Source organism: Microbacterium sp. B19(2022) (assembly GCF_012030385.1).
In the GTDB taxonomy this organism is placed as follows: domain Bacteria; phylum Actinomycetota; class Actinomycetes; order Actinomycetales; family Microbacteriaceae; genus Microbacterium; species Microbacterium oxydans_B.
The window spans coordinates 1-57,671 of sequence record NZ_JAAUVO010000015.1; the positions used below are offsets into that span (position 1 = coordinate 1).

Consider the following 57,671-nt stretch of genomic DNA (forward strand, 5'->3'; position numbering starts at 1 on the left):
CCCCGGCACCCACCGAGCCCAAGAACTCCCTGGACCGCTTCTTCGAGATCAGCAAGCGCGGATCCACGATCGGCACCGAGATCCGAGGGGGTCTGGTGACGTTCGTCACGATGGCCTACATCGTGATCCTGAACCCGATCATCCTGTCCGGCAAGCCCGACGTCGCCGGGAACATGCTCGAGTTCAATGCCGTGGGAGCGGCCACCGCGCTGACCGCCGGTGTGATGACGATCCTGTTCGGACTCGTCACGCGTCTCCCCTTCGGCTTCGCCGCCGGCCTCGGCATCAACGCCTTCGTCGCGTTCTCGGTCGTCGGCCAGGTGACGTGGCCCGAGGCCATGGCGCTCGTGATGATCAACGGTGTCGTCATCGTGCTGCTCGCCGCCACCGGGCTGCGGAAGGCGATCTTCGACGCCGTGCCGTTCCAGCTGAAGATCGCGATCACGGTCGGCATCGGCCTGTTCATCGCCTTCATCGGCTTCGTCAACTCGGGCTTCGTGACCGCGACCGGCTCCTCGTCGCCGCCCGTGGGTCTCGGTGTCAACGGCTCGGTCGCGACCGTGCCGACGCTGCTCTTCGTGATCACGCTCCTGCTCACCGGCATCCTCGTCGCCCTCAAGATCAAGGGCGGCATGCTGATCGGCCTCATCGGCGGCACCGTGCTCGCCGTGATCGTCGAGGCCATCTGGCACATCGGAGCCCGCGGCTTCGACGACGAGGGCAACGTGGTCAACCCCGGCGGATGGGGACTCACCGTCCCGGCGCTGAACGGCTCCCCCGTGGGCATCCCCGACCTCAGCCTGATCGGCGCGGTCGACTTCAGCTTCGACCTGAGCAAGGTCAGCCTCGTGGCGATCGTGATGATCGTCTTCACCCTGCTGTTCACCAACTTCTTCGACGCCATGGGCACCATGACCGGCCTCGCGAAAGAGGCGAACCTCGCCGACGACAACGGCGACTTCCCGCGCATCAAGTCCGCGCTGGTCGTCGAGGGTGTCGGTGCGATCGCCGGTGGCGCGACCTCGTCGTCGTCGAGCACGGTCTTCATCGAGTCGGGTGCCGGCATCGGCGAGGGCGCGCGCACGGGTCTCGCGAACGTCGTGACCGGCATCGTGTTCCTCATCGCGATGTTCCTGACCCCGCTCACCTCGATCGTCCCGACCGAGATCGCCGCCGCCGCGCTGATCATCGTCGGAGCCATGATGATGGCGCAGATCCGCTTCATCGACTTCAGCGACTTCCGCGTGCTGCTGCCGGTGTTCCTCACCGTCTCAGTCATGCCGCTGACCTACTCGATCGCGAACGGCATCGGCGCGGGCTTCGTGAGCTGGGTGCTCATCCACGCCTTCTCCGGTAAGGCCAAGACCATCAGCCCGCTGTTGTGGGTCGTCGGCGCCGGCTTCCTCATCTTCTTCGCCCGGGGGCCCATCGAGGCGCTCTTCGGCGTCGGGATCTGACCCGAGGCTGCACGAGAGGGGCGGATGCTGCGGCATCCGCCCCTCTTTCGTGTCGATGCGACCTTTCGTGTCGATGCGACGCGGACGATGAGCCTCAGATGCAGGCGAGCGACTGAGGAGCCTGGACCATCATGTCGGCGTTCTGTCGCTGTCCGCCGCTGACGTAGGCGAGCGTGAAGGTGTACGTGAACAGCACGACTCCCGAGGCAGACGGCGTGAACGACACGACCGGCGACTGCGATGCCGCCAACGGCGCATATCCGCTGACTCCGGCGGGCTCGATGGAGATCGACTTCGTCCCGGCGAAGCCCTGCACAACACCGTCGAGCGCCACTCCTGCACCTGAGATCGACACGTCGAGGTATTGGGTGCCGAGGTAGCTCGCCGCCGTGTAGATCGGCAACGCGAACTGGTACCCCGTCCCCGAGGTCACCTGGACGGCGAACTGCAGGGTCACGGTCGTGGCGATCTCGGGAGCGGCGTCGGTGTTGTTGTTGTCGTCGAGCGACAGGAAGCCCGCACCGCTGACATCGCCGCCGCCCTGCCACCAGCTGGCGGGCGCAGGTGCGACCGCGTGATCGGTCTGCACGAATCCCTCGGACCAGTTGCCACTCGGCGCCTTCGCCGGGGTCCACCCCGTGCCGAAGTTGCCGTCGGCAGTCGGCGAAGTTCCCAGGGCGCCGTTGCTGCTCAAGGTGTTGCCGGCGATCTGGAACGCACCGACCGGCACGACGACGCACTCGTCGGCCCGCCCGACCGACGCCGCGGCCAACGGTGTAGCGACGGCGACAGCGACGACAGGCAGCGACCATGCGGCCGCCTTGAGCGCCGTGCGTCGGCCGATCCCCCGATCAGATCCGCTGTGCGCGGGCGCGTCGAAATAACCCATTTTGTCCTCCCCAGACATGGAAATGCGGTCCCCGGGACGCGAAGATGGCGCCGCTCGACAGGACCGCCCAACCAGCCTACCGGTGTCACGCGCAGGGTGAGGCGCGCGGGTCGGCCGTCGGGGCGGCTGTGCTCTCACTCCCGGAACCGCGCATGACCGGGGACCCGGGCATGAAAGAAGGCCCCGGAGTGGAGTCCAGGGCCTTCAGATCAAGCGTAACTCAGATCAGAGCGACTCGATGATCGCTCGCATCAGGTCGGCCGTCTCGGACGGCGTCTTGCCGACCTTCACGCCGGCGGCCTCGAGGGCCTCCTTCTTGGCCTGAGCGGTTCCGGCCGAGCCGGAGACGATCGCGCCGGCGTGACCCATGGTCTTGCCCTCGGGAGCCGTGAAGCCCGCGACGTAGCCGACGACCGGCTTGGTGACGTTCGCCTTGATGTAATCGGCCGCACGCTCCTCGGCGTCGCCGCCGATCTCGCCGATCATGACGATGGCCTTGGTCTCGGGGTCGGCCTCGAACGCGGCGAGCGCGTCGATGTGCGTGGTGCCGATGACCGGGTCGCCGCCGATGCCGATGGCGGTCGAGAACCCCAGGTCGCGCAGCTCGAACATCATCTGGTAGGTGAGGGTGCCCGACTTCGACACGAGGCCGATCGGTCCCTTGCCCGTGATGTTCGCGGGCGTGATGCCGACGAGCGCCTCGCCCGGCGTGATGATGCCGGGGCAGTTCGGGCCGATGATGCGGGTCTTGTTGCCCTTGCTCTGCGCGTAAGCCCAGGCCTCGGCCGAGTCGCCGACGGGCACGCCCTCGGTGATGACGACGAGCAGCGGGATCTCGGCGTCGATGGCCTCGATCATCGCGTCCTTCGTGAACGCACCCGGCACGAAGGCGATCGACACGTCGGCGCCGGTCTCCTTCATGGCCTCGGCGACCGAGGCGAAGACGGGCAGCTCGACGGCGGTGCCGTCCTTGTCGGTGTGGGCGACCGTGGTGCCGGCCTTGCGGGCGTTCACGCCGCCGACGACCTGGGTGCCGGCCTTGAGCATCAGCGCGGTGTGCTTGGTGCCCTCGCCGCCGGTGATGCCCTGGACGATGACCTTGGAGTCCTTGTTGAGGTAGATCGACATTCTTCTAGTCCTTCAGTCTCAGGCGTTGGCGAGCTCGGCGGCCTTGTCGGCGCCCTCGTCCATCGTGGCGGCCAGGGTCACGAGCGGGTGCGCGTACTCGGCGAGGATCGCGCGACCCTCGTCGACGCGGTTGCCGTCGAGGCGCACGACGAGCGGCTTGGAGGCCGTGGCGCCCAGCGTCTCGAGGGCACCCTTGATGCCGTTGGCGACGGCGTCGCACGCCGTGATGCCACCGAACACGTTGACGAACACACTCTTGACCTGCGGGTCGCCGAGGATGACGTCGAGGCCTGCGGCCATGACCTCGGCCGAGGCGCCACCGCCGATGTCGAGGAAGTTGGCCGGCTTCACGCCGTTGTGGTTCTCGCCCGCATAGGCGACCACGTCGAGCGTGGACATGACGAGCCCCGCGCCGTTGCCGATGATGCCGACCTCGCCGTCGAGCTTCACGTAGTTGAGGCCCGACTTCTTGGCCTTGGCCTCGAGCGGGTCTGCGGCGTCCTTGTCCTCGAGCGCCTCGTGCTCGGGGTGACGGATCTCGGAGGCGTTGTCATCGAGCGTGACCTTGCCGTCGAGCGCGATGATGTCGCCCTCTTCGGTGCGGACCAGCGGGTTGACCTCGACGAGCGTCGCGTCCTCGCCCTTGTAGACGTCGAAGAGCTTGACGAACACGTCGGAGACCTTCTCGACGAGGTCTTCGGGGAAGTTCGCCGCGCGAGCGATCTCGACGGCCTTCTCCTTGTCGATGCCCGTGAGCGGGTTGACCTCGACGCGCGCGAGCGCCTCGGGACGCTCCACCGCGAGCTCTTCGATCTCCATGCCACCCTCGACCGAGCAGAGGCTCAGGTAGGAGCGGTTGGCGCGGTCGAGCAGCACGGAGAAGTAGAACTCCTCGGCGATGCGCGCACCCTGCGCGACCATGACGCGCTTGACGACGTGGCCCTTGATGTCGAGGCCGAGAATGGCCTTCGCTGCTTCGTACGCCTCGTCGGGGGTCTTGGCGACCTTGACGCCGCCCGCCTTGCCACGGCCGCCGGTCTTGACCTGAGCCTTGACGACGACCACTCCGCCGATCTTTTCGGCGGCCGCCCTCACCTCTTCAGGGGTGTCCGCGACGATGCCGGCGAGGACCGGCACTCCGTACTTTTCGAAAACGTCTCGTGCCTGGTACTCGTACAGATCCACTGTGGTTCCTTCACTGGGCTGCTGTCTGGTAATTCTCTCGATGTCGAGACATCGACCAGTCCCCCAGCCTACTACCTCGGCCTGGACGCTCCTGCGGCAGCGGCAACGCCGGGTCAGCGGAGCGTCGGCACACCCCAGCGCCTCGCCGGCAGCGCGGCAAGACGGAGCTGTCGCGAGATCACGAGCGGGACGACGACGAGGGCCGCACCGACGGCGACGACCACGGGTCTCACCACGAGCACCGGCAGCGAGCCCCACAGGGCGATCAGGATCGAGCCGACGAGGACAGCCACGAGCACGAGTTCGGTGACGAGGAGCTGTCTGCGCACGGTCGCGCTCTCCACCGCCAGCGTGGTCGTCCGCCCTCGCACCGCGATGTGCTCGGTCCAGCGCGAGCCGTCCCACCACCGCAGAGTGCCGCGACGGCGCGTCTCAAACCATCCGGCCGCAATCCCGCGCTCACTCACGCTCCCAGTATGACGGCCTCACCTCGGCGTCTCCGCCCGCCGAGGTCTAGGCTTTCGCCATGCACGAATCCGCAGAACTGCGCACCGGCGTCGTGGCCGCAGCGCTCGAACTCTTCAGCGCCCAGGGGTTCGACCAGACCTCGGTGGAACAGATCGCCAAGGCCGCCGGCGTCTCGCGCTCGACCTTCTTCCGCCAGTTCGGCGGCAAGGAAGACGTGGTGTTCGCCGACCACGAGGTGCTCCTCGAGCAGCTCAGGGAGTTCCTCGACGAGGGGCACGACGACCCGTGGGGCGCGGTGTGCGCGGCATCCGAGTCGGTCTTCGCGCATTTCGCACACGACCCCGAGCTCGCCCGCCGTCGCTACCAGATCGTACGTGAGGTGCCCGTGCTGCGCGAACGCGAGATCATCACGGTCTTCCGCTATGAGCGCCTGTTCGACGAGTACCTGCGCGGCGCACTTCCCGGCGTCGACCCGCTGGATGCCGTGGGCTTCGCCGCCCTTGTGACCGCCGTCCACAACCACGTGCTGCGCCAGCTGCTGCGCGGGCGCAAGAAGGTGCCGCTGTCGACTTTGCAGACGGCACTGGCCGACGTACGCCGCCGCTACGGTGTGGCCGGCGAAGCCACCACCGCCCCGGACGACATGGTCGTCGCGGTGTTCCCGCGCTCGATGCCGATCGCCGAGGTCAGCCGCCGCCTGCAGTCGGAGCTCGACTAGCCGCTCGAGGGTCGTGGAACCGAGTATCGAGGAGTACGATACTCAGGTCCACGAAGGAGCCCCATGAGCACTGCAGCCACCCCGTTCCCCGGCGAGCGGGTCTCGTCGTACGACATCACCGCGCGTCAGGACAGCGACTACTACGCCGTCTTCACCGACATCCCCGCCGCCGACCGCGAGGCGTGGGACCGGGCGAAGTCGTACGTCGACGAGGTCGCCCCGCAGATGGCGGATGCCTGGGACCGCGCGGAGTACCCGCTGGAGGCGGCCCGTCGGATGGGCGAGATGGACCTCGTCGTCGACGGCGTCCAGCACCCTTCGCTCACGAGCCTGTCGCCGCTGGCCGCCGGGCTCGTCAACATGGAGATCTCCCGCGGCGACGGCTCACTGGGCACGATCCTCGCCGTGCAGGGCGGGCTCGCCCTGCGCACCCTCGCGCTGTTCGGCTCCCCGGATCAACAGGAGAGGTGGCTCACCGCTCTCGCTGACGGCTCGGTCCTCGGATCCTTCGCGCTGACCGAGCCCGACCACGGCTCGGACTCCGTCTCCCTCGAGACCGTCGCCCGCCGCGACGGCGACTCGTGGGTCATCCGCGGCGCGAAGAAGTGGATCGGCAACGGCGCGTCCGGCGGCATCACGTTCGTGTGGGCGCGGATCGACGACGAGGGCGCCGACGAGCACGGCGCGGTTCGCTGCTTCCTCGTCGAGCAGGACACCCCGGGTTATACGGGCAGCGTGATCCGCGGTAAAGCCTCGCTGCGGGCGATCCACCAGGCCCACATCGTCCTGGATGACGTGCGCGTGCCGCTCGACGCCGTGCTGCCGGGGACGAAAAGCTTCAAGGACGCCTCGACCGTGCTGTACGCGACCCGCTCCGGCGTCGCCTGGTCGGCGCTCGGACACGCGACCGCCTGCTACGAGGCCTCACTCGCCTACGCGACCCAGCGCGTGCAGTTCGGCAAGCCGCTCGCGAAGTTCCAGATGGTGCAGGAGCGCCTCACCCACATGCTCGAAGACCTCACCGCCATGCAGCTGTACTGCCGGCGGATGGCAGATCTGGAGACTGCGGGCGAGCTGCGGCCGACGCAGGCGTCGCTCGCGAAGTTCCACAACACGCGCGCCGCGCGACGCATCGCCTCGACCGCCCGCGACCTGCTCGGCGGCAACGGCATCCTGCTCGAGAACGGCGTCATCCAGCACATGGCCGACATCGAGGCCATTCACACCTACGAGGGCACGGAGAGCGTGCAGGCGCTGCTGCTCGGGCGTGACATCACCGGGATGAGCGCGTTCGCCTGAGATCGCAGCCGGCGAGCGTTCGCCGCGGTCTCGTCAGACCGGGCGCACCATGCACACGAGCCGCTCCCGGTCGTCCCAGGACGGCACGCGCTCGAAGCCGCGCGATTCGTAGAGGCGCAGAGCACCCTGTCGCCAGTCCCAGACGGACAGCCGAACTTCGGTCGCGCCTGATTCGGCCGCCGCGTGCACGGCACTGTCGAGCAACGCCGACCCCACACCGCGGCCGCGGGCTGCAGGAACCGCCCAGAGACGTTTGATCTCCGCGATCCCGTCCCGTTCCGAGAGCACGACCACACCGACGACGCGTTCCGCGAGCTGCGCGATCAGCACCCGATATCCGGCGTAGGCGGCGGAGGGGTCCTCGACCTCACGGCGATAGCGTTCCGGGAGAGGGGCAGCAGGGTCCGGAACGGTCCCTTCCTGCTGGTGCTTCTCGAGCTCGGTCTGCAGCAGATACGCCCGCACCGCGGAACCGACCTCGATCGCATCCGGGCCGGTCAGATCGGCTACGCGGACCACCGGTCGCTCGAGCGGACCCTGCGTGCCGGCGCTCACCGTCAGTCGCAGCCGCAGCCGCCGGCGGGGGTCTTCACCATGAAGCACACGTCGCACACGCCGTACTCGCGCTCCTCGACCGGCTTCGGCGCCTTCCCGGCGCGGGGCGCGGAAACGCGAGGAGTCGTCGTGCGCTTGGCCGCGCGCGGCGGGGTCAGCGGGATGAACTCGCTCGGGTGGCTGACGTAGAAGTAGGGCGCGCGACCCTCGCTCGGCTGCAGACGAAGCGGTGCGGAACCGACGACGAGCCGTTCGTCCTCGGTGAAGCCGTTCGTGTAGGTGCGTCCGATGTGCAGCGCGGCGCCCTCCCCACGACGGATGGCCTCGATGTAGCGACCACGGTCGATGAACGAGCTGATTCCGATCGTCTGGGTGATCTCCGCGATGAACGCGTGGTTCGACGGGTCGATGCGGTGCGCGCGCAGCGCTTCCTGGAGCGAACGGTATGGACGGGAGGTGCCTGCGGGGGTCGGCCCTTGTACTTCTTTCATTTGTTCCAGGATCGCACGCCGCAACCCCCTCTTTCGACCACTCTGCCCGTGCGAGACTGGCCGCATGGCACGCGCGACGATCATCGGATCCGGACCCAACGGCCTCGCCGCCGGGGTGGCACTCGCCCGCACCGGCTATGAGGTCCGCGTTCTCGAGGCCGCTGACACGATCGGCGGTGGACTGCGCACCCAGACAGGGACGCTTCCGGGCTTCCGCCACGACGTGTGCTCCGCCGTGCATCCGGCGGCGGTCTCCTCGCCGTTCCTCCGCGCCTTCCGGCTCGACGAGCGCATCGAGTGGATCCGCCCCGACATCTCGTTCGCCCACCCCCTCGACGGCGGCCGCGCGGCCGTCGCCTGGCGGGACATCGAGCGCACCGCCGCGGCCCTGGGAGTCGACCGCGACGCCTGGCTGGCCCGCCTGCGCCCGCTCAGCACCCACATCGAAGGGGTGACGGATTTCACCGGCAATCAGCTCCTCCGGATACCCGCGGACCCCGTCACCGCGGCGCGCTACGCGATCCGGATGCTCGACCAGGGCACCCCTCTCGCCCGCACGGCGTTCCGGACCGAGGAGGCCGCCGCGCTGATGTCAGGCGTGGTCGCTCACGCGAACTCCCCGCAGCCGACCCTTGCCGGGGCAGCGGCAGGGCTGCTCCTCGCCGCTCTCGCGCACGCAGGAGGCTGGCCCTACCCCCGCGGCGGTTCGCAGACCATCGCCGATGCCCTGGTGGCCGACCTCGAGGCGCACGGCGGAACGGTCGAGACCGGCGCGCGCGTGAACGACCTGCGCACCCTCGACGCCGGCGACCCTTCCCGCGGGGATGTTCTCCTCTTGAACACCTCGCCCCGGCTCGCGCTCACCCACCCCGACGTGCCGACCGGATATGCCAGAGCGCTGCGCGGGTACCGCTACGGCGCCGCCGCGGCCAAGGTGGACTTCGCGCTCGACGGCCCCATCCCGTGGTCGAACCCGGAGGTGCGGAACGCCGTGACCGTACACCTCGGCGGGACGCGTGAGGAGGTCTGGGCGAGCGAGAACGCCGTGGCCGCCGGACATGTGAGCGAACGCCCCTACGTGCTCGCCGTGCAGCCCTCCGTCTTCGACCCGACGCGCGCGCCGGAGGGCAAAGCCGTCCTGTGGGCATACATCCATGTGCCGAACGGCTCCGACCTCGACCCCACCGAGCTCATCACGGCGCAGGTGGAGCGCTACGCGCCCGGCTTCCGGGACTTGATCCTCGCTCATCACGCGGTTCCTGCGTCGTCTCGGGAGGCCATCAACCCCGGGGAGATCGGCGGAGACATCTCCGGCGGCGTGTTCGACATCCGGCAGGCGGTGCGGCGCCCCGTGTTGTCTCCGGCGCCCTGGCGCACCCCGATGCGCGGGGTGTACCTGGCGTCGGCATCGACTCCGCCCGGCCCCGCGGTGAACGGCATGGCCGGCTGGCACGCGGCCCGCACCGTGCTGCACGACGCCGGGATGCCGGCCGGGCTCGACGACGTGTTCGGCTGACGCTCGATCGGCGGCGACGCCGGGGTACCGGAATCGATGACCCGCGGCCAGGATGGGACCATGCGCTACGAGATCCCCGCGCCGATGCTCGCCAAAGCGGTGCCGGCGGTTCCGGACCCGGCGAAAACCTCCGGTGGGCTCCTGTTCGAGCCCAAGTGGGACGGCTTCCGCGGCCTCATCGCCTGGGACGGCGAGACCGTGGAGATCGGCTCTCGGGGCGCGAAGCCGCTGACCCGGTATTTCCCCGAGCTGGTCGAGGCGATCCCCGAACTACTGCCCGGACCGTGCCTGCTCGACGGGGAGATCGTCGTCGCCACCGGACCACTCGGCTCGCAGCGCCTGGACTGGGAGGCGCTGAGCCAGCGCATCCACCCGGCGGCCTCCCGCGTCGCGAAGCTTGCGGCGGAGACGCCGGCGATGTTCATCGCCTTCGATCTGCTCGCCCTCGGCGACGACGATCTGCTGACGCAGCCCTTCGAGACCCGACGAGCCCGCCTCGAGACGCTCATGGATGGTGTCGACCATCCGCTGCACATCACCCGCACGACCCGAGACCGCGACGCGGCCGTCCGCTGGCTCGCCGAGTTCGAAGGCGCAGGACTCGACGGGGTCGTCGCCAAGCCCCTCGACCAGCCGTATGCGCCGGGGAAGCGGACGCTGTTCAAGATCAAGCACGCCCGGACGGCCGATGTGGTGGCGCTCGGCTACCGCATCCACAAGTCCGGATCCGGCGTCGGTTCGCTCCTGGTCGGTCTGTACGGCGACGACGGGGTGCTGCGGCAGGTCGGCGGCGTGGCCGCCTGGAGCGACGCGCGGCGGCAGGAACTCGTCGAGGAGCTCGCTCCCCTGGTCGAGCGCGACGACAGCGGTGAAGCGGTGACCGCAGAAGGCGAGCGGTCGAGGTTCAGCGGCGGCAAGGACGTCTCGTTCGTGCGGCTGCGTCCCGAGCGGGTGCTCGAGGTGCGCTACGACCAGCTCGAAGGCGCCCGTTTCCGCCACACGGTGCAGTTCGAGCGGTGGCGGCCCGATCGCGACGCCCGCTCCTGCACCTACGACCAGCTCGACACGGTCGCCGGCTACGACCTCGCCGACGTCCTCCGCTGACGGGTTCGCGCCGACTCAGTCCTTCTCGGCGGGAGCACCGTCTTCGTCCCAGTTGGCGGCGACCTTCTTGCTCGGCTGCACGCGGGGCGGCTCCCCTGGCATCTTCGGGAACTCGGGCGGGAACGGCAGCTCTCCCAGTCCGTTCTCCCTGTCGCGCTCCCACCACTCCAGCAGGGTGTCGATGCGGCCGGGCGAATTCTGCATCGTCGCCCAAGGGTCACCGACCTCCTCGAGGCGCTTCGGGATGCTGCGCACCGTGAACGTGCGCGGATCCAAGCCGTCGAGCTCGTCCCACTGCACCGGCGTCGAGACCGTCGCCCCCGGCAGCGCGCGCGGGCTGTAGGCGCCGGCCATCGTCCGGTCGCGGTTGGCCTGGTTGAAGTCGACGAAGATCCTCTCCCCGCGCTCCTCCTTCCACCAGTTCGTCGTGACCTGCTCCGGCATCCGTCGCTCCAGTTCGCGCCCGGCCGCGATCACGCCGTGCCGCACGTCCAGGAACTCGTGGGTCGGCTCGATGGGCGCGAACACATGCAGTCCCCGGTTGCCGCTGGTCTTGGCGAACGCCTCGAGCCCCGCCTCGCGCAGCACCTCCCGCAGCGTGTGCGCGGCGGTCACGGCATCCGCGAAGTCCGTACCCGGCTGCGGGTCGAGGTCGATGCGCAGTTCGACGGGGTTGTCGGCGTCGGTGGCCAGCGACGCCCAGGGGTGGAACACGATCGTGTTCATCTGCACGGCCCAGACGATCGCGCTCGCCCGGTTGAGCACGATCTGCGGATGCTGACGTCCGCTGTTGTACGTGACGGTGACGGCGTCGACGAAGTCGGGCGTCCCCTTGGGCGGGTTCTTCGAGAAGAAGCCCTCGGCGCGCGGTCCGTCGGACGCGCCGACGCCGTCGCGGAAGCGCTCGAGCGACACCGGACGGTTGCCGTTGGCCGCGAGGAAGGGAACCGCGACGAGCTGGGCGTACTCGGCCAGCTCCGCTTTCGTGATGCCGAGGTCGGGCCACACCACCCGGTTCGGGCTCGAGAGGGCCACATCGCGCTCTCCGTCGGAGTCGGCGATGGTCAGGGTCACACGTTCTGAGGCCATGCTCCGACCCTAGAGCGATGCCCCGACCGACGGAACCCCGCGCCGGTAGGGGCAACGGGCTCCGGTACCGCTCAGTCGCCGAGGGCGACAGCCAGCGCGAGAACCGGGGTGAGCGCATCCCGCTCGACGACGATCGACGGACCCGCGGAGTCCACGATCACGCCCGCCATGTCGGAATGGCTCGACAGGACCTTCGCCAGCTGCTCCGGCTCGAACGGGAGCGGACGGTCGCCGCGGCCCAGGGCGATCACCTCGAGGGGGTGGGAGAACAGCTGCAGGAAGCGGCGCCCGTCGGTGGTCTGCGCCTCGGCGATACCGGCCTGGCCGCTGCCGTCACCCTCGTTCACGGCGACCCACATGCGCTTCACCGCGAGCGCTTCGCCGACCTTGAGCGTCGAGTCCTGCTCGCGCGGAGCGGCGAGGATGCTCTTGACCGTCATGTCGACGTCAGCCTGCTCGAGCGTCTTCTGCAGCAGATCGGTGGGGAACACCACGCGATGCGGGGCGGAGGCGTTGTCGACGATGAGGCCGGCGAAGTCACCGGACACGACCTGCTGGAGCACCGAGGTCACCGGCTGCGCGACGGCAGAGGTCGCGGCGGGGTCGGCCTCGAGCTGTACCGAATCGCGCACGGCACGGGCCGAGCTGAAGGCCAGCATGAACTGCCGGTCGTCGTTGTCGCGCACGACAGCGACCGACAGCGGCTTTCCTTCGCTGATCTGCGCACGCGCGTCGCCGTTCACGCGGATGTAGAGGTGGCCCTGGAGCGCCTGACGCATCACACCGAGGAGCTGGTCATTGCTCGCGCCCGCCTCGATCTCGGTGAGGGCTTCGCGGAGCAGGACGTTGTCCTTCATCCCGGCGACGGTCTCGGTCTGCTCGGGCGGCAGGGGCGAGGCGAGCGGAAGACGCCTTTCCTCGGGCGCTGCGGGCTGCGCGGGAGCAGCGGGCTGCGCCGGACGCGGGTCCGCGGCTGCCGCCTCGGGCTGCGCATCGGAGGTCGGCAGCGCGACCTCGGGCCCGGCCTGGGCACCGACGCCACGGAACGCCTGCACCGAGATGCCGATCGACGGCGCCTCGACGGGCTGCTCGGCCTCGGTCGTGGCCTGATCGGCGTTCACGGCATCCGACCCGGTCGCGGTCTCCTCCACGTCGGGGGCGGGGGTGACAGCATCGTCTGCGGACTTCTTGCGGCGGGAGAAGAGGGCCATAATCAGCCAGCCTAACCGGCATTCCCCTGCGTGCTCCGCCGTTGCCGGGCGCGGGGCGCGGGCTAGATCTTCTCGATCGGCGCGACCTTGATGAGCAGCTTCTTCTGCCCTGCCGAGTCGAACCGCACGTGGGCGATGCGCTTCGCGCCCTCGCCGGTCACGGCATCCACCCGCCCTTCGCCGAAGTCGACGTGACGGATGCGGTCGCCCGCGGTGAGCTCGAGGTCGCCGTTGTCGCGCATCTTGGCCGTGACCCGGTTGGGGAACTTGTCCATCGCGGTCGAGAGCGGCTTGAGGGAGTCGCGACCGGGCAGCGCCTTGACGGCGAACCGGTCGCCCGAGCCGGAGCCGCCGAAACCGCCCTGGCGACGGGCGTTCAGCGCCCGCGACTGCATGCCGCCGCGGGAGTTCACGTCACCGGGCGACTGCCGCCAGTCGATGAGGTTCGCCGGGATCTCCTGCAGGAAGCGACTGGGCATCGCCACGGTGACCTCGCCGAACTGCGCTCTCGTCATGGCGAGCGACAGGTGCAGCCGCTTGCGGGCGCGAGTGATGCCGACGTAGAAGAGTCGTCGCTCCTCCTGCGGCCCACCGGGCTCTCCCGCCGAGATGCGGTGCGGGATCAAGTCTTCCTCGACACCCGTGACGAACACGGCGTCGTACTCCAGGCCCTTCGCCGTGTGCATGGTCATCAGAGAGACCGAACCGGACTCGTCGTCGAGGTCGTCGGCGTCGGACACCAGCGCGACCTCGGTGAGGAAGTCGACGATCGTGCCCTCGGGGTTGTTGCGGGCGAAGTCGCGGGCGACGGCCACGAACTCGTCGAGGTTCTCGACACGAGCCTCGTCCTGCGGGTCGCGGCTGGCGCGCAGCGCGTCGAGGTAGCCGCTCTTGCCGAGCAGCACGCCCAGACCGTCGGCCACGCTCGTGGGAGGCGGCACCTCGCCGGTGGCGGGAGTCAGGATCGCAGCAGCCTCGGCGAGCACGGCGTCGAGCTGTCCGATCGCGGCCTGGATCTTCGGGCCGACGCCGAGCTGCCCCGGCATCGACAGCGCGTCGCGGAAGCTGATGCCATGCTCTTCGGCGAAACGGGCGATGGCCGTCTCGGTCACATCTCCGATGCCGCGCCGCGGCTTGTTCAGGATGCGTCGCACCGACATCTCGTCGGCCGGGTTCGCGACCGCCACCAGGTAGGCCAGCGCGTCTTTGATCTCGGCGCGGTCGTAGAACTTGGTGCCGCCCATGATCTTGTAGGGCACGGCCGAGCGGATGAAGATCTCTTCCAGCGCACGGGACTGCGAGTTCGTGCGGTAGAAGACGGCCATCTCGGAGTACGGCATGCCCGCACGGTGCAGCGCCTCGACCTCGTCGGCGACGAACTGCGCCTCGTCGTGCTGCGAGTAGCCGGTGAAGCCGATGATGGCGTCGCCGTCGCCCTTGTCGCTCCAGAGCTTCTTGTCCTTGCGGTCGAAGTTGTTGCCGATCACGGCATTCGCGGCGGAGAGGATGTTCTGCGTCGAGCGGTAGTTCTGCTCGAGCAGCACCACACGGGCGCCCGGGAAGTCGCGTTCGAACTCGCTGATGTTGCGGATGTCGGCACCGCGGAAGGCGTAGATCGATTGGTCGGAGTCGCCGACCACGGTGAGCGAGGCGCCCGGTTCGCCGGCATCTGCCGTGGGCGCGGGATCAGGCTCGAAGATCATCATGCCGTTGGAGGCATACGGGTCGGGGGCCGAGCCCGCAGCACCGGAGACGGGGCGGGTGAGCTCGTGGATCAGCGAGTACTGCGCGTGGTTCGTGTCCTGGTACTCGTCGACGAGGATGTGCCGGAACCGTCGACGGTACGTGTCGGCGACCTGCGGGAAGGCGCGGAACAGGTAGACGGTCTGACCGATGAGGTCGTCGAAGTCGAAGGCGTTGGCCTTCTGCAGCTGCCGCTGATAGTCGGCGAAGACCTCGACGAAGACCCGCTCGGCCGGGTCGCTCATGTTGGCCTGCCGGGCGTAGGACTCGGCGTCGGACAGCTCGTTCTTCAGTTTGGAGATGCGCGACTGCACTGATGCCGGGGTGAGCCCGTAGGCGTCGGCCTCGTGCGCCTTGACCAGGCGCTTCAGCAGCGCGCGCGAGTCGCCGGAGTCGTAGATCGTGAACGACTTCGTGTAGCCGAACTGCTGGGCCTCGCGGCGCAGGATGCGGACGCAGGCCGAGTGGAACGTCGAGATCCACATGCCGCGCGCGGCGTCGCCGATGAGGCCTTCGACGCGCTCCCGCATCTCGCCGGCGGCCTTGTTGGTGAAGGTGATCGCGAGGATCTGACTCGGCCAGGCTTCACGCGCGCGGAGCAGCGAGGCGATGCGACGGGTGAGGACGCTCGTCTTACCCGATCCGGCACCCGCGACGATGAGGAGCGCGGGGCCGCGATAGGTGACGGCCTCGAGCTGTTGCGGGTTCAGGCCGGCGAGGAGATCGTCCTGCCCCGGGGCCCCGGAGGAGCGGGGGCCGACGGATCCGGGGACGATGAGAGGAGCTTCGGTCATGGCCTTATGAGTCTAGGCGTCGGCACCGACATCGCGGCACGAGGAGGCCGCGCCCACGACTGCTGCGGGGGGGGTGCGCGGGCGAACCCGCGCACCCCTCCGATCTCAGACGGTGCGCGTGCGGCGGCGGACCGCCACCCCTCCCGCGACCAGGAGCATCAGCGCCAGCGCGATCGCGGCGACGGGGAACTCGGCACCGGTCGCGGCGAGCCCGCCCGCGCCCTCGGAGATGCGGATGTCGGCCCAGCCGAGCAGCGCTCCATCGGCGTCGTACACCGCGATCCGATGCGCACCCAGCGCGGCATCGGTCGGGACCGTCACGGTGATCGACCCTGCCGCGGACAGCGTGCCTGTTGCGAGCTGCACCGGGTCTGAGTACATCCACACCGCGATGTCCTCCCCCGCCGCGTCCGCGCCGACGGTGACCGTGACCTTCTGACCGCGGGTGGCGACCGCGGGATCGACCGTCACGCCGTTGCGGTTGCCGTCGACCAGGTCCGTGCCGGGCAGCGGCGGGTTCTCGCCACCGGGGTTCTCCCCGCCGGGGTTCTCGCCACCGGGATTCTCACCGTCGACGCCCGCAAGCGTTCCGGTGCGCAGCGACTCGGAGGCGAAGCCGTCGGCGAACCACCACACCGGACGCTGACCGTCGACCGAGAGCGAGGCCGGCGCGGTCGCGAAGCCCTCGTTGTTGATGTCGGGCATGCCGGCAGGACGCGCGTACTGGACGATGCCCGGCTGGGCGGTGCCGTTGAGGGTGATCTCGGCCGAACGGCCCTGGCAGCCGTCGTCGCAGACGGCCCAGAGCGTGCCGCGCACACTGTCGTAGTCGAGAGCCATCACGCCGGCGAGCCCGGGAGCGACCTCCGAGACCAGCGTCGCCGAGCCGTCGGCGCCGAGCGCGAACGCGTACACATGACCGTTGTCCTCGACCGCGACCAGGAACAGCCCGCCACCGTGGCCGGCATAGTCGGTGGGCTTGTACGCCGCACCGGTGTTGTCGTCGAAGAGCTTTCCGGCGAGCGCGGCATCCGGCACCCACTGCACGGCCTCCATACCGAGGTTCGCGCCGACGGAGGGCAGCAGCGCGGTGAGGTCCCACTCCTGCTGTGCGACGAGGTCGCCGTTCGCCGCCTCGGGGTCGACCTTCAGGACCTTGTTCTGGTTCACGCCCTTGGCGCTGTTGTCACGTTCCGAGGCCACGTACACGAAGCCCTCTCCGTCGACCGTGATGCCCTCGGTGTCCGGGCCTGCGGCACCCGCGTCTGCGGCGTCCTTCTGGAACCGGACCCGCTTGCCCGCATCCCAGCCGTCGACCTTCTCGACCGAGCCGTCGGCATGCGCCTCGAGCTTCCAGATGCGGCCCTCGCCGTTGTCGACCGCCCAGAGGAACGCGCCGTCGGCGGTCTCCTGCACGTCGAGCCCCGAGCTGTCCTCGAGGAACGTCGGGATGCTGTCGAGCACGCGGACCTCGGCCGAACCCGGCCACGGCGAGACGGTGACCTCGCCGGCGCAGACGTTCGCGGCACCCTTCCTGGACTCTGTCGTCGCGGCGAACGCACCCGTCGTGTCGGGGCAGCGCCCCCAGGTGATGGCCGCGTGGCCCTCGCCCCAGCTGGTCTCGTCGACGAGCAGCTCGCCGTCGAACAGTCGCACCGCGTCGCCGCCGCCCAGGCCGAAGCCGAGCTGCTCGCGCTCGATGACGAGGTACTCCCCCGCGCCGATGCGGGTTCCGTCCGGGATCGAATAGGCGTGGGTGTCGTCGTCGTCCTTCACCACGATGCCCGAGACGTCGAGCGCCGCGTCGGTCGGGTTCACCAGCTCCACCCAGTCGTCGGGCGAGCCGCCGTCGGACTCGACCTCGTTGATGCGCACCGGGTTGCCGCAGGCGTTGCGCAATCCCTTGGTCGAGACCGCGACATCGACGAAGTCGCCGGAGCCGTCGGCGCAGCGCGCCAGCACACCCGCGGCGTGAGCGGTGTACACGTGCTCGTCGACGGTGTTGCCGTTCGCATCGCGAACCGTCACGGTGTCGCCGTTGCCCAGACCGAAGACGAAGTTCGCGGGCTGGTCGAACACGAAGTACGCGCCCGGCTGCAGCGTCGTGCCGGCCGGCAGCGGGGTGGTCTCACCCGCGTGACCGGTCGGGTCGTTGTCCATGACGGTCCAGCCGGACAGGTCGACGGCCGTGCTGCCGGTGTTCGTGACCTCGACCCAGTCGGTGGTGTCGCCGTTGGACTCGATCTCGTTGATCACGACGTCGGGCATGACGCACGAGTTGGCGGCTCCGGGGGTCGAGTGCGCGAGAACGAACGCGCCGACGCCGTCCGGGCAGCGTGCGAGCGTGGCGGCGGAGAAGTCTCCGTCGATCGCCGCGTGCCCCTCCCATGGGAGGGTGTCGTCGATCTGCGTTCCCGCCGCGTCGAACAGGCGGATGCGGTCGGCGCTGCCGATGCCGATCGGGTCGCGGAAGGCCGCCTCGCCTCCTCCGACGAGACCGATCGTGCCCTCGTCGACCACAAGGAACTCGCCTGCGCCGATCTGAGTGCCGGCCAGGAACCGCCAGCGGTGATCATCGGAGTTGTCACGGATCTCGTAGCCCGAGATGTCGAGCGCCTCGGTTCCGGGGTTGTAGAACTCGACCCAGTCGGCGGGCTGCGAGTCGACCTCGTTGATCACGATGGATCCCGACACGGGTGCGATCGAGCAGTCGTTCGCCGCGCCAGGGGTCGCTGCCGTGGCATGCGCCCACTCGCCCGTGCCGTCGGCGCAGCGCGCCCACACCGACAGCGGCGCGGTGTTCTCGTAGGCGTAGGAGTCGGCCTCGGCGCCGCTCGGATCGAAGAGCACGACCTCGTCGCCCTTGCCGAGACCGAACGGGAAGTCGACGTCCTTCACTAGCACGAGGAACTCACCGGGGGCGAGAGACGTACCCTCGGGTGCTGCGCCGAAGCTGTCGCGCTTCTCGTCGGCGACCTTCCAGCCCGCGAGATCGACCGTCTCGGCACCCGCGTTGTAGATCTCGATCTGGTCGGGGAGGCCGGTCGCCGCATCGTCGTAGACGATCTCGTTGAGCACGAGACTCGGCGCGGCCGAGACCGTCTCTGCGGGGCGGATGCCGGGATCGGCGCCGATGGCGGCGGCGGGAGTGGCGAGCAGGGCGGCGGCGCTCAGTGCGCACACCGCCGCGACCGCGGCTGCGGATTGCAGGCGGGGCATGGAGGACTCCTGGTGGGCTCGGCCGGCGGGCCCCCAGGCGGGGCCCAACCGGACTCAGTCGGGTACCAGCCCAGACCACCGATCCCGCGTGGCCGCGAAGAATCCCTCCGGTGCACGGAAGGTGAACGGGAGGTGGCGACTTCCCGTTCCCCCTTCCGTTCTCACGTCCTCAGGCGATGCGGGTGCCCGGCGGCAGACGCTTCGCGGGCGTCCGCGTACGCGCCCATGCCCCGGCGAACAGCGAGCCGGCGATGACGATCTGCACGCCGAGTCCCACGAACCAGCTGGGCACAGACGAGTCCATGATCTCCTCCGGCGTGCGGTAGCCGCCGTTCGGGTCGCACTCGTCCCAGCGCTGTTCGAGCGGCGACTGCTGCGCGCTGCGCACGCCGAGCTTGATCTGGCCGAACAGGTCGACCGGGTAGCCCTCGGGCGAGAACTCCGTGGGCGTCGCATCGGCGAGCACGACGAACGGGTTCGCCGACAGCGCCCACCAGACGTAGTCGAACCGCGGCACCTCGTAGGTGGTGCCGACCTCCCAGTCGTCGCAGATGGGGGCGCCGTTCGCGTCGTACGGGCGCGAGTACGTCGTCGCCTCGCTGCGCACGGCCATGCCGCCCAACCCGAAGGCGATGAGCGTGCCGAACACGAGGCCGGCGACCACGAGATACGTCGCCGCGACCGAGAACAGCGGGCGGGCGATGAGTCCGCTCAGGCCGACGCCGATGGCCGCGACCACGATGATCTCGACCGCGAGCACGAGCAGCGAGACCAGCAGCACGAGCGCATCCGCTCCCCCGCCCAGGAGCGACAGGGCGAGGAACGGCACGGCGACGAGCAGGAAGGCCCCGCCGGTCGCGATGGCGGCGAGGAGCTTGCCGAGCATGATGTCGCCGGTCGACGCCGCGGTCACCTGGACCGCGGCGAGGGTCGCGGCATCACGGTCGCCGTTGATCGCGTTGCCGCTGAGTGTCGGCGACACCAGCACGACCAGAAGCAGCACGATGTTGACGACGATCGAGTAGACGCCCGCGCCGACGAAGTCACCCCACGAGTACACGGCGAACGCGAGTCCGGTGACCCCGAGCAGGATGAGCGCGAAGACACCCAGGAGGACGTACCAGCCGACGCTCCGCAGCCGCTGGGTCAGTTCGAGTCGGGCGATGATCCCGATGTTCGCGAGGCTCATGCTCCCGCCTCCGTTCCGGTCGGTGCCGCGGGGGCGGGTGGTGCTGGTGGTGCGGCAGGCGGCGCAGGATGCGGCGGGGCGGAAGCGGCGGCCTGCGGCAGCGGCGCATGCGGCAGGTTGAGGAACGTGTGCTCCAGGTCGCTCTGCGCGGGGGCGAACTCCGCGACCGGCAGGCCCGCCTCGACGAGCCGGCGCAGCGACTGCGCCGCAGCGTCTTCACCGGCGAATCCGACCAGCACCGCACCGCGATCGGTGGCGAGGGAATCCGGCGAGAGACCGAGGTTCGACGCCACCTGCCAGGTGTCGGCGTTCAGACGCTCGGGAGTCGCGCCCGCCAGCCGCACGCGCCATGCGCGCACAGAGGTCTGGATGGGAGCGCCGTCGACCACCGCTCCGGCCACGAGGAAGACGGAGTCATCGACGACCTCTTCCAGCTCCGAGAGGATGTGGCTCGAGATCAGCACCGTGCGCCCCTCGGCGGCCAGACGACGCAGCAGCTCGCGGAGTTGGACCCGCGCCTCGGGGTCGAGTCCGGATGCCGGCTCGTCGAGGAGCAGCACCTGCGGGTCGTGCACGAGCGCGCGCGCAAGGCCGAGCTTCTGCTTCTGCCCTCGCGACAGCACCTTCGCGGGCGAGTCCGCCAACTCCCCGAGCCCGACGAGCGTGAGCAGCTGCTGCGCCCGCGCGGCGGCATCCGGCTTCTCGATGCCGTACAGGCGGGCGGTCGTGACGATGGTCTCCCGCGCGGTGAGCGAAGGCCAGGCGCCGAGTGCGTCGGGCATCCAGCCGAGCAGACGCCGTGCAGCGAGCGGATCGACCGACGGATCGACGCCGCCGATGCTGATCGTCCCGCTGTCCGGGGCGAGAAGTGAGGCGAGCATGAGGAGCAGCGTCGTCTTGCCCGCTCCGTTCGGCCCGACCAGTCCGGTCACGCGGCCCGGCTCGGCTCGCAGGGTGGCCCCTCGCACCGCCTGCACCGTCCCGAACGCTCTACTGACGTCTTGCACCACGATTCCGGTCATGCGGTCAGTCTGGCATCCGGACCGCCGCGCGCCCGGGACCTCGGGGCGGATGCTCAGACACCGAGCCGCACGGGTGACACAATCTCCCCATGCGCACGATCCTCAACATCATCTGGGTCATCCTGGCCGGATGGGCCCTCTTCCTCGGGTACGTCCTGGCCGGCATCCTGCTGTGCATCCCGATCATCACGATCCCGTGGGCGATCGCCTCGTTCCGCATCGCCGCCTACGCGATCTGGCCGTTCGGCCGCGAGGTCATCAGCAAGCCGACGGCCGGCGTCGGCTCTTTCCTCGGCAACGTCCTATGGGTGATCCTCGCCGGCTGGTGGCTCGCGATCGGCCACATCGTCTCCGGCATCCTGCTGTGCATCACGATCATCGGCATCCCGATGGGCATCGCCGACTTCAAGATGGTCCCGGTCTCGCTCATGCCGCTCGGCAAGGAGATCGTCTCCACCCGTCGCGGCGCCTTCGACCGCACCCTCTGACGCGGCCCCTGCCTACACTGGGGCGATGGATGCCGCCCGCCTGATCGCCTGGGATCACGAGCTCCGCTCGGCACACTCCCGTCTGCGCGCGGCACTCGCCGCCACCCGCGAGGCCCTCGAGCAGGGCGAAGCGGCACCGGACCCCACCTCCGAGCTCGTGCTCTACTGCATCGGCTTCTGCACGGCGCTCGATGGCCACCACGGCGCCGAGGATCGCGCGCTCTTCCCCGCGCTGCGCGCGGAGCATCCCGAACTCGGCGGTGTGATCGACAAGCTCATGCAGGACCACTCGATGCTCGCCCACCTCCTCGGCTCGCTGCGCACCGCAGCCGAGCGCGGAGACGATGCGCGCGCGATCGCCGGACACCTCGACGGCATCGCCGCGATCATGGAGTCGCACTTCCGGTTCGAGGAGCGCGAGATCCTCGAACCGCTGCGCGCACTCGCGCTCGACGGCGACGTGAAGACCGTCCTCGGTCCGCTCTGACCCGCGGCGGCCGGAAGGCACCTCCGCTCAGCTGCGGAAGAACGCGACGCCCAGATCGGGGTGGTCCACGAACACGCCGTCGATACCCTGGCGCGCGATGACGCCCCACTCCGACTCGTAGTCCCCGAACGCCGAGCGTCCACCCGAGCCGCGGAACTCCGGCGACAGGAACGCGTTCTCCGGCCGGCACGTCCAGGTGAAGACCTGCAGGCCGCGCGCATGCGCATCGGCGACGATCGTGTTGCCGCGGTCGAGCAGCATCTTCTTGCTGACGCTGATGCCGTCGACACGGCCCACCAGACCGTCGAGCCCCTGCGGAGTGACGGTCGCCTTGTACGTGAGCGCCTGCTTGCCCTCGGCCACCAGCCGGTCGTACGGGCGGCCGGTCGCCTCGATGAGGTAGATGTACGACGCCGCGACGCCGCGCTCGCGCAACTGTCCGAGCACCGTCGACTCGAAGCACTCGATCACCAGAGGCAGCTCTCCGTCGGCCCAGCCCGCGTCCCGCAGCTCGCGCTCGATCAACGGAGCCAGATCGAGGCCGATGCTCGCGAAGTACGTGGCGTGCTTGACCTCGAGCACCACACCGATCTCTCGGCCGTGCTCGACCGAGCCGTCGCGCACGATGTCGAGCACGTCCCGCAGGCGGAGGATGGCCTGCGAGTCGTCGAAGCTCGCGCTCGACACCCGCACCTCGGGCAGGCGCTCGCGTCCGCGCAGAGTCGACAGCTCCGCCCAGGTGAAGTCCTCGGTGAACCAGCCGGTCAGCGCCTGTCCGTCGACGCGCTTGGTCGTCTTGCGGTCGGCGAACTCCGGATGCAGGGCGACGTCGGTCGTGCCCGAGATCTCGTTCTCATGCCGCACGACGAGGACGCCGTCCTTCGTAGCCACGACGTCGGGTTCCACGGCATCCACGCCCATGGCGAGCGCGAGCTCGTAGGAGGAGCGGCTGTGCTCCGGTCGATAGCCGGGCGCACCGCGGTGCCCGATGACGAGGGGTGATTTCCTGGGCACGCTCTCAGCGTAGAACACGCCCGGAGCGCCATCGCCCGAGTATCGTGGAGGAAAGAGACCTACTACCCCCCTTTGGAGTGAGGCCCACCAATGAGCAACTTCGCTTTCAACAACCCTGCTTTCCAGCAGCAGGACCCGCGCAATGTCGCGACCTACCCGGGCGGACCTCAGGCTGCTCAGGGCGCGCAGAACGCCTCGCTCCAGCACGGGGCGATGGATGTCGCGGCCAACGCGCAGCTCGAGGGCATGTACGCCGCGCCGCCTGCCGGTGCGATCGAGACCGACCGGATGTCCGTCGAGGACACCGTCTGGAAGACCGCCGGCCTGTTCGCCATCCTGCTCGTCACCGCCGCCATCGGCTGGGTGTGGACGCTCGGTGGGATCGACGCTCCGCCGTACAACCCCCAGAACCCGGCGCCCGTCAACATGATGCCGTGGATCATCGGCGCGCTCGGCGGCTTCGTGCTCGCGATGGTCATCACCTTCACGTCGCGCAAGAAGGTGCGCCCCGCGCTCATCTTCGGCTACGCCGCGCTCGAGGGCCTCTTCATCGGTGGCATCTCGGCGTTCTTCGAGGTCATCTACCCGGGCATCGTCTTCCAGGCGACGCTCGCGACCGTATCGGTCGTCGGTGTGACCCTGGCGCTCTTCGCGAGCGGAAAGATCCGCGCGTCGAAGAAGGCGACCAAGATCTTCATGATCGCCATGATGGGCTACCTCGTCTTCTCGCTGCTGAACCTGGTCCTCATGTGGACCGGCGTGCTGCCGCAGGACCAGGCGTTCGGCATGCTCAGCGCCACCATCATGGGCATCCCGCTCGGCGTCATCATCGGCGTCCTGGTGGTCATCATGGCCGCGTACTCGCTGGTGCTCGACTTCGACCAGATCCAGCAGGGCGTCCGCAACGGGGCTCCCCGCCAGTACGGCTGGCTCGGCGCCTTCGGCATCATGGTCACGGTCGTGTGGCTCTACGTCGAGATCCTGCGCATCATCGCGATCGTCCGCGGCAACAACTGACGCGAACCGCAGTACGAAAGGCCCGTCTCCCTTGCGGAGGCGGGCCTTTTGGCACATCCGGGGAGGTGCGCGCAAGGGGTTGTCGTGCGGTCTCGAAGAGCGGCAGTGTGGGTGTCACGAAGCCCTGGCACCCCGGGGCTCCCGACACATAGGAGCTGACCATGAGTTTTCTCGGCTTTCTTCTCCTCGGCCTCATCGCCGGGGCCATCGCCAAGCTGATCCTGCCCGGCAAGCAGGGTGGCGGGTGGTTCATCACCCTCCTTCTCGGTGTCGTCGGCGCCCTGCTCGGCGGCTGGCTCGGCAGCTTGATCCTCAACCGTCCGCTGACCGAGTTCTGGGATCTGGGCACCTGGCTCCTCGCCATCGCCGGTTCGATCGTCGTGCTGCTGATCTACGGTCTGATCGCCGGTCGCGGTCAGAAGGTCAACGACTGACGCTTCCCCGAAGTCCCACACGCCCGTCCCCTTCGGCAGCCTCGTGCTTCCCGAAGGGGGCGGGTCATTTCTCTGCCCCGGCGGCCTTCCGCTCGAGCAGCGACCGTTCGCGATCGTTGCCCGCGAGGCCGGCCGCGACGGCGAACTCGCTCCGCGCCTCCTCCTCGCGCCCGAGCCGGCGCAGCAGCTCCCCCCGAGTCGCGGGCAGCAGGTGGTACCCACGCAGCGCTCCCGAGCTCGAGAGCTGATCGATGATGCGCAACGCGGATGCCGGGCCGGTCGCCATCGCGACCGCCGCCGCGCGGTTGAGCTCCACCACCGGCGAGGGGGCTATCCGTCCGAGCGCCTCGTAGAGCAGCACGATGCGGTCCCAGTCCGTGTCGTCGACGGATGCCGCCACGGCATGACACTCGGCGATCGCGGCCTGCAGGCAGTAGGCACCGCGACCGCGACCGAGCGCGTCCGCCGTCGCCAGCGCCGCTCGACCGCGGGTGATGCGCCCGCGATCCCACCGCCCACGGTCTTGATCGGCGAGCAGCACCGGGTCGCCGTTCCGGTCCACGCGCGCGGCGAACCGCGCCGCGGTGAGCTCCATCAGCGCCAGCAGGCCGTGCACCTCGGGCTCGCGCGGCATCAGCGCCGCGAGCACCCGGCCCAGACGGATGGCCTCGTCGCTGAGCTCGGGCCGCATCCACTCGGGCCCGCTGCTCGCCGCATGCGCCTCGTTGAAGATCAGGTACAGCACGCCGAGGATGGCACTCAGACGCGCGGCATGTTCCTCGCGGGGCGGCACCTCGAAGGGTGCGTTCGCCGCCGCGAGCGTCTTCTTCGCCCGCACGATCCGCTGCTGCACGGTCGCGGTCGGCACGAGAAAGGCGCGGGCGATCTCCTCGCTCGACAAACCGCCGACCACCCGCAGCGTCAGGGCGACCTGCGCCTCCTTCGACAGCACCGGGTGGCAGGCGATGAAGATCAGACGCAGCACGTCGTCGTCGACGGCATCCGGGTCCCACAGCATGTCCGGCGACTCGGCCTGCTCCCGCTCCAGGTCGTGGGCGAGAGCGGCGACTCGGGCATCCAGGCGCTCCGCGCGGCGCCACCCGTCGATCGCCTTGCGCTTCGCGACCGCCGTGAGCCAGGCCCCCGCGTTGCGCGGCACCCCCTCGACCGGCCACTGCCGGAGCGCATCGACCAGCGCCTCCTGGGCGAGGTCCTCCGCGAGCCCGAAGTCGCCGACCATGCGGGTGAGCGCCCCCACGATGCGCGCGGACTCGATGCGCCACACCGCGGCGACCGCACGCTCCGCCGACCCGTCCTCGGGGGCGGAGCACGCCGTCTCGTCGTTCGCGGATCCGTCCATCACTGCTGGGCGCGCTGTGCCGCTTCCTCGCGCCAGCCGGCTTCCTTCTCGATCCACTCGTTGTCGGCCGGGAAGTCCTCCACACCGGTGACACGACGCACTTCGAGGAACGATCCGGCGCCGAGGGGTGCGCGGCTCGCCCATTCGGCGGCTTCCTCGCGCGACGAGACCTCGACGATCCAGAACCCGTTGAACAGCTCTTTGGTCTCGCCGTAGGGGCCGTCGGTGATGAGCGGCTTCTCGGCGCTGAAGTCGACGACGAATCCCTCGGCGGCGTCGGTCAGGCCCTCGCCCGCGACCAGCACGCCGGCCTTGATCATCGACTCGTTGTACTTGCCCATGGCCTCGATGACCTGCTCGAAGGGCATCTCCTTGTATGCCTCGACGGCGGTGTCGTCTGCGCGCATGATGAGCATGAACTTCATGATGTTCTCCTTGTTCGAAGGGCCGTCTCTCGACCCTCTCACTTCAGACGTCGAACGGGAACGGCCCGGATCGACATCGTCGGCAGAAGTCTTCGAGATTTCTTTTGCAGTCGCGCATGGGTCCGTCGTCGAGCCGGATCCGGCGCGACGGAGAACGGGGTATCAGCGACGCGGCGGGGCTGCGACCGCGGTCGCGATGACGGCGGTGAGGGCGTCGAGCGAGCGCTGCGGGCTCCAGGCAGCGGCGACCGTCGGCGCCTCAGCGCTCAGCGCGGCGAGTCGATCGGGGTCGGTGAGCAACGCGCGGATCGCGTCTCCCAGCGCCTCGATGTCGCCGTCCGGGACCAGCACTCCCCCGCCGGCGCCGAGGACGTCGCGGATGCCGTAGCGCACGTCGTACGACACCACGGGCGTGCCGTGGAGGAGCGATTCGACAACACCGAGCGGCTGCCCCTCGAACGCCGTCGACGTGACGAGGAGCGATGCGCGATCGAGGACGGTGCCGGGGGTCTGCGTGTAGCCGGCGAGGACGACACGGTCCCCCGCCGCGAGTTCCTCGATCAGCGCCTGCAGTCGTCCCTGCTCGGGGCCACCACCCCAGATCTCCATCCGGGTGCCCGGCACGTCGGCCGCGAGGAACGCGCGGATCGCCTGGTCGACGCGCTTCCCGGGTGCGAGGCGTCCGAGCATGATCACGAGGCCGTCCTCGCGCAGGTCGTCGCGGGCCTCCACCGGAGCGATGGGATTCGGCACCACGACGTGCGACGCCGCGTCCCCGAACCGGGCCACCACATCGTCACGCTGGGTGACGGTCGGCCAGACGACCGCGTCGAAGCGGTCGGCGAGACGGAACCAGCGGGTCCAGAGCGTGTTCATGGTCGCGTCCGGCGTGTACGGCGCCTCGACGTGCATGGTGTGAATGGTGTGGACGATGCGCACGCGCGGGTCATCCCAGTCCGCGATGAGCTCTCCCAGCTGGCGCGACTCGCAGATCACGATGATGCGACGTTCGCCGAACGCGGCCGTCACGTGGTCGAGCCAGGCCCGGTACAGCCCGCGGAAACCGTGCAGGGCGCCGACGACCTCGCCCGCCGCGTCGTACACGAGTACCGGTTCCTCGGTGAGGTGCCAGTCCGGGTTGCCCGGGATCACCGGGAGCGCCGCGAACGGTCGCCCCTCGGCGTCCGTCAGCACGCGGTACTCGACGTCGGGATCGGGGGTCACCGCGGTGTCGGCGGCAGCGCGCAGCCAGCCTGCCGCTCCGCCATCCGGCTGTACCGCCTCGTCGAAGAGGTTGCGCATCCGCGACGCGTCGAGAAGCGAGCCCTGCTCGACGAACGTCCCGCGGTGCGCGGCATGGTCCGCCGCGGTACCCGGGTCGAACGTGAGCAGCTGCGGGCCGGAGCCGTCGGCGACACCTGCGCCCGCCAGCTGACGGGCGCGCGCGAGCGTCGCGATCGTGTACCCGCCGTCCAGGCCCGGGATCAGCCGGCTGGACAGCACCAGGTACTCGGCGTCGGGCAGAGCCGGCGCCGCATCGGGGAGCATGGTGCTCCCTACTCCCACTCGATCGTCCCCGGCGGCTTCGACGTGACGTCGAGCACGACGCGGTTGACGTCGCGCACCCCGTTCGTGATGCGGTTCGAGATCTTCGACAGCACGTCGTACGGCAGACGCGTCCAGTCGGCCGTCATGGCGTCTTCACTCGACACGGGCCGCAGCACGATCGGGTGGCCGTAGGTGCGACCGTCGCCCTGCACGCCCACCGAGCGCACGTCGGCGAGGAGTACGACCGGGCACTGCCAGATCTCCTGGTCGAGACCGGCCTTCGTCAGCTCTTCGCGGGCGATGGCGTCGGCCTCACGCAGAATCTCGAGGCGGTCAGCGGTGACCTCACCGATGATCCGGATGCCGAGGCCGGGCCCCGGAAACGGCTGACGTCCGACGATCGCCTCGGGGATGCCGAGCTCGCGGCCGATGGCACGGACCTCGTCCTTGAACAGGGCGCGCAGCGGCTCGATCAGCTCGAAGTCGAGGTCGTCGGGAAGGCCGCCCACGTTGTGGTGCGACTTGATGTTCGCGGTTCCCGCACCACCACCGGACTCGACGACGTCGGGGTAGAGCGTGCCCTGCACGAGGAACTTGACCGGAGCGCCACCGGAGGCCTTGGCCTCGGCGACGAGGTCGAGCTGCACCTTCTCGAACGCGCGGATGAACTCGCGGCCGATGATCTTGCGCTTCTCCTCGGGGTCGGTCACACCCTCGAGGTGACCGAGGAAGGTCTCCGCCGCGTCGACCGTGATCAGACGCACACCGGTGGACTCGACGTAGTCGTTCTCGACCTGCTCGCGCTCGCCCTTGCGGAGGAGGCCGTGGTCGACGAAGACGGCGGTCAGCTGGTCGCCGATCGCCTTGTGCACGAGTGCCGTGGAGACCGCGGAGTCGACGCCGCCGGAGAGAGCGGAGATGACGCGGGCGTCGCCCACCTGCTCGCGGATGCGCTCGATCTGCTCGGCGATCACGTTGCCGCTGTTCCAGTCGGACGCGAGACCCGCGCCCTTGTGCAGGAAGTTCTCGATCACGCGCTGACCGTGGTCGGAATGCTTGACCTCGGGGTGCCACTGCACGCCGTAAAAGCCGCGCTCCTCGTTCGAGAACGCCGCGACCTTGGTCGCATCCGTCGTCGCGAGCACGTCGAAGCCTTCGGGGGCCTTCGCCACCTGGTCGCCGTGGCTCATCCAGACGTTCTGCTCCGCCGGCTGGCCGCCGAGCAGTGTGCCGCCGTCGCCCGAGATCACGGCATCCGTCGCGCCGTACTCACGGAGTCCGGTGTGCGCGACCTCGCCGCCGAGCGTCTGGGCCATGTACTGGAATCCGTAGCAGATGCCGAGCGTCGGGACGCCGAGGTCGAAGACCGCCGGGTCGAGCTTCGGAGCGCCCTCCTCGTACACCGACGAGGGGCCGCCGGAGAGGATGATCGCGACCGGGTTCTTGGCGGCGATCTCTTCGGCCGTGGCGGTGTGCGGCACGATCTCGCTGTACACACCCGCTTCGCGGACTCGACGGGCGATCAGCTGCGCGTACTGCGCGCCGAAGTCGACGACGAGCGCAGGACGCTGCTGGGTCTCGGACTGTTCGGTCAACGGACACCTTCCGGGGCGGGGGTGGAGGCCTCGGCGGCCTCTCGGGTGGCGAGATAGGTCTTGACCTCACGGGCGACGACCGCCTCCATGAAGAACGACAGCAGCGGGATGACGCCACCGAGCGCGAGGAGGATGAAGCGCGGGAAGCGCCAGCGCATCAGGCTCCACATGCGGAAGCACGCGAACAGGTAGACGACGTAGAACCAGCCGTGCGCCACCAGGATGAACAGCGAGAGGTTGAACCCGTCGCCCAGCGAGGTCATCTCGCAGGAGTTGGTCATCGGGGCGAACAGCGACCACCACTGGCAGTCGGGTCCGGCGAGCACGCCGGCGAACCACAGCGGTCCTCCGGAGCCTCCCAGGAAGAGCTCGAGGTGGATCGGCGTGTACTTCAGCACCATCTCGGTCAACAGCAGGAGCAGCATGACTCCTGTGATGATCGACGCGATCTGGTAGAACTTCAGCGCACCGCGGATCGCCGGAAAGCTGGCGACTTTCGGTTCGGGCATGCGTCCAGTCTAGCCGCCGGGATTCGCCGCTCGATCCCGCGCGATCGGCCTCACGACGCCGGGGGCCGCGACGCGCTCCCCTACCCCGCGCCCGCACAACTTCGGAGAGAGGCGACGACGAAGGCCGCCAGGATTGCTCCCGGCGGCCTCCGCCTGTGTCATCCGACTAGCGGATCAGAACCGCTCTTCCCCGATCAGAACCACCGGGTGAGCAGTTCCCAGAGCCAGTCGAGGATCGCGCCGATGATGCCGCCGGCGCGGTTGACGGTGACCGTGGCGGTCGCCGCGTCCCCGTCGGCCTGAGAAGCGGCGACGGTGTACTTGCCCGACGGCGCGCTCTTCGGCACGGTGACCTGGGTGCTGAACGTACCGTCAGCCCCCACCTGGACCGTGCCGACCTGGACGGGCTTGCCCTTCTTCGGACGCAGCTCGATGTTCACCGTCTCACCGGGCACGTAGCCTTCACCGGTCACCTTGAGGTTCTTGCCCGCCGTCACCTTGGACGACCCGAGGGCGATCGTGCCGGCGAACTCCTCCTCACCGGCGATCGTGAACGGCACCTGCACCGTCGTCCCGGTTCCGGCGACCGCGACAGTGAGCGACTGCTCGCCGAAGACGCCCGAGGGAACAGTGAAGGTGAGGCTGGCGCGCCCACCCTCATCGGTGGTGTCGACGACTGCGGGGTCGACGGCTCCGGTGGCGAGCACCGTGTCGCCCAGCGAGAGCGTCACATCGCCCGGCGCCGGCTCGCCCGCGCTGAAGGCCAGCGAGGAGAGCGACACCGTCACCTGGTCGCCGGCGCTGTAGCCGTCGGCATCCGCCGCGCTGACGGCGACACCGACCGCGCGCTGAGCCTGGTCGGGGCTCGCGGTCTTGTTCGCGTCGAACCAGTCGACCATCGACTGCAGGTCGATCTTGCCGGTGTCGCGCTTGCCCGCGCCCTCCTTGAAGGTGAAGAAGTTGTCTCCACCCGCAGCGAGGAACGAGTTGGCGGCGACCGTGTAGTTCGCTGCCGGGTCGACCGGCGTGCCGTTGAGCGTGATCGACGTGATCCGCGAGCCCTGCGCCGCGGTGGGGTCGTAGGTGTAGACCAGCCCCTCCGAGACTCCGAGCTTCAGGAACGGACGCGCCGAACCCGCCGGTTGCCACTGCTCCTCGAGCACGCCCTTCAGCTGCGTGCCGGTGAGCGTCAGCGTCACCAGCGTGTTGGCGAACGGCTGTACCGTCGCCGCCTCGCGATAGGTGACGTTGCCGTTCGGGTCGTTCGCGTTGGACGAGGCGTAGGTGAGGTTCGCGCGGATGCCCCCAGGGTTCATGAGTGCCAGGTCGGCGCCCGTGGACCACTGCTGCACATCGGCGACGAAGTTGCCGATGGTGGACTCGCCACCGCGGTTCTCCGTCTTGCCGTCGCTCTGGCGTGCGCGGTTGAAGTCGGCCGTGATGTCGCCGACCTTGATCGCGCCCAGCACGTCGGCCTCGGCCTTGGCCTGGTCGACGATCGCCTGCACCTCGGGCACCGCCGGGTACAGCGGCTTGCCGGCAGCGGTGAGGGGCTTGATCTCGTTGGTGATCGAGATCAAGTCCTTCGTCTTCGGGTCGACCTTGATGTTCATCAGGCCCAGGTTCTCGCCGTACTGCCCCGCCGAGACGACCGGGCGGCCGTCGATCACGTGGTTGTACGCGAGGTGGGTGTGTGCCGACACGATCGCGTCCACGTCGTCGTCGACACCGTAGACGATCTCGCCAAGGGGCGAATCCGGGGTGATGCTCGACAGCTCGACGCTGGAGGCGCCCTCGTGCACGAGCAGGATGACGACATCCGCCTCACCGTTGGACTCGTCACCGTCGCGCAGATCGTCGGCCACCGCATTCACGGAGTCGGCGATGCTGCGGACCTCGAGGTCCTTGATGCCCTCGGGCGAGACGAGCGAGTCGAGGTCTTCGGTGACGGCACCGACGAAGCCGACCTTCACGCCGTCGAGCTCCTTCACCCAGGCCGGTGCGAGCGCAGGCTCGCCGGTCTCGGTGACGAACACGTTCGACGAGATGTACTCCCAGTCCGCACGTTCCTGCACGCGGTCGCGCAGGTCTTCCCAGCCCTGGTCGAACTCGTGGTTGCCCGCAGCGCTGACATCGAGACCGGCCGCGTTCAGCGCGTCGATCGTCGGGTTGTCATCGTTGATGAACGAGGTGAACGTCGAAGCCCCGATCAGGTCGCCGGCACCGGCGAAGATCGTGTTCGGGTTCTCGTCGCGGAACTGCTTCACGGCTCCCGCGAGGACGGCGGCACCGGCGGCAGCACCGTCGGCCTCGATCCGTCCATGGAAGTCGTTGACCGTGACGACGTCGATGCTCACCGGCGGGATCTCCGAGGAGACGCCGACGATGATCGGGTCATGGTCGCTGGACCGGTAGGGCGTGCCCTCGTCGGTGGCGCCGTACGCGTAGCCGCGGTCGCTCCACTCCGGCGAGTTGATGCCCCACACGCCTGCGCTTGTGATCGACGAGGCGAGCGACGGCGACGCGATCACGTGGTCGAGCGAACCGAGTTCACCGTCGAACGTGTACGTGTACTGGCCATCGGTCTTGTCGGCGACGAGGTCGCTCCACCCGTTCGACGTGAACACGTTGATCGGGTCTTCCTTGCCGTAGGCGTTGAAGTCGCCGATCAGCAGCATGTCACTGCTGCCGGTGGTCTCCTCGAGGTCGGCAGTGAAGGCGAGGATCGCATTCGCCTGCTTCACGCGGTCGGCGTTGAAGAAGCCCTGACCGTCGGCCGGCTCCGCGCCCGCCCCCTCGGGCGGCGACTTCGACTTCAGGTGATTCGCCACCACCGTGACGACGCGACCGTCGATGTCGAACGCCTGCGCGATCGGCTCGCGGGCGTTGCCCCACACGGTCTCGTCGGTCACCGTGGCGCTGTCGCCCACCGTCTCGACGGCGTCTTTCTTGTAGATGATCGCGTTGGTGATGAAGTCGGTCGTCGCCGCATCGTTCAGCGCGGCGGGCGTGGGAACGTAGCCCCACACATCGCTGCCGGCGTCGGCGTTGAGGCCCGCGACCAGGTCTTTGAGGGCCGCGTCGACGGGCTTTCCGAGCTTGACCGAGTTCTCGATCTCCATGAGGGAGACGATCTCGGCGTCGAGTCCGTTGATCGCCGCGACGATCTTGGACTTCTGGATCGCGAACTGCGCCGCGTTCGCGGCCCCGCGGGCGTTGGAGTTCTCGCTCTTGAGCGTCGTGAAGTAGTTGTAGACGTTGAAGGACGCGACCTGCACGTCGCCGCCCACCTCGGGCGCGGATGCGGTGCGCGGGTTCGTCGCCTCGAAGCCGACCTTGAGGTCGGCGGACGAGGAGTCGTCGATCGGCACGACGGGCTGCAGACGCCAGTCGTTGAAGCCCCACTGCAGCACGTAACCGTTGTCGCCGAAGTCGACCGTGTCGCCGTTGCGGACGACGGCATCCTTCGTGAAGTACGGCTGCTCGCCCGGGTGTCCGCTGTTGGACACCTGGATGGACCAGCCGTCGTCGAGCAGGATGCGGTTGGCACGGTTGGCCGCGGCGATCGCCGCCGCCTCGTCGCCGGGACGAGTGGTCTCGGTGCTCTTCACCGCGAGGTCTGCTCCGGCGTTCAGCCACAGCGTGCCGAAGTTGAAGAGCTGGTGGCTGGAGGCGAGACGGTAGCTGCCCTCGGGAGCCACATACATGTTCTCGTACTGCTCGCGGTCGGCACCCTGCACCGTGGCGGGCAGCGGCGTGACGGCGGGAACGCCGACGCCGGCGGTCAGCACCCCGATGTCGGCTGCTGCGGCCGGGTTGAGCTGTGTCTGCCCGAAGTACTCGCTCACGGAGCCGGTGACCGAGACGAGGTCGCCGATCTCGAGGCTCGGTGCCAGTGCGTTCAGGAAGACGAACACGCCGTCGGAGGCACCGGGCGTCGCGTCCGTCGCACCGCCGGAGCCCTGCGTCTGGATGACGATGCCCTTGTAGCCGCCGGTGCGGTAGTCGGCCGTGACGACGCCCTCGACCTGCACGGTCTTGCCGCTCAGCGGAGAGACGTCGGTCGTGCCCTGCACCTCGGCGATCGTCGCCTTGGTCGGCTCGCCACCCGGGTCCGTGCCCGGGTCGGTGTCGCCGGAGTTCTGCGGGGTGATCGTGGCCGAGAGTGTGAAGTCGGCGCTGTTGTCGTCGGTGTCGACGCCGTCGGTGCGGTTCAGCGACTTCACGTCGGTGTTGCCGGCGGGCGGGGTAGCCGCCTTGGCCTCGAACGTGTTGGAGGTGCCGTAGCCGAGCAGGTCGACCACGCCGTCGACGCCCACGACCGAACCGGGAGTGAGAGTCACCGCCGCCGTGCCCTCGACGAGCGCCAGCGTTCCTGTGGTGCCGCTCGGGGTCAGTGTGCTCGTGGCGTCCGGAGCGGGCAGTTCGGCGCCGTTCGCGCCGTTGCTGTTGCCCTGCACGAGGTAGTGACCGCCGGCCGGGATCACGCCGGTGAGCGCGGCGACGCCGTTGGCGGCGCCCGTGCCGGTGCCGGACCGGTACTGCAGCGACATGCCGTCGAGGGTGATCGGCGCCGAGGTCGGGTTGTAGAGCTCGACGAACTTGTTCTTGAACGCCGCCCCTGCGCTGCCGCCGGAGAGGTACGCCTCGTTGATCACCACCCCCGTGCCGGTGGTGTCGGCTGTGGCGGGCACAGCGGCCAGCGAGCCGAGGCTCAGCGCGGCGACGCAGGTCACGGCGAGAGCGCCGATGCGCCCCCGACTTCTACGGTGCGAGACGGAACCCATGCGGTTCTCGTCGTCTGGAGCGGACATCATCGGTGCTGTCTCCTCGGTCGGGTTCGACACTTCTCAGGACTGACGCTGCACACAGGGGAAACTCCCAGCATGCTCACATGGTGCGAGCATACGTAGCGGTCCGGACATCCTCAACGGAGTTTTCCGATTCGACATCCAGCGCTCACCGGATGGCCTCGACGACCCCTGACGAAGGTCGCTATCGGGAGGCGGCGGCACGCAATTGCGCACCGAATCGCGCGCGGATGCGCGGATCGATCAGACGGTTTCCGCGGCCGCCGCGTCTTCGAACTCTTCGACCTCGCGCTCCCAGGCGTCTTTCGCGAGGCGATACCAGAGGTAGAACGCGAACCCGGCGAAGATCGCCCATTCCACGGCGTAGAAGACGTTGAGCCAGTTCACCGGCGACATCTCCTCGGGGGCCGGCGACGAGATGTCGACCAGCCCGGCCGACGCGGTGGTCGAAGCCAGGTAGGGGCGGTAGACGTCGAGCTGATCGATGTCGTGCCAGCGGCTGAGAAGCGCGGCGGGCGACATCCTGTCCAGCTGTGCGGGATCGGAGTGCGGGGGGACCTTGGGGCCCTCGTCCGAGATGATGCGCCCGGTGATATCGACAGGAGAGCCGTCGGCACCCGCCTCGAGTTCCTCCACCGCCGCGTCGGCGGTGGACCGATCCGGCGCCCATCCGATCGCTACCGCGATGGAGGTGCGCTCGTCGACGCGCAGCTGACCGGTGACCCAGTAGCCTTCGACGTCGTCGTTGAACCGGCTCGACACGACGATGAAGTCCTCGGGAACCCACGCACCGGAGGTCTCCACCCGCTGTCCCACCAGGGGCTCCGGGAGGTATTGCGCCGGCTCGAGGACGTCAGTGAGCTGCTGCACCTGCTCGGTCGCGCCGGGGTCCGGCGGATCGGTCTCGATCGCGCGCTCGAGCTGCCACTGGCCGAGCCAGGCGAACACACCGGCGACGAGGAGGCAGAGCAGCAGCATGCCGATCCAGCGTCCCCGGAGCATGACCTCACGAAGGGTCGGGGGGAACAGAGCAGGTGTCGTCACGGTGGTGCGCTGAACCTCAGGCCTCGTACGGCGCGAGCACGACCTCGACCCGCTGGAACTCCTTGAGGTCGGAGTATCCGGTGGTCGCCATCGACTTCCGCAGCGCACCGATCAGGTTCGCGGTGCCGTCGGCGACCGGCGCGGGGCCGTAGAGGATCTCTTCGAGCGTGCCGATGCCGCCGACCTCGACCCGACGACCGCGCGGGAGCTTCGGGTGGTGGGCCTCGGGACCCCAGTGGAATCCGCGTCCCGGCGCGTCGGTGGCACGGGCCAGCGCGACGCCGAGCATGACGGCATCCGCTCCCATGGCGAGCGCCTTGACGATGTCGCCGGAGGTGCCGACTCCCCCGTCGGCGATGACGTGCACGTAGCGGCCGCCGGACTCGTCGAGGTAGTCGCGTCGCGCGGCGGCGACGTCGGAGACGGCAGTCGCCATCGGCGCGTGGATGCCGAGGGTCGCGCGGGTCGTGGACGCCGCTCCCCCGCCGAAGCCGACGAGCACTCCGGCTGCTCCGGTACGCATGAGGTGCAGGGCCGCGGTGTAGGTGGCGGCTCCGCCGACGATGACGGGGACGTCGAGGTCGTAGATGAATTTCTTGAGGTTCAGGGGCTCGGCGACGCTGGACACGTGCTCGGCCGAGACCGTGGTGCCGCGGATGACGAACAGGTCGACTCCCGCACGAGCCACCGTGTCGTAGAACTCCTGCGTGCGCTGCGGCGTGAGCGAGCCCGCCACCGTGACGCCGGCCTCGCGGATCTCGGCGAGGCGGCGAGTGATGAGCTCGGGCTTGATCGGCTCGGAGTACAGCTCCTGCATGCGGACCGTGGCCGTTGCCTCGTCGAGACCGGCGATCTCGGCGAGCAGCGGCTCCGGGTTCTCGTACCGGGTCCACAGACCCTCGAGGTCCAGCACGCCCAGTCCGCCCAGCTGGCCCAGCATGATCGCCGTCTGCGGGCTAACGACCGAGTCCATGGGGGCTCCGAGCACCGGGATGCCGAAACCGAAGGCGTCGATCGTCCAGGCAGTGGACACGTCCTCCGGGTTGCGCGTGCGCCGAGAAGGCACCACCGCGATGTCATCGAACGTGTACGCGCGACGTGCGCGCTTTCCTCGGCCGAGCTCGATCTCCATGGTCACCCCTCCAGCCTACCCGGCGGTCGGACGCCTCCGTGCGGGGAGAGGGATCCGAGCTCGGGAGCCATCCCGCGTCCTGAACCCGCGCCGTCAGCGCGCACGAGCCACCCGCTTCTCGTCCCACACGGGTTCGCCCGATTCATAGACGTCGCCGTCCGACCCGAAGACCAGGAAGCGGTCGAACGACCGGGCGAACCAGCGGTCGTGGGTGACCGCCAGCACCGTCCCCTCGAACCGCGCCAGGGCCTGCTCCAGCGCCTCGGCGGACTCCAGGTCCAGGTTGTCGGTCGGCTCGTCCAACAGCAGCAGCGTCGCCCCGGAGAGTTCGAGCAGCAGCACCTGGAACCGCGCCTGCTGCCCGCCCGACAGCGAGTCGAACGTCTGCTGCGCCTGCCGCACGAGCCCGTACCGGTCGAGCGCCGAACTCGCGGCATCCCGAGGCATCCCCGCACGACGATCGTCGCCGCGGTGCAGGATCTCCAGCAGCGTGCGCCCGACGAACTCCGGGTGCGCATGGGTCTGCGCGAACAGCCCCGGCACGACGCGTGCACCGAGAGTCGCCGTGCCGGTGTGCGCGACCGCGCTGACCTGCTCTCCGGTCGTCGTGACATGGCCGAGGGTGGCATCAGGGTCGCTGCCGCCGCGCGCGAGCAGTCGCAGGAAGTGCGACTTGCCCGATCCGTTCGAACCGAGCACTGCGACCCGGTCGCCGTACCAGACCTCCGCATCGAAGGCACGCATGAGCCCGGTCAACTCGAGACGCTGTGCGACCACGGCCCGCTTGCCGGTGCGGGAGCCGCGCAGACGCATGTCGAAGTCCTGCGCGGGCGGTCGCTCCTCGGGCGGCCCCGCCTCCTCGAACTTGCGCAGGCGGGTCTGCGCCGCCTGATAGCGCGAGGCGAAGCCGTCGTTCGCCGACGCCTTCACCTTGAGGTTCGCGACCAGCGTGCGCAGCTTCTCGTGCTGCTCGTCCCAGCGCCGACGCAGCTCGTCGAGGCGGTCCATCCGGTCGGTCCGCGCTTGCTGGTAGGTGGCGAACCCTCCACCGTGCACCCACGCCGTGGCACCGGCGCCGCCCGGCTCGAGCGTGATCAGCCGGTCGACGGCACGGGCGAGCAACTCCCGGTCGTGCGAGACGAGCAGCACGGTCTTGGGCGTCTGACGAAGCTGCTCCTCCAACCACCGCTTGGTCGGGACATCGAGGTAGTTGTCGGGCTCGTCGAGCAGCAGCACCTCGTCGGGTCCGCGCAGCAGGGCTTCGAGCGCGAGCCGCTTCTGCTCGCCGCCGGAGAGCATCGTGAGCTCGCGATATCGCGCCCGCTCGAACGGCACGCCGAGCGCTGCGACCGTGCACTGATCCCAGACGGTCTCGTGCTCGTAGCCGCCGGCGTCCGCGTACTCGGAGATCGCCGACGCGTATGCCATCTGCGTGTCGTGCTCGTCGCGCTCGATCAGTGCGTTCTCGGCGGCCTCGAGAGCTTCGGCCGCCGCGCGAATGCGGGCCGGGGCGACGCGCGTCAGCAGCTGGTGCACCGTCTCGCCCGCCTCGCCGTGACCGACGAACTGATCCATGACGCCGAGTCCGCCGTCGATGGTCACGACCCCGTCATCGGCCGCCTGATCGCCCCGGATGATCCGCAACAGGGTGGTCTTGCCCGCCCCGTTCGGTCCGATCAGGGCGCTGGTGGAGCCGGCGCCGACCCGAAAAGTCGCCTCGTCGAGAAGCGGTCTGCCGTCGGGGAGCGTCAGTGAGACGCTGGAGACATCGATGTAGCCCACGGTGCGTGGCCGTCCTTCCGCCCGCGCATGCCGAGCCGACCAGGCTATCAGGCGCGGACGCCACGCACCGAACCGCGCTCAGGCGAGAGCGCTCGATGTCGGCACGGGCGCCGCGAAGAGATCGAACACGGGGCAGTGCGCATCGACGACGGTGCGCAGGTTCTCGTACTGCTCGGCGCTGTCCGGGCCCGTGATGTCGACCGAGACCCGGACATCATGGAAGCCCGCCCTCCCCGACTCGTCGATGCCGAAGAGCGTGCGGACATCGAGGTCGCCCTCCGCGGTGATCTCGATCTCATCGATCGTGAGACCGAGCGCCTGCGCGTAGAGACGGTACACGACCACCTGACAGGAGATGAGCGCACCCAGCGCGTACTCGACGGGGCTCGCCGCCACGTCGTCTCCGGCCAGCGCGCCGGGCTCGTCGACCAGGAAGCGGTGCTTCCCTGCGCGGATCTCTGTGGCGACGGAGCCGATGCCGCGCCCGCTCACGCGGTAGGTGAGCTGCGCGTTCGCGGCATCCGCGGCGATCCGCTCGTTCCACGCGGTACCCGCGTCGGTGAGTCGCTGCGAGCGCTCGGCGGGAGTGACATCGGCGATGCCGGCGAGCTGGTCCTGGAGGAGAGTCATGGCCCGAAGGTAGCGATCCGCTCACTCGCGCCGTACGGGTCACGTCATCCGGCTTCACACCCGGACACGGAGCGTCACGGATGCGACGCTCCGCGGTTCAGGGTCAACGCCGGAGCTGCTCGACGCGTTTGGATTCGCCCCAGGCGCGATCCGCCGTGAGCGCGACCGCGTCGAGACGCGCCGCTACCGCGAGGCACAGCCGATCGCCGAGCGAAAGGCCGCTCCCGCGCTTCCACAACCGGGCCGCCTCCTCGGCGTCACGGTGCGACACCGGCTCGACGCGCAGTCGATAGCTGAGCAGCAGTCCGGACGCCACGCCCCAGTCGGCACCGGAGGCGCGCACCTTCTGCGCGACCTCGGACCAGTTCGCCGCTCCGACCACCGCTTCGTCGAGAGCCTCCTCGACGCGATCGGCTCCGGGTTCGCCCTGCAGGAATGCGAGGAGTGCGGACGCATCCAGGACGATCACGCAGCGGCGTCCTCGGAGCTTGCGGCCGCCCGACGTTCGGCGAGAAGCGATTCCAGAACGTCCTTGCCTTCCAGCTGAGACCTGACGAGGGCCTTGGCCTGCTCGCGGGTGACCAGGATGACCCCACCCGCAGTCTCGATCATCAGCAGCGGCACACCCTGCTCCCAATGCTGGCGGCTGCGGAGCTCGGCCGGGATGACCAGACGACCACGATCACCCATCGGTGCGACGAATGTGGTATCCATTGCCCCACGGTACCACTCGCGCTCTCGCGGTGGGAGATCAGTCGGCGCGGCTCACACTCATCAGCACTTCGGTGCGGGGCGCCGACGGCAGGACGAAGCGGAACTCGGTGCCCACGCCCTCCTGGCTGGTGACATCCATGCTCCCGCCGTGCGCCAGGACGATCGCCCGGGTGATCGTGAGCCCGAGCCCCACGCCCGGCACGGCGTTGCGCGTCGCGGTCGACGCACGGAAGAACCGGGTGAACAGCATCCCCTGTTCGTCTTCCGGGATCCCGACGCCCGTGTCCTGCACGGCCAGCTCCACTCCCCCGTCGACCGGACGGACGCGGGCGTTGACGCGCCCGCCACGCGGGGTGAACTTGATCGCGTTGGACAGCAGATTGTCGAGAGCCTGACCGATCCGCCCGGAGTCGATCAGGAGAGGAATGGCGTCAGCACCGACCTCCGCCGCGATCTCTATGCCCTCGCGCTGCGCGTGCGGACCCGCCGAGACAACCGCCGATCGGACGAGCTCGGCGATATCGACCTCTTCGCGCTCGAGCGGGAACCTCCCGGACTCGACCTGCGCGGTGAAGAGCAGATCGCCGACGAGGTTGAGCAGACGCTTCGCATTGCGCTCGATGATGCCGACGAACTCCTGCTGGTCCTCGGTGAGAGGCTGGCCTGGATCGTTCTGCAGCAGATCGAGGAAGCCGATGATCGCGCTCAGCGGCGTGCGCAGCTCGTGGGAGATCATCCCCACGAACTCGTCCTTCATGCGCGCGACCTCGACCGCCCTGGTCTCGTCGGTGAGCACGAACAGGTATCCCTGCTGCGCGCCGGCGCCGTCCTTGTGCGGGGTGACGGTGACCCGGGCGGGAACCGTCGTACCGCCCGCCGTCGTCACCTCGACGTCCCCGTCGACCGGGAGCCCGGCGTCAGCCTGCGAGAACAGCGCCTGGATTCCGGGCGAGAGCTCCGCGTAGCCGGGCAGAAGCTCGTGGTCCGAGCCGGGACGGTCGACGTTGTCGGCGGCCAGCATCGACAGGACCGCCGTCGAGAAGAAGCGGTCGATGCGCACGTCGTCGCGGGCCTCCTCCGCCGAGAGTCCCAGCAGGCGTTCCGCTCCGGGATTCCAGGCCGTGATCTTCCCGCTGCAGTCCGTCGCGATCACCGCCTGCGCCGTGATCGACGCCCACAGGCTCTCGAACGAGTCCAGCAGCTCGCGGTACTGACGTTCTTTGTCGCGGAGCTGCACGATCATCGCGACGTTCTCCGACAACGCTCGCGTGCGTTCGACGACGAGCTCCTCCGCCTGGTCGACGCGCATGCGCTGCTGTCGGGACAGCTCATTGACGACGGCCGCGACCGCGGAGAACACCAGCGGCCCGATGACCCCGCGCAGCCACTCCACCGACGTCGAGGGCGGATCGGCGAAGTACGGCAGGAGCAGGGCGATGGAGGTGAGTCCGCCGACCACGAAGACCCAGCGGATGCCGGGGGCGGCCGCGATCCACACCACAGGCAGGATGACCAGCGAACCGAAGATGGACGAGGCGCCGCCCGTGCCGGCCCGGAAGAAACCGAACCCGATGATGTCGATCATCGGGACGAGCAGCACGACCCAGCCGTCATAGACGTGACGGGCGCTGAGCACCGCAGCCTGCAGCGTCGCAGCGAGGAGAAGGCCGATGCCGAGGAGGGCGACGCCGAGGTTCGTGAAAGGCAGGTCCGCGTTCCCCCATGACAGCAGCGCCGCGATGACAATCGCGGCCGCCGACGGCAGCTGCTTGACCAGCGGGCTCGGGTTGTCGAACATCCGGTACCACCGGCTCTCGGCCCGGTCGATCGGGGTCGCCCTCACCGCTTCACCTGCTCCACGATGCGATGCAGGTCGGCGCCCGTGATCGGTTTCGGCAGCGCGGCATCCGCCGGCGGGTAGTCAGCGGCATCGAGCACCGAGCTGATCACGAGGAAGCAGTCGGGGAATCGCTCCTGCACCAGGCGCGCGCAGGCCTGCCCGGAGATCCCCGGGAGCAGCAGATCGAGCACGGCGACCACCGGATCGATGTCCGGGAAGGCCGCGATCGCCGACTCGGCGTCGTGCGCGATGAAGACATCGAAGCCCTCACGATCGAGATAACGCCGCAGGAGCGCAGCCTGGTCGGGAGCGTCCTCGACGACGAGGGCCAACGGCCTCCCGGTCATCGAAGGAACAGCTCTCGCACGACGACGACCACGACGACGACGACGAGCGCGAGAACAGCCTGCGGGATCAGTCGTCGCTCGCGCCGGGCATCCGCGACGATCTCCTCCCGCTCGGCTTCGGGTGACGGTGCAGCGTTCATGAGTCGACGCGTCCGATCTTCTCGGTCTTGATCCAGGAGGCGTCGGCACGACGCCACTCTTTGATGTAGGAGTCCACGGTGATCGCGCACAGCAGGGAGCCGTAGCCGCAGATGTAGAGCAGGAGCCCGGCGAAGAAACGCCCGCCCGGAAGCTTCTCGACCGCGCGCGCGAGCCAGATCCCGAGCATCGAGATCGGGCCCCAGAGGTAGAAGATCACGGCCCAGAGGATGCGCGTCTCGTCGGTGAGATCCAGTCCGACGGCCTCGAGACCGGATTCGAATGCCCACGGGAAGAGGGCGATCGCCATCAGGAGGAGCGCACCCAGCCCCGGGAACATGATCGCCTCGCGCCAGGAGTGCCGGCCCGTACGGGGATCGAGCTGCACCGCGTACAGCATCGAATACAGGTAGATGCAGGCCGCCGAGATCCACATGAAGCGGAACACGAACTCCGCGATGTCGCTGTGCAGCACGAGCAGAGCGAGCATTCCCGCCGCGGCGAGCAGCATGAACGCGGGCAGCAGGAGGATGGTGAACCAGGCCAGTCCGAACGAGAAGCTGCCCAGGTTGTGCTCGCGGCTCGGACGGAACCACAGCTTGCGGTAGATCGAGGTCAGCTGCACGTTGCCGCGGGCCCAGCGCAGTCGCTGCTTCCAGAGGCTGTCGATCGTCCGCGGCTCTTCGGCGAGCACGACGGCGTGCGGCTCGAACACCATCCGGCGACCCTTGAGCTGACCCTCGAACGTGGTCATCGTGTCTTCGGCGAGAGTCCCCGTCGGGATGTGCCCGCCGATCGCCTCGAGGTTGGCCCGCGAATGCAGCTGGGCGCCGCCGGCGAGACAGGCGATCGCGCCGCCGACGTTCTGCACCCGACGGGCGGAGAGCTGGCCGATCACGTACTCGATCGCGATGAACCGCGTGAGGTAGTTGCGGTCGCGGCTGCCCTCGGCGATGTAGGCGGTCACCGCCCCGACCTTGTCATCGGCGAGATGCCGGCTGAGTTTGCGCAGGGAGTCGCGCGCGAAGATCACGTCGGCGTCCATGATGAGCACGGCTTCGGTCCAGACGTCGGCGAGCACCACATCCAGGCCGTGGTTGAGCGTGTGAGCCTTGCCCTCGCCACCCTTCTCGCGCCGCAGGTGCACGACCCGTCCGGGGTGGGCATCGGCCTTGGCCCCGACGATAGCGGGGGTGTCGTCGGTGGACGCGTCGTCGACGACGAACACGCGCAGGCGATCGGCGGGGTACTCCAGCTGGAGCAGCCGCTCGATCGCCGGGCCGATGACAGCCCCCTCGTTCCACGCCGGGATGATGACGGCGACGTTCGGATGGTACGGCGCGGCCTTGCCGTAGTGGTTGCGGAACGCATGCACCGGCAGCATGAGGAACTGCAGTCCCGTGTTGATCACCGGCAGCGTGCCGACCAGAACGCACAGCAGGAGGATGACCACGAACACGGTCTGCAGCCAGGTCAGATCGGCCATCAGGCGGCCTCCACCGCATCGAGCAGCGGAATCACCCGCGAGTAGCGGCCGACCTCGGCGGCGTCGTGGCTGTCCGTGGAGGCGACGATCACTCCCCCGGCGCGGCGGAGGGCCGACAGCGCTTCGACGCCGGGGCACCCCCACTTCTCATTGACCTCGACCAGGGTGTCGGTCTGCGCCGCGGCGAGCGCCCACGCCTGCGTGCGCTCCGGGCCGAGATCGAACTCGGACAGACCGATCTTGGGGAGGATCGAGAAGCAGTGCGCGAGCTGATTCCCGGGATGCCGACGCATCGTCGCGATGAGCGCGTCGACGAACTGATCCAGCACGTCGTCCGGGGCCCAACCCGCGGCGATCCGATCGCGCACGGTCGAGGGGCCGAGGGGGCCGTCCGTTCCCGGGAACTGGTGATCGGCGATCAGGATCCGGTCGATGCCCTCCGGCAGCACCGGGATGTCGAGCGCCCCCGCGGCATCGAGGATCTTGGCCTCGACGCCCGAGAGCACGGTGAGTCCATCGGGCACCCGCAGCGCGCGCACGGCGGCCAGGTACTCGGGCACCCACGTGGTGCTCTGACGCACGTGGTCGACGAGACGCAGCGTGGTCAACCCGGCCGCGACCGCGGCATCGACGTTCTGGGCCAGCGTCGAGACGGCATCGTCCGAGAAGGTCGAGTGCACGTGATGGTCGCCGCGCAGTACGGCGTGGGTCACAGCTCCTCCTGATGACCCGCGTGCTCGGAGACCAGCAGGTCATCCACCTCGACGATCACGTCCTCCAGGAAACGCACCGACGCGACCTCCCGGAACGGGACGTGCACCGGCAGCTCGCGTCCGAGGAACAGGTCGGCCACGAGAGAGGGGATGTCGACACCGGCCGCGATCGTCAGCGGCAGCGCGCCGGGGAAGCGCGGATTGACCTCGAGCAGCACGGCCCGGCCGGCGCGGTCCCGGCGCAGCTGCACGTTCGCGACGCCGACGAGTCCGATGGCGCGGGCGATCGATGCCGCCGCCTCTTCGAGCTCCGGGTCCTGCACGGTGCGTCCGGCGATGGCGACCCCGGAATCGACCCGGGCACGGGTGCGGGGCACCGCGGCGACCACGTGACCCGTCGCATCCGCGATGACGTCGACCGAGTACTCCTCCCCCGGAAGGAAGTCCTGCACGATCAGCCCCTCATCCGTGGGGAGTGCCTCGAGTGCCGTCCGATCGGGCACGAGACGCACGCCCCGGCTGCCGGCGCCCTGGCGCGGCTTGGCGAAGACCGGGAACTCCCAGTCGACGGCCTGCGCGTCGGGTCCGGCGAGCACCGTGCGGGGAGTGAGACCGGTGGGAGCGCACCGTTCGGCGAGCGCGAGCTTGTCCAGCGCGGTGTTCAGCGTGTCCGCCGACGGGGCGGCGAGCACGGCGGGTGCCAGTTCGTCCCGTCGCTCGGCCAGCGCGATGAGCTCGACGTCGACGGTGGAGATCACGAGATCGATCCGGTCCGCCTCGACCATCCGCGCGATCGCCGGCACGAAGTCGTCGTCCCTTCCCGGAGGGACCAGGCGACGCTGCGCCGGTGGCACCAGATAGATGCCGCTCGCCCAGCCGTCCATGTCGGCGGCGAACACGGTCAGATCGGATCGGCGGAGGAGGGATCGGATCACGGCGACTCCGGCCGGTCCACCCGCTCCGGTCACCAGGACACGTGTGGTCATCAGCTCTCCCGTCGGCTGAGTTCGTGGGCGCCGATGAACTCGGCCGTCTCGCGCACCACTTCGAGGGGTTCCACGGCTGTTCCGCCGCCGAACCGCGACCAGTACCGCGCGGTCGCGGTGACGAACTCGGGAGCCAGGTAGTCGCGGTTCGCCGTCTGCGAGCCGAAACGCTCGAGCAGCCGGAGCTTGTCGTCGAGATACTGATCGATCCGCACGAACCGGGTGGGACGGAAATCGATCGTCGACGACGGGCTCTGGTAGCAGGCGACCGTGCCCACGCGGCGGGTCGCCACGATCGTGGCCTCGCTCACGGCGCGGTGGTCCTGGTGCCGGTCATTGCTCGAGTGCGTGTAGACGATGGTCGGCTGAATCTCCTGCACGACCTCCTCGATGAGGCGCACCGTCGATCCGCCGCCCGAGATCTCGGTGTCCACGAGGTCCTTCAGGAACAGCCGGGCGCCGAGCATCTCCGCCGCCGCCAGGGATTCGTCCTGTCGGCTCGCGGCGTCGCCGCCGCGGGCCCCGCGAGACAGGGTGAGGATCGTGATCTCGTCCTGCGCCCGAGAATGAGCGGCGAGAAGTCCGCCGACCCCGATCTCGACGTCGTCGGGATGGGCGCCGATCGCGAGCACACGCTCCGTCGGGCGCGCCTCCTCCCGGCGACGGCGTCCTTCCTCGACCAGTCGCATGACCGACTCGACGAGCTTGGCGTTGTCGAGGGGCTTGGTGAGGAACTCGTCCGCCTGCGCGCGCAGCGCCGAGACCGCGTACTCGACCGACACGTGGGCGGTCATCACCACGACGGGCACGGTGGGAACCGTGCGCCGGAGTTCGGCGAGGAGTTCGAGTCCGTTGAGTCCGGGCATCTCGATGTCGGTCACGACGACGTCGGGGCGCACCTGCGCCACGCGTTCGACGGCGGCCCGCCCGTCTTCGGCGACGTCGACGATGCAGCCGGCCCGCCTCTCGAGCACGGTCTTCACGAGCAGGGCGACGTCGGCGTCGTCGTCGACGACGAGGACTCTGGGAGCATCCTCAGGCATTTGTACAGCTCTCCTTGGGGAGGTTCCCTGACCGATGGGGATCGGCGAGTGCGATCTCGGCGCCTTCAACACCGGACCGCTGGGAAAGTCGAGCGGGGTATGTCGATTCTGGCATAGCCCGTTCGCCACCCGGGCCGCGCGGATCACGACCTCGCGGCAGCGGCCTTCTTCTCCTGTTGGTAGACCCGGATCGCCTCGTAGCGCTCGGCGGAGCGTGCACGGCGCTTGGTCGCCTCCTCGTCGCGATTCTTGGGCGGCGCGGTCGTGACGAGCTCGTCGAGGAGGGCTCTCGTCGCCTGTGCGATCTCAGCGACGGCGCGGTCGAACACGGCCTGATTCGCACGCGACGGCGCGTTCGCTCCGGAGATCTTCCGGACGAACTGGAGCGCCGCGTCGTGGCACTCGTCATCGGTCGCGGCGGGCTCGAGGTTGTTCAGCGGGACGATGTTTCGGCACATACCGGCACGCTACGCCGCGCCCTGGACAGACGGAAGGGGCCGGATGCGCACGGCATCCGGCCCCTCTGCGAAGATCCCGTCGGGATCCGACGTCACTTCTTGTAGTTGGGCGCTTCCACGACGATCTGCACGTCGTGCGGGTGCGACTCCTTGAGCCCCGCCGAGGTGATGCGCACGAACTTGCCGCGCGTCTTGAGCTCTTCGATCGTGCGGGCACCGACGTAGAACATCGACTGGCGGAGTCCGCCGACCAGCTGATAGGCGACGGCGGCGAGCGGGCCGCGGTACGGCACCTGCCCTTCGATTCCCTCGGGGATCAGCTTGTCGTCGCTGGGGACATCGGCCTGGAAGTAGCGGTCCTTGGAGTACGAGGTCTGCTTGCCGCGGGTCTGCATCGCCCCCAGCGAGCCCATTCCGCGGTACTGCTTGAACTGCTTGCCGGACTGGAAGACGATCTCGCCCGGGGACTCGTCGGTTCCGGCCAGGAGCGAGCCGAGCATGACGGCGTCGGCGCCGGCGACGAGCGCCTTGGCGATGTCGCCGGAGTACTGCAGTCCTCCGTCGGCGATCACGGGCACGCCGGCCGGTCGGGCCGCCAGAGAAGCCTCGTAGACGGCGGTGACCTGCGGCACGCCCACACCCGCGACGACGCGCGTGGTGCAGATGGAGCCGGGCCCGACGCCGACCTTCACGGCGTCGACGCCCGCGTCGACCAGAGCCTGCGCTCCCTCGCGGGTCGCGACGTTGCCGCCGACGATGTCGATGTGTTCGAACGACGCGTCGGCCTTCAGGCGGCGGACGAGGTCGATGACGCCCTGGGACTGCCCGTTGGCGGTGTCGACGACGAGCACGTCGACACCGGCGTCGCGCAGCGCCTCGGCGCGCTCCCACGCGTCTCCGAAGAAGCCGATCGCCGCACCGACGCGCAGACGACCCTGGTCGTCCTTGGTGGCGAGGGGGTACTTCTCGCTCTTGTCGAAGTCCTTGATGGTGATGAGGCCCGCGAGCTTGCCGTTCTCGTCGATGAGCGGCAGCTTCTCGACGCGGTGCTTCGCGAACAGGGCGATGACCTCGCCGGCGGCCACCCCGACCGGCGCGGTGACGAGGTTCTCGCTCGTCATGACGTCTTTGACGAAGGTGCTCTGCCGCTCGAAGCCCGACACGAAGCGCATGTCGCGGTTGGTGATGATGCCGACCAGCTTGCCGTCGTCGTCGACCACCGGGAGTCCCGAGATGCGGTACTTGGCGCACAGGTTGTCGACCTCTTCGACGGTCGCGTCCTGGGTCGTGGTGATCGGGTCGGTGATCATGCCCGACTCGCTGCGCTTGACGCGGTCGACGTGCGCGGCCTGGTCGGCGATGGAGAGGTTGCGGTGCAGGATGCCGATGCCGCCCTCGCGCGCCATCGCGATCGCCATGCGGGATTCGGTGACCGTGTCCATCGCACTCGACAGCAGCGGGGTGGCGACCGAGATTCGGCGGGTGATCCGCGACGAGGTGTCCGCCTCGCTGGGGATGACGTCGGTATGCCCCGGCAGGAGCAGCACGTCGTCGTACGTCAGTCCGACGAAGCCGAAGGGATCGTGCTGTTCCATGGATTCTCCTTCTGCGCGAGTCGCGCATGTCCGAGTGCGAGGGGGGTGGTCGACGTCGGCCTTTGCGGGGCCACGGCCCGTATGAAGATTCTAAGCGCGACGCGCCCGAGAACATTCCCGGAGCCCGCCGTTATCGGACCGTTGACCGCGACCGTAGGTGATTCGGGGATCGCACACTACGCTCAAATGCGTCGTCCATCCCTGCGGTTCATACCCGATGCCGCAGTGACAGCACTCACAGTGGAGGTTGCGTGGGACCCACAACAATCGCCGTGCAGCGAAGGCGCCCCTGGGCCGTCATCTGCCTCGGTATCCTCATGGCGCTCATGGCGTTCCTGTTCCTGCCCCCCTCATCGGCCTCGGCCGAGACGACGGACGACGGGCAGGAGGTCACGGACTTCTACTTCGCCGGTGTCGTCACCAACGCCGATGAGCCGGTCGAGGGCGTCGTCATGTCCATCGAGGGCAACGGCTTCGAAGCCGAGACCGAGACCGACGCCGACGGCAAGTGGCGCCTCTACGTGCCGGAGATGGAGACGTACACCCTCACGGTGGATGAATCCACGCTGCCGAAGGGGGTCATCGTCGATGCGACGCAGCTCCCCGAGGGCATCCAGCCCGTGTCGGGGACGACCGCGTCGTTCGAGCTCGAGTTCGGCCTCACCGGCACGAAGATCGTCAACTTCTTCCTCGGAGCGGGCGAACGGGTCACCGTGTCGTTCCTCGATCAGCTCCTGTCGCGCATCGTCGGGGGCCTGAACTTCGGTCTCCTCCTCGGACTCGCCTCGATGGGTGCCGCGCTCATCTACGGCACCACCCGCCTGTCCAACTTCGCCCACGGCGAGATGGTCACCTGGGGCGCCGTCGTCGCGCTGCTGTGCACGACGTTCTGGCATCTGCCGCTCTGGCTCGGCATCATCGCCGCCGTCATCGGCGGAGCCGCGCTCGGTTGGGCGCTGGATGCCGGGATCTGGAAACCTCTGCGCCGAAGAGGCCTCGGGGTGGTCCAGCTCATGATCGTGAGCATCGGCCTCTCCCTCGCCCTCCGCTACGGCATGCAGTACTTCATCGGCGGCAACACCTACCAGCTGCCGGGAGCGAGCCCCGAGCCCATCCGCCTCGGCCCCATCTCGCTGTCGTACATCGACATGATCGCGATGGGGACGAGCATCATCGTGATCCTCGGTGTCGCGTTCTTCCTCACCAGGACCCGCACCGGAAAGGCGACCAGGGCCATCTCGGACAACCCGCAGCTGGCCGCAGCATCCGGCATCGACGTCGACAAGGTCATCCGCACGGTGTGGATCCTCGCCGGCGCCCTGGCCGCGATCTCCGGCATCCTGTGGGCGTACTTCCGCCCCGGGGTGAAGTGGGACATGGGCATGCAGATGCTGCTCCTGATGTTCTGCGCGATCACGCTCGGTGGCCTCGGCTCGGCGATCGGCGCCCTGATCGGCTCGATCATCGTCGGCCTCGCCGTCGAGGTGTCGACCCTGCTGGGTGTGCCGTCCGACCTCAAGTACGCCACGGCACTCGTCGCGCTGATCATCATTCTGCTGGTGCGGCCGCAAGGCATCCTCGGACGCAAGGAAAGGTTGGGCTGACACATGGACTTCGGAAGCATCTTCGGCAACACCGCCTCCTATCTCTTCAGCCCGACGACGATCGCGTACGCCCTGGCGGCGACCGGCCTCGCCGTGCACTTCGGCTACACCGGCCTGCTCAACTTCGGTATGGCCGCGTTCATGGCCATCGGCGGCTACGGCTACGCGATCTCGATCCTGACCTTCGGGTTCCCGTGGTGGGCCGGCGTCCTCGTCGGCATGCTGGGCGGGGCGGCGTTCGCGCTGATCCTCGGTATCCCGACCCTGCGTCTTCGCGCCGACTATCTCGCCATCGCGACCATCGCCGCCGCCGAGGTGGTGCGGCTCATGTTCGTGACCGAGCTCTTCAAGGACTGGACCAACTCCGCCGGCGGACTCTCCGGGTATCACCAGAGCTTCCGCGACTCGAACCCCTTCCCCCCAGGCACCTACGGCTTCGGCCCATGGACCTACAACGCGACCGATCTATGGGTGCGCGTGGTCGGACTGATCGCGCTCGTGATCGCCGTGCTCGTGGTCTGGGCGCTCATGCGCAGCCCGTGGGGCCGTGTGCTCAAGGGCATCCGCGAAGACGAGGATGCGGTGCGCTCGCTCGGCAAGAACGTCTTCGCCTACAAGATGCAGGCGCTCGTGGTCGGTGGTGTGATCGGCGCCCTCGGCGGCATCATCTTCATCCTGCCGTCCGCGGTGATCCCCGGCAGCTACTCCACGTCGCTGACCTTCTTCCTGTGGACGATCCTCCTGCTCGGCGGCGCGGCCACCGTGCTCGGACCGACGCTCGGCGCGGTGCTGTTCTGGGTGGTGTTCGCCTTCCTCGGCGCGCTCCTCCCCGCGATGGCGAACGCCGGGTACCTGCCGATGTCCGGCGCACAGGCCGACGTCGTGCGGTACATCGTGATCGGCGTCGTGCTGATGCTGATCGTCATTTTCCGCCCGCAGGGCATCCTCGGAAACAAGAGGGAGATGACCTTTGTCAAGTAATGACGACGCGGTGGTCACGCCCGCGAAGAGCACACCCCGTGCCAAGACCGGGGGCCTGGCCGCCGGTCCCGCCGCGCCCGGCGTCAAGAAGGTCGACCCGATCCTCATCGCCGATGCCGTGGAGCGCCGCTTCGGCGGTCTCACCGCGGTCGACGTCGACCACCTGGAGATCCCACGCGGAGCCATCACGGCGCTGATCGGCCCGAACGGCGCCGGCAAGACGACCCTGTTCAACCTGCTGTGCGGCTTCGACAAGCCGAACGCCGGTACCTGGTCGTTCGACGGGAAGAACCTCTCCGGCATCCCCTCGTTCAAGGTCGCGCGGATGGGACAGGTGCGCACTTTCCAGCTCACCAAGTCGCTGTCGCTGCTGACCGTGCTCGAGAACATGAAGCTCGGTGCGAAGGACCAGCGCGGCGAGGGCTTCTGGGCGGGGCTGTTCCCCTTCCTCTGGCGCAAGCAGGATCAGGAGATCGAGGCGCGCGCGCACGAGCTGCTCACCCGCTTCAAGCTCGACGCCAAGGAGCAGGACTTCGCCGCATCGCTCTCGGGCGGTCAGCGCAAGCTCCTCGAGATGGCCCGTGCCCTCATGAGCGACCCGACGCTCGTCATGCTCGACGAGCCCATGGCCGGCGTGAACCCCGCGCTCACGCAGTCGCTGCTGGAGCACATCCTCGACCTCAAGGATCTGGGGATGACGGTGCTGTTCGTCGAGCACGACATGCATATGGTCCGCCACATCGCCGACTGGGTGGTCGTGATGGCGGAAGGCCGTGTCGTCGCCGAGGGGCCGCCCGACCAGGTCATGGAGGATCCGGCCGTCGTGGACGCCTACCTGGGCGCACACCAGGACGTCGACCTCGGGGCCGTCACGGGCCGCCTTCCGGTGATCTCGGAAGAGGACGCGGTCCGCATCCGGGAGCAGATCGAGACCGAGGTCGAGGCCGAAGTCGAGGCCGAAGACGTCGAGGAGGAGAAGGCATGACCGACGCATCCGCCCCCACACCCGCACCCGCACCCGCTGAGCGCAACGAGATCAAGAACGACGACGTGATCGTCGAGCTGAACGATGTGCACGCCGGGTACCTGCCCGGGGTGAACATCCTCAACGGCGCGAACCTCGTGGCCCACAAGGGCGAGCTGATCGGCATCATCGGCCCGAACGGCGCCGGCAAGTCGACGCTGCTCAAGGCGATCTTCGGCATGGTCGAGATCCGCTCGGGCGACGTCACGGTGAAGGGCGAGAGCATCGTCGGGCTCAAGGCCGACAAGCTCGTGCGCCGTGGCGTGGCCTTCGTGCCACAGACGAACAACGTGTTCCCATCGCTCACGATCCAGGAGAACCTGGAGATGGGGCTGTACCAGAACCCCAAGATCTTCGCCGAGCGCCTGGAGTTCGTGAGCAGCATCTTCGGTGAGCTGGGCAAGCGCCTCAAGCAGCGCGCAGGTTCCCTCTCGGGCGGTGAGCGGCAGATGGTCGCGATGTCGCGCGCGCTGATGATGGATCCGTCGGTGCTGCTGCTCGACGAGCCGTCGGCTGGCCTCTCCCCCGTGCGTCAGGACGATGCCTTCATCCGCGTCTCCGACATCAACAAGGCGGGCGTGACGACGATCATGGTCGAGCAGAACGCGCGCCGCTGCCTGCAGATCTGCGACCGCGGCTATGTGCTCGATCAGGGCAAGGACGCCTATGAGGGCACCGGGCGCGAGCTGCTGAACGACCCCAAGGTCATCGGCCTCTACCTCGGCACGCTCGGCACCGACGCCGCCTGAGCCGCGTCACACAGAAGGGGGATGCCACGCGGCATCCCCCTTCTTCGTGTCCCCGACGTGCGTGAGAGCATCCGTCGGGAGTCCGTGCATCCGTCGGGTACTCGACCGGCGTTTCTCCCGACATCCGTGCGAACTCCCGACGGATGAACCGGCGGCGGGGACGACGAAGGCCCCGGATGCCGAGCATCCGGGGCCCCGTCTGTGCGCTTACTTGAGGCGCGTGGTGGTGTTGTCGGCGCCGAACTCGTAGACGCCGATCGCGGCGCCCTTCGGGTCGTTGTTCTCGTCGAACGTGATCTCGCCGGAGAGACCGTCGTAGTCCGCCGTGCCGCCGCCGTTGATGATGTCGGCGCACTCGGCGTACGTGGTGCACTTCTCACCCTTGTCGCCGCCGCCGGACACGGTGCCCATCTGCTCAGCCATGTCGGCGCCCTCGACGGAGCCGGCAGCCAGAGCCGACAGCGCCATGAGGATGACGGCGTCGTAGGCCTCAGCCGAGTAGGTCACGGCGTCGATCGGGTCGTTGCCGTCGGCCGTCCAGACCTCGTTGAGCTGGTCGAGGAAGTCCTGCGGCAGCTCAGCGCCGGCGCGGGTTCCCTTCGAGCCCTCGAGGTTGACCGAGACGTCGGTGCCCCAGTCCTTCAGGTTGCCGTCGACGAGGTACAGCGAGCCCGTGTCGACGCCCGCGTTGCCGAGCAGCGGCGCGATGGTCGCGAACTGGTCGTACGAGACGACCGCGACGGCGTCGGGCTTGGCGGCCGCGATCTCAGACACCTGAGCGTTGAACTGACCGTCGCCCTGGTTGAAGGATGCATCGGCGACGACCTCGCCGCCGGTGCCCTCGAACGTCGACTTGATGGCCTCGAACAGACCGGTGCCGTAGGGGTCGTTCTGGTAGATGATGCCGAGGGTCTTGTGACCGTCTTCGGCGATCTGGTTGCCGAGGACCTCGCCCTGCAGGTTGTCGCTCGGTGCCGTGCGGAAGTACAGCGGGTTGATGCCCGAGAAGTCCGGCGACGTGTTCGACGGCGAGACGGTGAGGATGCCCGCGCCGGCGTTGCCGTCGAGGATGAGCTTGGTGACGCTCGACGACGCGGCGCCGACCATCGCGGTGATGCCCTCGTTCTGGAGGTTGGTGATCGACGTCTCGTACGCCTTGTTGTCGAGGTCGCCCTCGTCGGCGGTGGTGAGGTCGATCGTCACGCCGGCGTCGGCCTCGTTGATCTCGTTGACAGCCAGCTGCACGCCGGCTTCCATCGGAGCGCCGAGGAAGGCGAGCGAGCCGGTCGCGGGAAGCAGCGAGCCGAGCTTGAGCGTCAGATCGACGGCCGGCTTCTCACCACCTTCGCTGGGCTCGGCGTTCGGCGTGCTGCTGCAGCCGGCGATGACGATGGCGGATGCGCTGATCAAAGCGATCCCTGCGAAGACCTTCGCGGTGCGCGAACCCTTCATTGCGTTCATGGTGCTCCCTTGCGTAACTGAACGTGGATTGTGACCACGGGCGGGTGCTCTAACACTAGGGCGTGATACCCGTCCACAGGGGGTGCAAGTATCTCGGTGCGTTAACGATCCGATACCGGGATTCCGGGCCGGAGAACCGCGGGTTCAGACGAGTTCGGGCTGGCCGATCCGGCGTCCTCGACGGGCGGCGATCAGCAGGTCGACGACGAAGACGCCGATCGCGATCCAGACGATGATGAACCCGGCCCAGCGCTCCGGCGGCATCGGCTCGTGCAGGATCGCGACGCCGATGAGGAACTGCATCACCGGGGTGATGAACTGGATCATCCCGATCACCGTGAGATTGATCCGGCGGGTTCCCGCCGCGAACAGCAGGAGGGGCACGGCCGTCGCCACACCGGCGAAGGCCAGCAGCACCGCGTGCGCCCACCCGTTGCCACCCATCGTGATACCCGCGGGAGTCGTCGCGACCACGATCAGCTGCACGACGGCGATCGGGATGAGCCAGAACGATTCGAGGGTGAGACCGCTGACGGCGTCCACCGCCGGACCGATCTTCTTCTTGATGAGCCCGTACGCCCCGAAGGACGCGGTCAGCGAGAGCGCGATCCAGGGGAAGTCCCCGTAGGCCACGATGATCACGACGACCGCGATCGCGGCGATGGCGATCGCGGCCCACTGCAGCCTGCGGATGCGCTCTTTCAAGACGAAGACACCCAGCAGCACCGTGGTGATCGGGTTGATGAAGTAGCCCAGGCTCGTCTCGACCACGTTGTCGCTGAGGGTTCCGATCAGGAACACCTGCCAGTTGATGTAGATCAGAACACCGGCGAGTGCGGTCCAGCCCAGCAGCTTCGGCTGCCGCAGGATCACGCCGAACGGCGCCCAGCCGCGCGTGACCGTGAGCAGCAGGATGCAGAAGACGAACGACAGCAACACCCGCCACGCGACGACCTCCCAGGGACCGGTCGGCACCAGGAGGAGGAAATAGAGCGGGAGCACGCCCCAGAGGAGATATGCGGCTCCGGCGTAGGCGACTCCGGCGGTCTGGGTGGCGCGGGTCGTCTCGGGGGTCACCGCACAACACTATGCCCGCGTCGACGGTCCGAAGAGCGACGGTGAGCCGTCCTCGCGGAGTTCGGCAGGAATCGGATGCTCGATGGCGGGATGCAGAAGGGGGCCCGGATGCCGAAGCATCCGAGCCCCCTTCGAGTACCTGGGCACCGCCTCTTCGAGAGCGACGGAACCGGGTTCAGCAGATCAGCGGACGACGACCGCCAGGACGTCGCGAGCGGACAGGACGAGGTACTCGTCTGCGCCGAACTTGACCTCGGTGCCGCCGTACTTGCTGTACAGGACACGGTCGCCGACGGCGACGTCGATCGGAACGCGGTTGCCGTTGTCGTCGATGCGGCCGGGGCCGACAGCCACGACCTCGCCCTCCTGGGGCTTCTCCTTGGCGGTGTCGGGGATGACCAGGCCACTCGCGGTGGTCTGCTCGGCCTCGACCTGCTGGATGACGATGCGGTCTTCGAGCGGCTTGATGGAAACCGACACGGTCTACCTCTTCTTTCTTGACACTGACACGAAAGACTTGTTCGCACTCTCAACCCGAGAGTGCTAATCCAGTCTATGCGCTGGGCTGGCACTCATGCAATGCGAGTGCCAGCGCACGCCGCGATTCACCGACGCGAGCGGGAATTAGGCTGAGGGCGTGGAGATGTCCGAGCTGCGTGCCCTGCTGACCCCCGCCGGTCTCGAACTGCTCGACGCGGTCGGGACGATCGGGTCGACCGCCGACGTCGCGCGGGCCGTGTCGCGGCTGCGTGCCGCCGGACACTCCCCCGAACTGGTCTCGGCGGTGGTCGGCCAGGCGCACCTGCGGTCCAAGGCGACGGCGAAGTTCGGCCCCTTCGCCGCGCGGATGCTGTTCACCAGAGCCGGGCTCGAGCAGGCGACGCGGCTCGGTGTGGCCGCACGGCACGCCCAGCGGATCCGCAGCGCGGGGTTCACGGCCGTGGCCGATCTCGGCTGCGGGATCGGCGGCGACGCACTCGCGTTCGCCGGAGCCGGACTCGACGTGCTCGCCGTCGATGCCGACGAGGTGACCGCCGCGATCGCGGCCTACAACCTCGCCCCGTTCGGTGAGGGTGCGGTGGTGCGGCACGGCACGGCGGAAGACGCCTTCGAGGGCGCGGAGGCGTCGGCCGCGCGCGCGATCTGGATGGACCCGGCGCGGCGCACCTCCGGGCACAGCGAGACCCGTCGTGTCTCTGCCGACGACTACTCCCCCTCGCTGGACTGGGCGTTCGACGTCGCCGCGCGCGTGCCGACGGGCATCAAGCTCGGCCCCGCCCACGACCGCGACGCTCTTCCCGCCGACGCCGAGGCGCAGTGGGTGAGCGCCGACGGCAGCGTCGTCGAGCTGGTCGTGTGGAGCGCCGCCCTCGCCAGAGAAGGCGTGCGACGCTCGGCGCTCGTGATCCGCGATGACCGGTCACACGAGATGACTGCGCCGGCCGACGTCGCCGACGAGCCCGTGCGCGAACTCGGCGCCTTCCTGCACGAGCCCGACGGCGCCGTGATCCGTGCCCGCCTGATCGGCGATGTCGCCCGGAGCCTCGACGCCGGGATGCTCGACGAGCACATCGCCTACCTCACGTCGGATGCCGCGCTGACGAGCCCGTTCGTGCAGTCGTTCCGCGTGCGCGAGACCCTGCCGGCCAACCCCAAGGCGATCAGCGCCGCTCTCCAGGCGCACGGCATCGGTCGCATCGAGATCAAGAAGCGCGGAGTCGACATCGACCCCGCGGCGTTCCGGAAGAAGCTCGTGCTGCGCGGCGATCAGGAGGCCACGCTGATCCTCGCGCGCATCGGCGATCAGCGGCGGGCGATCCTCGCCGATCGGGTTCCTGCCGCCAGCTGACCGTCGCCGAGCCCCGCCGGGGTCAGCCGCCGTCGCTCGGGTCCTCGACCTCGATCTGCTCACCCGGCGACACCTGGATCACGACGGGGTCGTTCTCGACGCCGGGCACCGCGGACTCGACCGAGACGGACAGGTACGGCGTCAGCTGGCCCGTGAACTGCAGGTCGAGCGCGGCGGTCGAGACCCGCGCGCCCGAGGGATCGACGGTCTCGAGTTTCACGGTGAGGCCCTCCGCGAATGCGGTCTCTGAGGG

Annotated in this window: 52 protein-coding genes (1 of these 52 running past the window's edge); 14 read left to right on the forward strand and 38 right to left on the reverse strand. The window is 68.9% G+C overall.

Features of this window, described 5'->3' with window-relative positions; genetic code table 11:
• On the forward strand, positions 1-1,457 hold a 1,457-nt coding region (locus tag HCX50_RS13875), incomplete at its 5' end, for an NCS2 family permease (RefSeq protein WP_237682514.1).
• Positions 1,458-1,551: 94 nt separating this feature from the next.
• On the opposite strand, the gene HCX50_RS13880 is transcribed toward HCX50_RS13875, so the two are convergent.
• From HCX50_RS13880 to HCX50_RS13895, 4 genes are all read right to left on the reverse strand, one after another.
• Entirely contained in the window at positions 1,552-2,346 is a 795-nt protein-coding gene (locus HCX50_RS13880) for a hypothetical protein (RefSeq protein WP_091034762.1), read from the reverse strand.
• 225 nt (positions 2,347-2,571) lie between these two features.
• Positions 2,572-3,474 (reverse strand): succinate--CoA ligase subunit alpha, encoded by a 903-nt coding sequence (gene sucD / locus HCX50_RS13885; protein ID WP_091034872.1) that lies wholly within the window; start codon positions 3,472-3,474, stop codon positions 2,572-2,574.
• An 18-nt stretch (positions 3,475-3,492) separates the two neighbouring features.
• Positions 3,493-4,659, reverse strand: coding sequence for an ADP-forming succinate--CoA ligase subunit beta (sucC, locus tag HCX50_RS13890; RefSeq protein WP_167634783.1), 1,167 nt, complete (start codon positions 4,657-4,659; stop codon positions 3,493-3,495).
• Positions 4,660-4,772: 113 nt separating this feature from the next.
• Positions 4,773-5,126: a DUF2510 domain-containing protein gene (locus tag HCX50_RS13895; protein ID WP_244176012.1), complete on the reverse strand. Its 354-nt coding sequence runs from the start codon at positions 5,124-5,126 to the stop codon at positions 4,773-4,775.
• Positions 5,127-5,185: 59 nt separating this feature from the next.
• On the opposite strand from HCX50_RS13895, the gene HCX50_RS13900 reads away from it, so the two are divergent.
• Positions 5,186-5,845, forward strand: a complete 660-nt coding sequence (locus HCX50_RS13900) for a TetR/AcrR family transcriptional regulator (protein ID WP_167634784.1) — start codon at positions 5,186-5,188, stop codon at positions 5,843-5,845.
• A 63-nt stretch (positions 5,846-5,908) separates the two neighbouring features.
• Positions 5,909-7,144 (forward strand): acyl-CoA dehydrogenase family protein, encoded by a 1,236-nt coding sequence (locus HCX50_RS13905; RefSeq protein WP_167634785.1) that lies wholly within the window; start codon positions 5,909-5,911, stop codon positions 7,142-7,144.
• 33 nt (positions 7,145-7,177) lie between these two features.
• Here HCX50_RS13905 and HCX50_RS13910 read toward each other — a convergent pair whose 3' ends face one another.
• On the reverse strand, positions 7,178-7,699 hold the full coding sequence (locus HCX50_RS13910; protein WP_205829189.1) for a GNAT family N-acetyltransferase: 522 nt from the start codon (positions 7,697-7,699) through the stop codon (positions 7,178-7,180).
• A gap of 2 nt (positions 7,700-7,701) precedes the next feature.
• Positions 7,702-8,190 (reverse strand): hypothetical protein, encoded by a 489-nt coding sequence (locus HCX50_RS13915; protein WP_091034884.1) that lies wholly within the window; start codon positions 8,188-8,190, stop codon positions 7,702-7,704.
• Between the two features lie 64 nt (positions 8,191-8,254).
• Here HCX50_RS13915 and HCX50_RS13920 point away from each other — a divergent pair, with 64 nt between their 5' ends.
• Entirely contained in the window at positions 8,255-9,706 is a 1,452-nt protein-coding gene (locus HCX50_RS13920) for a phytoene desaturase family protein (protein WP_167634786.1), read from the forward strand.
• A 60-nt stretch (positions 9,707-9,766) separates the two neighbouring features.
• Positions 9,767-10,810 carry an ATP-dependent DNA ligase gene (locus HCX50_RS13925; protein ID WP_091034889.1) on the forward strand — a complete coding sequence of 348 codons (1,044 nt, stop codon included), beginning with the start codon at positions 9,767-9,769 and terminating at the stop codon, positions 10,808-10,810.
• A gap of 15 nt (positions 10,811-10,825) precedes the next feature.
• Here the strand turns inward: HCX50_RS13925 and ligD are convergent, their stop codons facing one another.
• The 6 genes from ligD to HCX50_RS13955 form a co-directional block, all read right to left on the reverse strand.
• The gene (gene ligD, locus HCX50_RS13930) at positions 10,826-11,899 is read right to left on the reverse strand and encodes a non-homologous end-joining DNA ligase (RefSeq protein ID WP_167634787.1); all 1,074 of its coding nucleotides are present in this window, start codon (positions 11,897-11,899) and stop codon (positions 10,826-10,828) included.
• Positions 11,900-11,970: 71 nt separating this feature from the next.
• Positions 11,971-13,110: an SseB family protein gene (locus HCX50_RS13935; protein ID WP_091034894.1), complete on the reverse strand. Its 1,140-nt coding sequence runs from the start codon at positions 13,108-13,110 to the stop codon at positions 11,971-11,973.
• Positions 13,111-13,172: 62 nt separating this feature from the next.
• Positions 13,173-15,647, reverse strand: a complete 2,475-nt coding sequence (locus HCX50_RS13940; protein ID WP_167634788.1) for an ATP-dependent helicase — start codon at positions 15,645-15,647, stop codon at positions 13,173-13,175.
• 105 nt (positions 15,648-15,752) lie between these two features.
• Positions 15,753-18,866, reverse strand: coding sequence for a lamin tail domain-containing protein (locus tag HCX50_RS13945; RefSeq protein WP_167634789.1), 3,114 nt, complete (start codon positions 18,864-18,866; stop codon positions 15,753-15,755).
• Positions 18,867-19,035: 169 nt separating this feature from the next.
• Complete coding sequence (locus HCX50_RS13950) at positions 19,036-20,055, reverse strand: ABC transporter permease (protein WP_091034902.1); 1,020 nt, start codon at positions 20,053-20,055, stop codon at positions 19,036-19,038.
• Positions 20,052-21,077, reverse strand: coding sequence for an ABC transporter ATP-binding protein (locus HCX50_RS13955; RefSeq protein WP_167634790.1), 1,026 nt, complete (start codon positions 21,075-21,077; stop codon positions 20,052-20,054). Before HCX50_RS13955 ends, HCX50_RS13950 begins: the two co-directional genes overlap by 4 nt.
• An 89-nt stretch (positions 21,078-21,166) precedes the next feature.
• On the opposite strand from HCX50_RS13955, the gene HCX50_RS13960 reads away from it, so the two are divergent.
• A complete protein-coding gene (locus HCX50_RS13960; RefSeq protein WP_046748802.1) occupies positions 21,167-21,565 on the forward strand; it encodes a YccF domain-containing protein in 399 nt (132 codons plus the stop codon).
• Between the two features lie 25 nt (positions 21,566-21,590).
• Positions 21,591-22,052 carry a hemerythrin domain-containing protein gene (locus HCX50_RS13965; RefSeq protein ID WP_091034907.1) on the forward strand — a complete coding sequence of 154 codons (462 nt, stop codon included), beginning with the start codon at positions 21,591-21,593 and terminating at the stop codon, positions 22,050-22,052.
• Between the two features lie 27 nt (positions 22,053-22,079).
• Here the strand turns inward: HCX50_RS13965 and HCX50_RS13970 are convergent, their stop codons facing one another.
• Entirely contained in the window at positions 22,080-23,066 is a 987-nt protein-coding gene (locus HCX50_RS13970) for a glycerophosphodiester phosphodiesterase family protein (protein ID WP_167634791.1), read from the reverse strand.
• A gap of 90 nt (positions 23,067-23,156) precedes the next feature.
• Here HCX50_RS13970 and HCX50_RS13975 point away from each other — a divergent pair, with 90 nt between their 5' ends.
• Entirely contained in the window at positions 23,157-24,083 is a 927-nt protein-coding gene (locus tag HCX50_RS13975; protein ID WP_091034910.1) for a Bax inhibitor-1/YccA family protein, read from the forward strand.
• A gap of 161 nt (positions 24,084-24,244) precedes the next feature.
• Positions 24,245-24,517 (forward strand): GlsB/YeaQ/YmgE family stress response membrane protein, encoded by a 273-nt coding sequence (locus HCX50_RS13980; RefSeq protein WP_028502343.1) that lies wholly within the window; start codon positions 24,245-24,247, stop codon positions 24,515-24,517.
• A 64-nt stretch (positions 24,518-24,581) separates the two neighbouring features.
• Here HCX50_RS13980 and HCX50_RS13985 read toward each other — a convergent pair whose 3' ends face one another.
• From HCX50_RS13985 to guaB, 21 genes are all read right to left on the reverse strand, one after another.
• Positions 24,582-25,877, reverse strand: a complete 1,296-nt coding sequence (locus HCX50_RS13985) for an RNA polymerase sigma factor (protein WP_167634792.1) — start codon at positions 25,875-25,877, stop codon at positions 24,582-24,584.
• Positions 25,877-26,302, reverse strand: a complete 426-nt coding sequence (locus tag HCX50_RS13990) for a YciI family protein (protein ID WP_091034915.1) — start codon at positions 26,300-26,302, stop codon at positions 25,877-25,879. Before HCX50_RS13990 ends, HCX50_RS13985 begins: the two co-directional genes overlap by 1 nt.
• Before the next feature lie 162 nt (positions 26,303-26,464).
• Complete coding sequence (locus HCX50_RS13995) at positions 26,465-27,850, reverse strand: glycosyltransferase (protein WP_167634793.1); 1,386 nt, start codon at positions 27,848-27,850, stop codon at positions 26,465-26,467.
• Positions 27,851-27,858: 8 nt separating this feature from the next.
• Positions 27,859-29,445 (reverse strand): glutamine-hydrolyzing GMP synthase, encoded by a 1,587-nt coding sequence (gene guaA, locus HCX50_RS14000; protein WP_167634794.1) that lies wholly within the window; start codon positions 29,443-29,445, stop codon positions 27,859-27,861.
• The gene (locus tag HCX50_RS14005) at positions 29,442-29,954 is read right to left on the reverse strand and encodes a DUF3817 domain-containing protein (protein WP_029262271.1); all 513 of its coding nucleotides are present in this window, start codon (positions 29,952-29,954) and stop codon (positions 29,442-29,444) included. Before HCX50_RS14005 ends, guaA begins: the two co-directional genes overlap by 4 nt.
• A 194-nt stretch (positions 29,955-30,148) precedes the next feature.
• Complete coding sequence (locus HCX50_RS14010; protein WP_167634795.1) at positions 30,149-34,771, reverse strand: ExeM/NucH family extracellular endonuclease; 4,623 nt, start codon at positions 34,769-34,771, stop codon at positions 30,149-30,151.
• A gap of 237 nt (positions 34,772-35,008) precedes the next feature.
• Positions 35,009-35,767, reverse strand: coding sequence for an SURF1 family protein (locus tag HCX50_RS14015; protein ID WP_205829213.1), 759 nt, complete (start codon positions 35,765-35,767; stop codon positions 35,009-35,011).
• A gap of 58 nt (positions 35,768-35,825) precedes the next feature.
• A complete protein-coding gene (locus HCX50_RS14020; RefSeq protein WP_091034943.1) occupies positions 35,826-36,941 on the reverse strand; it encodes a GuaB3 family IMP dehydrogenase-related protein in 1,116 nt (371 codons plus the stop codon).
• A 93-nt stretch (positions 36,942-37,034) separates the two neighbouring features.
• Positions 37,035-38,723 (reverse strand): ATP-binding cassette domain-containing protein, encoded by a 1,689-nt coding sequence (locus HCX50_RS14025; RefSeq protein ID WP_167634797.1) that lies wholly within the window; start codon positions 38,721-38,723, stop codon positions 37,035-37,037.
• A 78-nt stretch (positions 38,724-38,801) separates the two neighbouring features.
• Complete coding sequence (locus HCX50_RS14030; protein WP_091035867.1) at positions 38,802-39,353, reverse strand: OsmC family protein; 552 nt, start codon at positions 39,351-39,353, stop codon at positions 38,802-38,804.
• 103 nt (positions 39,354-39,456) lie between these two features.
• Positions 39,457-39,822: a PIN domain-containing protein gene (locus HCX50_RS14035; RefSeq protein WP_167634798.1), complete on the reverse strand. Its 366-nt coding sequence runs from the start codon at positions 39,820-39,822 to the stop codon at positions 39,457-39,459.
• The gene (locus HCX50_RS14040; RefSeq protein ID WP_091034950.1) at positions 39,819-40,067 is read right to left on the reverse strand and encodes an AbrB/MazE/SpoVT family DNA-binding domain-containing protein; all 249 of its coding nucleotides are present in this window, start codon (positions 40,065-40,067) and stop codon (positions 39,819-39,821) included. The genes HCX50_RS14035 and HCX50_RS14040 overlap by 4 nt, the downstream gene beginning before the upstream one ends.
• Positions 40,068-40,104: 37 nt before the next feature.
• Entirely contained in the window at positions 40,105-41,910 is a 1,806-nt protein-coding gene (locus HCX50_RS14045) for a sensor histidine kinase (protein WP_091034952.1), read from the reverse strand.
• Entirely contained in the window at positions 41,907-42,254 is a 348-nt protein-coding gene (locus HCX50_RS14050; RefSeq protein WP_029262253.1) for a response regulator, read from the reverse strand. Before HCX50_RS14050 ends, HCX50_RS14045 begins: the two co-directional genes overlap by 4 nt.
• A complete protein-coding gene (locus tag HCX50_RS14055) occupies positions 42,251-42,394 on the reverse strand; it encodes a hypothetical protein (protein ID WP_167381624.1) in 144 nt (47 codons plus the stop codon). Before HCX50_RS14055 ends, HCX50_RS14050 begins: the two co-directional genes overlap by 4 nt.
• The gene (locus tag HCX50_RS14060) at positions 42,391-43,878 is read right to left on the reverse strand and encodes a glycosyltransferase family 2 protein (protein WP_167634799.1); all 1,488 of its coding nucleotides are present in this window, start codon (positions 43,876-43,878) and stop codon (positions 42,391-42,393) included. Before HCX50_RS14060 ends, HCX50_RS14055 begins: the two co-directional genes overlap by 4 nt.
• The gene (locus HCX50_RS14065) at positions 43,878-44,591 is read right to left on the reverse strand and encodes a PHP domain-containing protein (RefSeq protein ID WP_029262251.1); all 714 of its coding nucleotides are present in this window, start codon (positions 44,589-44,591) and stop codon (positions 43,878-43,880) included. Before HCX50_RS14065 ends, HCX50_RS14060 begins: the two co-directional genes overlap by 1 nt.
• A complete protein-coding gene (locus HCX50_RS14070; protein ID WP_167634800.1) occupies positions 44,588-45,577 on the reverse strand; it encodes an ATP-grasp domain-containing protein in 990 nt (329 codons plus the stop codon). Before HCX50_RS14070 ends, HCX50_RS14065 begins: the two co-directional genes overlap by 4 nt.
• On the reverse strand, positions 45,577-46,620 hold the full coding sequence (locus tag HCX50_RS14075) for a response regulator (RefSeq protein WP_091034962.1): 1,044 nt from the start codon (positions 46,618-46,620) through the stop codon (positions 45,577-45,579). Before HCX50_RS14075 ends, HCX50_RS14070 begins: the two co-directional genes overlap by 1 nt.
• A 143-nt stretch (positions 46,621-46,763) precedes the next feature.
• Positions 46,764-47,078, reverse strand: a complete 315-nt coding sequence (locus HCX50_RS14080; RefSeq protein WP_091034964.1) for a DUF2277 domain-containing protein — start codon at positions 47,076-47,078, stop codon at positions 46,764-46,766.
• Positions 47,079-47,170: 92 nt separating this feature from the next.
• A complete protein-coding gene (gene guaB / locus HCX50_RS14085) occupies positions 47,171-48,673 on the reverse strand; it encodes an IMP dehydrogenase (protein ID WP_091034967.1) in 1,503 nt (500 codons plus the stop codon).
• Positions 48,674-48,924: 251 nt separating this feature from the next.
• Here guaB and HCX50_RS14090 point away from each other — a divergent pair, with 251 nt between their 5' ends.
• The 4 genes from HCX50_RS14090 to HCX50_RS14105 are packed head-to-tail and all read left to right on the forward strand — an operon-like array spanning position 48,925 to position 53,031.
• Complete coding sequence (locus tag HCX50_RS14090) at positions 48,925-50,277, forward strand: ABC transporter permease subunit (RefSeq protein WP_374225446.1); 1,353 nt, start codon at positions 48,925-48,927, stop codon at positions 50,275-50,277.
• 3 nt (positions 50,278-50,280) lie between these two features.
• On the forward strand, positions 50,281-51,258 hold the full coding sequence (locus HCX50_RS14095; RefSeq protein ID WP_091034972.1) for a branched-chain amino acid ABC transporter permease: 978 nt from the start codon (positions 50,281-50,283) through the stop codon (positions 51,256-51,258).
• The gene (locus HCX50_RS14100) at positions 51,248-52,243 is read left to right on the forward strand and encodes an ABC transporter ATP-binding protein (RefSeq protein ID WP_205829191.1); all 996 of its coding nucleotides are present in this window, start codon (positions 51,248-51,250) and stop codon (positions 52,241-52,243) included. The genes HCX50_RS14095 and HCX50_RS14100 overlap by 11 nt, the downstream gene beginning before the upstream one ends.
• Entirely contained in the window at positions 52,240-53,031 is a 792-nt protein-coding gene (locus HCX50_RS14105) for an ABC transporter ATP-binding protein (RefSeq protein ID WP_237682515.1), read from the forward strand. Before HCX50_RS14100 ends, HCX50_RS14105 begins: the two co-directional genes overlap by 4 nt.
• A gap of 207 nt (positions 53,032-53,238) precedes the next feature.
• On the opposite strand, the gene HCX50_RS14110 is transcribed toward HCX50_RS14105, so the two are convergent.
• The 3 genes from HCX50_RS14110 to groES all read right to left on the reverse strand — a co-directional run bounded on the left by HCX50_RS14110 (position 53,239) and on the right by groES (position 56,049).
• Positions 53,239-54,492, reverse strand: a complete 1,254-nt coding sequence (locus tag HCX50_RS14110) for an ABC transporter substrate-binding protein (protein ID WP_091034977.1) — start codon at positions 54,490-54,492, stop codon at positions 53,239-53,241.
• Between the two features lie 144 nt (positions 54,493-54,636).
• On the reverse strand, positions 54,637-55,569 hold the full coding sequence (gene rarD, locus HCX50_RS14115) for an EamA family transporter RarD (RefSeq protein WP_167634801.1): 933 nt from the start codon (positions 55,567-55,569) through the stop codon (positions 54,637-54,639).
• A gap of 183 nt (positions 55,570-55,752) precedes the next feature.
• Positions 55,753-56,049, reverse strand: coding sequence for a co-chaperone GroES (groES, locus tag HCX50_RS14120; RefSeq protein WP_028502311.1), 297 nt, complete (start codon positions 56,047-56,049; stop codon positions 55,753-55,755).
• 163 nt (positions 56,050-56,212) lie between these two features.
• On the opposite strand from groES, the gene HCX50_RS14125 reads away from it, so the two are divergent.
• Complete coding sequence (locus tag HCX50_RS14125) at positions 56,213-57,418, forward strand: class I SAM-dependent methyltransferase (RefSeq protein ID WP_205829223.1); 1,206 nt, start codon at positions 56,213-56,215, stop codon at positions 57,416-57,418.
• Between the two features lie 22 nt (positions 57,419-57,440).
• Here the strand turns inward: HCX50_RS14125 and HCX50_RS14130 are convergent, their stop codons facing one another.
• On the reverse strand, positions 57,441-57,671 hold the final stretch of the coding sequence (locus HCX50_RS14130) for a hypothetical protein (protein ID WP_167634803.1). It continues 966 nt past the right edge of the window; the window shows 231 of its 1,197 coding nt (coding positions 967-1,197); its start codon lies beyond the right edge, outside the window; its stop codon occupies positions 57,441-57,443.

Excerpts from the sequence above, each read along its gene's own strand:
- HCX50_RS13880 (WP_091034762.1), bottom strand. The coding sequence starts at position 2,346 with ATGGGTTATTTCGACGCGCCCGCGCACAGCGGATCTGATCGGGGGATC.
- sucD (WP_091034872.1), bottom strand. The coding sequence starts at position 3,474 with ATGTCGATCTACCTCAACAAGGACTCCAAGGTCATCGTCCAGGGCATC.
- HCX50_RS13900 (WP_167634784.1), top strand. The coding sequence starts at position 5,186 with ATGCACGAATCCGCAGAACTGCGCACCGGCGTCGTGGCCGCAGCGCTC.
- HCX50_RS13905 (WP_167634785.1), top strand. The coding sequence starts at position 5,909 with ATGAGCACTGCAGCCACCCCGTTCCCCGGCGAGCGGGTCTCGTCGTAC.
- HCX50_RS13915 (WP_091034884.1), bottom strand. The coding sequence starts at position 8,190 with ATGAAAGAAGTACAAGGGCCGACCCCCGCAGGCACCTCCCGTCCATAC.
- HCX50_RS13920 (WP_167634786.1), top strand. The coding sequence starts at position 8,255 with ATGGCACGCGCGACGATCATCGGATCCGGACCCAACGGCCTCGCCGCC.
- HCX50_RS13925 (WP_091034889.1), top strand. The coding sequence starts at position 9,767 with ATGCGCTACGAGATCCCCGCGCCGATGCTCGCCAAAGCGGTGCCGGCG.
- ligD (WP_167634787.1), bottom strand. The coding sequence starts at position 11,899 with ATGGCCTCAGAACGTGTGACCCTGACCATCGCCGACTCCGACGGAGAG.
- HCX50_RS13935 (WP_091034894.1), bottom strand. The coding sequence starts at position 13,110 with ATGGCCCTCTTCTCCCGCCGCAAGAAGTCCGCAGACGATGCTGTCACC.
- HCX50_RS13940 (WP_167634788.1), bottom strand. The coding sequence starts at position 15,647 with ATGACCGAAGCTCCTCTCATCGTCCCCGGATCCGTCGGCCCCCGCTCC.
- HCX50_RS13945 (WP_167634789.1), bottom strand. The coding sequence starts at position 18,866 with ATGCCCCGCCTGCAATCCGCAGCCGCGGTCGCGGCGGTGTGCGCACTG.
- HCX50_RS13950 (WP_091034902.1), bottom strand. The coding sequence starts at position 20,055 with ATGAGCCTCGCGAACATCGGGATCATCGCCCGACTCGAACTGACCCAG.
- HCX50_RS13955 (WP_167634790.1), bottom strand. The coding sequence starts at position 21,077 with ATGACCGGAATCGTGGTGCAAGACGTCAGTAGAGCGTTCGGGACGGTG.
- HCX50_RS13960 (WP_046748802.1), top strand. The coding sequence starts at position 21,167 with ATGCGCACGATCCTCAACATCATCTGGGTCATCCTGGCCGGATGGGCC.
- HCX50_RS13965 (WP_091034907.1), top strand. The coding sequence starts at position 21,591 with ATGGATGCCGCCCGCCTGATCGCCTGGGATCACGAGCTCCGCTCGGCA.
- HCX50_RS13975 (WP_091034910.1), top strand. The coding sequence starts at position 23,157 with ATGAGCAACTTCGCTTTCAACAACCCTGCTTTCCAGCAGCAGGACCCG.
- HCX50_RS13980 (WP_028502343.1), top strand. The coding sequence starts at position 24,245 with ATGAGTTTTCTCGGCTTTCTTCTCCTCGGCCTCATCGCCGGGGCCATC.
- HCX50_RS13985 (WP_167634792.1), bottom strand. The coding sequence starts at position 25,877 with ATGGACGGATCCGCGAACGACGAGACGGCGTGCTCCGCCCCCGAGGAC.
- HCX50_RS13990 (WP_091034915.1), bottom strand. The coding sequence starts at position 26,302 with ATGAAGTTCATGCTCATCATGCGCGCAGACGACACCGCCGTCGAGGCA.
- HCX50_RS13995 (WP_167634793.1), bottom strand. The coding sequence starts at position 27,850 with ATGCTCCCCGATGCGGCGCCGGCTCTGCCCGACGCCGAGTACCTGGTG.
- HCX50_RS14005 (WP_029262271.1), bottom strand. The coding sequence starts at position 29,954 with ATGCCCGAACCGAAAGTCGCCAGCTTTCCGGCGATCCGCGGTGCGCTG.
- HCX50_RS14010 (WP_167634795.1), bottom strand. The coding sequence starts at position 34,771 with ATGATGTCCGCTCCAGACGACGAGAACCGCATGGGTTCCGTCTCGCAC.
- HCX50_RS14015 (WP_205829213.1), bottom strand. The coding sequence starts at position 35,767 with ATGCTCCGGGGACGCTGGATCGGCATGCTGCTGCTCTGCCTCCTCGTC.
- HCX50_RS14020 (WP_091034943.1), bottom strand. The coding sequence starts at position 36,941 with ATGGAGATCGAGCTCGGCCGAGGAAAGCGCGCACGTCGCGCGTACACG.
- HCX50_RS14030 (WP_091035867.1), bottom strand. The coding sequence starts at position 39,353 with ATGACTCTCCTCCAGGACCAGCTCGCCGGCATCGCCGATGTCACTCCC.
- HCX50_RS14040 (WP_091034950.1), bottom strand. The coding sequence starts at position 40,067 with ATGGATACCACATTCGTCGCACCGATGGGTGATCGTGGTCGTCTGGTC.
- HCX50_RS14050 (WP_029262253.1), bottom strand. The coding sequence starts at position 42,254 with ATGACCGGGAGGCCGTTGGCCCTCGTCGTCGAGGACGCTCCCGACCAG.
- HCX50_RS14055 (WP_167381624.1), bottom strand. The coding sequence starts at position 42,394 with ATGAACGCTGCACCGTCACCCGAAGCCGAGCGGGAGGAGATCGTCGCG.
- HCX50_RS14060 (WP_167634799.1), bottom strand. The coding sequence starts at position 43,878 with ATGGCCGATCTGACCTGGCTGCAGACCGTGTTCGTGGTCATCCTCCTG.
- HCX50_RS14070 (WP_167634800.1), bottom strand. The coding sequence starts at position 45,577 with ATGACCACACGTGTCCTGGTGACCGGAGCGGGTGGACCGGCCGGAGTC.
- HCX50_RS14075 (WP_091034962.1), bottom strand. The coding sequence starts at position 46,620 with ATGCCTGAGGATGCTCCCAGAGTCCTCGTCGTCGACGACGACGCCGAC.
- HCX50_RS14080 (WP_091034964.1), bottom strand. The coding sequence starts at position 47,078 with ATGTGCCGAAACATCGTCCCGCTGAACAACCTCGAGCCCGCCGCGACC.
- guaB (WP_091034967.1), bottom strand. The coding sequence starts at position 48,673 with ATGGAACAGCACGATCCCTTCGGCTTCGTCGGACTGACGTACGACGAC.
- HCX50_RS14095 (WP_091034972.1), top strand. The coding sequence starts at position 50,281 with ATGGACTTCGGAAGCATCTTCGGCAACACCGCCTCCTATCTCTTCAGC.
- HCX50_RS14105 (WP_237682515.1), top strand. The coding sequence starts at position 52,240 with ATGACCGACGCATCCGCCCCCACACCCGCACCCGCACCCGCTGAGCGC.
- HCX50_RS14110 (WP_091034977.1), bottom strand. The coding sequence starts at position 54,492 with ATGAACGCAATGAAGGGTTCGCGCACCGCGAAGGTCTTCGCAGGGATC.
- HCX50_RS14125 (WP_205829223.1), top strand. The coding sequence starts at position 56,213 with ATGTCCGAGCTGCGTGCCCTGCTGACCCCCGCCGGTCTCGAACTGCTC.